This window comes from Mesorhizobium sp. YC-39 (assembly GCF_025753795.1).
Taxonomy (GTDB): Bacteria; Pseudomonadota; Alphaproteobacteria; order Rhizobiales; family Rhizobiaceae; genus Mesorhizobium.
In genome coordinates this window covers 115344-173014 of the sequence record NZ_JAOWPS010000007.1, presented here as the reverse complement: position 1 = coordinate 173014, position 57671 = coordinate 115344, and the positions used below count along the sequence as shown (strand labels likewise).

Here is a 57671-nt window from a genome sequence, read left to right as displayed (position 1 = left end):
GCTCGCGGGCGCGGCGAGAGAGTTCTGTGGCGATTTTGATTGTGGCTTGGCGATAGACCGCTTCGTCCGGCCACTTGCTGAACCCGTTCACCAGGTTCGCCAGGTCCTGGTGATTAAAATCAGAAAGCCCGAACTCGCCGGGGGCGGCGCGGCGACCGACTTGACCGGCAATCGCTCCGGTGGCGTGGCGAGCCCACTCCTCTTGCGGCCACTTGCTGAACCCGTTCACCAGGTTCGCCAGGTGCTGCGGATTAAAACCAGGGAGCCGGGCGGTCTGACGGTCGGCGCGACGGAGGACCTCAGCGGCCATCGCGCCTGCGGCTTCGCGAGACGCTTCCTCTTGCGGCCACTTGCTGAACCCGTTCACCAGGTTCGCCATTTCCTGCTGAGTGAATTCAGAGAGCCGGGCACGGCGGTTGCGGCGGAGCACCTCGCCCGCGATCGCAACTGTGGCTTGGCAAAAGACCTCTTCTTCCGGGCACTTGCAGAACCCGTTCACCAGGTTCGCCAATCCCTGCGAAGTAAATGCAGAGAACCGGGCATCGGGGACGCCAGCGCGGTGACTGACCTCACTGGCGATTGCAACTAAAGCGCCGCGGCAGTCCTCCGGCCACTTGGCGAAGCCGTTCACCATGTTGGACAGTTCCTGATGTCCAAAATCAGAAAGCCAGACGTTGCGACGGGAGCGACGAAGGACCTCACCGGCGATTGCTGTTAAGGCCTGGCGAGCGTTCGGCTCCGCCCATTTGCTGAAACCGTTCACCAAGGTAGACAGGTTCTGCGAAGCAAAATCAGAAAGCTGGCGAGCGCGGCGACAGATCTCGGCGGCGATTGCAAGTGTCGCCTGGCGGGGCGTGCTTTCCTGGGGCCACTTGCTGAAGCCGTTCACCAGCAGTCCGAGACTTTGACTGTTGAGTTCTTCAAGTATCCCGCTTTCGTCGCGACAAACTTTGGCGATCCTGATCATTCCATTGCGGCATTCCGCTGCCCGGGAATGCCGACCGAATGATGATGCGAAGAGCGAAAGCGCCTTGCCTTCGACTTCGTTCACTAGCGCATCACTAAGCTGCGACACCCGAGCTGCCATGGCTCTGCAAGCTTCGATACCTGCCTGACCCCCAGCCTCCCGGCTCACTGCGTTGCATGTCGTGGCGTACCCCCATGATTTCCAGGCGCGGACATCGTTCTCCCAGTTTGGGACGTGCGAACCGGGCGGCCGCCTTTTGCAGAAACATTGCGTGGTTCGCGTGGCCCGCTCTTTGCAGCACCCTGTCATGCTCCACCACCGCACGTGAGAATCGACCGATGTCGCGAGCGGCATAGATGTCATGCAAAGCCACATTAAGTCGTGTTTCAGAGATTGCGTGTTGGTCATGCTGGGCCGAGACGTCGTCGATACGCCGCTTTCCTGGCCCTGCATCCAGGTTGGACACGATTTGCCCACGAGGTGGGAGCGCGTCTGCTTGCCAGCTCCCGGCTTCTTGATCGGCGAGCCAGGATTCGCCTTCGTAATGCAAAGAGCTTTCTTCTCGGCCTGGCGCTTCATCCTCCGGCAGTGAGGCAAAACGACGACGCCGCCCCCCTATTGCACGCGGCAAAGCCCCGGGAGCCCGACGGGCGGCAGTGGAGGAGCTGGTAGGCCTGTCTCGAACAGCCTCACTGGTAAGGGGCGGATTGCGAACGGAGGACGTCCCCTCATCTTGAGGCTCGGGACGTATCCCCTGGACAATCGAGCTGAACGATCTATTGCCTGCTCCAGGGGCAATGGCTGGTTCTGGGCGCGAACTGCTCGGCCCCCATGTGCCGTCGGCTCCAGCATCCCCACTGTGCGATTTCCCAGATCGGCCAATGCCTGTCATAATTTATCTCCAATGCAGGCGAAAAGTGCGCGGGGCAAGGATTCCGCTGGCTGAATTTAGGCAAGTGGAGGGTCCGTATTCGCGGCATGACAACACTCCGAGCCAGGATGATTCACCGTTGCGGCAAATCAGACGCCCTCCGGCAACCCATGCCGCCGCTCATTCCAATCCATTTGATTATTGCTACCATCCACCGACTGCGACACATGGATCTCGCCAGAGCGCGGCTGGCCATCCTTTCGGCAATGGTCGCGCTTTGACCGTCGTACATAGCCATCGCCGCTGACATAAACCTGACTTGCACCCAGCCGACACGACTTTGGCAAACGCGACAACTACCGCAACAGCTGCTGCAGCACCGACTAAGGCATGGCAAGGTCAAGCGTCGGGTGAGCAAGCTGGGTGAAGAGGTAGCGTGGCTCTCAGACGGCGTCCAACAATTGGGGCTAACGCAAACTTGATGAAGTCCCGGGGCATGCGGCGCCGATCAGGCCGACCTGCAGGAGATCGAGCTTTCCGCGGCGATATCATCTGGCTTCACCAGCTTGAGCTTTGGGATCAGCCCCTCTGTCTGCCTCGTTTGGCCAGGGTTCAGTGTCGCTGCGCCGTCGCCCGTGATGCCGCGGGCGAACGACGCGATAAGGCTTGCACTAGCGTCCGCGATCCAGATCCGGTTGCGGCCCTTCGTCAACGGCACCGTCACCTGGCGACGGGAATGGAAGTAAAAATCGGAGCACCAGACGGGCGGCGCAATCCGAAGCAAGCGCTCGATAATTGGGCTGCCCGCCGTAGTAGTAGCCGCAATGTCCATGCAGAACGGCGGCGCATTCGTGCTGCGTGACCAGCGGCGCTTGCACGAGCCCCCCAATCTCCCGGCGTCTGGGCGCGAGGCGACAGAAGTTGCCGACCCGAAATTCGTGTCGAGATCACAGATCAAGCCCTTGAAACGCAACGCTTTATCCATCCACAGTATGGATGAGAAACATCGAAACAATCGATTTTACCAATTTTGCAGAAGGCTGCATAAGAAGGTTGCATACGAGGACTCTTAAGAGCAGGCACCCGCGATGGTTGTCGATGTTAGCGTTGCATCCGAGGAGAATTTTCTAATGTAGCCAGCATCAGCCAAAATTCATCTTTCATCGTGACCAAGGTTCCTCCTGTTCTGCGTAAGCTGCATTCGTTTGGCGCGAAAATTAGGCGTTTACCTCAAGATTAGGCAATCGCCATGGGCGAGAGAAGACTGGACCCTGCCATCCAAGATCGAACACCTAAAACAATCTGTGCAGAGTTCATTTTCTTGATAAAGAATAAGATACCTTTGATATCCGGGACAGGAATTTATGATATCCTGATAATGACTTCGAACAAAATTATTTCTGAATTAGAAATCCATTGTTTACTTTAAAACTAAGCTCTTCTTTGATCGGAGCGAACCGCTCGTCAACATGCCCAAGAACTCCAGAACCTCCCAAATTTCTCGCGATCGACCGCAAAATGAATCGTTGGGAGGTTCGTCAGCTTCTCGAAAGCTAACCGTCCTACTCATGGAATGTGATTCTCTGGACGGAGCCGCCGGATCTATCGAATGCAAGGGCTGAACTCAGGAGGATCGATGCGTAGAGAAATCGCAGACGTGGCACGCGGGATTTTTTGTTGGGCGGCCGGTGATGTTCGGTCCCGTCAACTGGTCGATCACTTCTTGCATGTTGTTGCTCGTGCCGTAGTCCTATGCGTCCCCTCGATTGCAAGTGGGAAACAGTGTCCGGCGCTTCCGAGATCGCGCGACCGGAGACTGCATGATGATGATACGCACTTCAGCGAAATTTCGAGTTCCCTGCCTCCGGGGCCGCTATACCCGGGCTATGGCGGCTGTCAGCGGAAGACGGTGCACCGGAAATCGGGCTTCTCGTCGGTTCGAACTGGATTCTCGCTTCAAGGAATCCGCAGAGGGATCGTCGCCATGACTTCGCCTCCTGGCTGAACGTGCTGCGGTCGAGCGGCTTGCCTGCGCCTTAGACGATTATCCATCGGAAAGAATGATGGCGAATACGCGACGAGTTGCGCGACTGATCATGTCGCCGCGGTCTCACAGCCGACGGTGACGTCCCAATGGTTTGTCGTGCCTTGATAGGAGATGAAAATGCGAACGCTGCTCGTTGATCATCATACCGATCTTACGCGCTCGGTGCGAGGAGCGCTCGCGGAGTGCGGTTTCACCGTTGATGTGGCTCGTACCCTGGAAGAAGCGTCGACTGCTATTTGTTTCGCGAGCTATGAAATCCTCCTGCTAGAGCTCGCCCTGCCGGATGGAGATAGCTTAGATTGGCTGAGGCAGTTAAGGCGTGACGGGCATTCAATTCCTGCCATCATCATGAGTAACCTCAACGATCTCGACAGGCGAATCGCGATTTTCAACGGTGGCGCAGACGATTTCCTGCCCAAGCCCGTCTCTAGTGATGAGCTCGTTGCCAGAATGCGAGCCGTTCTGCGTCGATCAACACAGGTGACCGACCCCATAATTGAATTTGGCAATCTCACCTTCGATCCGATTAGCCGACAAGTTTGCGTTGGTGGTCGGCCGCTAAAGATCGCGCGCCGCGAACTGTCCATTCTTGAGCATCTGCTCAACCGCGCAGGCCGAACCGTGCCTCGCGAGCAGCTGGAAGACAGCGTCTATGCGTTCAACCACGAGGTCTCGGCCAACGCGCTCGAAGTCGGAATCTATCGCTTACGCGGACATTTGACCAAGTCCGCTGCAACGCTACGCATCAAGACCGCGCGTGGCATCGGCTACATCCTTGAATTGACTGGGACGGCATCGGCCCGAGTTGATCGAACTGGAAAGCAATGACTGCCTTGAACATCGTTCGCAAGAATCACTCTGGTGGCGATCGGCGGTCGATCGTCATTAACACCCTGAAATCGGGTGTTTTTCCTTGCCTTCGCCACTTCCTGTGCGCGGTCATTCTGCTATCTCCACTTTCTGCCGTTGCCCAGGTCAAGCAGGATGACAGTGGGGAGACGTCGCACGCCTCTCCCAATAGCATTAGCGGCACGCTGAACCTTTCCTCCTCGCTCGGCAAGACAGTTCATCTGTCCGCGCCCGCCGCAAGCATTTTTGTTGCCGACCCAACGATCGCAGACTATCAGGCACCGTCGAACAAAACTATCTTCGTCTTTGGCAAGAAATCCGGGCGGACGACCTTGTTCGCCCTCGACGAGAACGGAGAGGCTCTCGCCCAGTTGCAGATTGTCGTGGCGCAGCCGATCGAGGACCTGCGCGCCATGTTGAGGGCCCAAACCGGCGACTACCCGATCCACGTCAGCTACACCCCGCGCGGCGCAGTCCTGAGCGGTACGGCACCCAATGCTGAAGTCGTCGACACCGCAATGAAGATTACTGAGCAATTTCTCGGCGCCGGTGCGCAGATCGTCAATAAAATCCAGGTCACCGGGTCGTTGCAGGTTAATCTAAGTGTGCGCGTAGCGGAGGTCTCGCGTAGCGCCATGAAGAAGCTCGGCGTCAACCTCTCTGCTTTCGGTCAAATCGGCAATTTCAAAGTCGGCTTGTTGAGCAGTGGCAACGAGGCTGGTTTCGACAGCGGCAATAAGGCAGGAATCGGATTCAGCGATGGCAATATCAACGTCAGCGCGGTTCTCGATGCGCTCGCCACGGAGCATCTTGCGTCCGTATTGGCTGAGCCGAATCTCACCGCAATGTCCGGCGAGTCCGCCAGCTTCCTGGCTGGCGGCGAATTTCCCATTCCGGTCGTGCAGAACAATGGGCAAGCCTCCGTCGAATTCCGGCACTTCGGCGTTAGCCTGGAATTCGTACCGACCGTTCTCAGCAACAATCAGATCAATATTCGCGTAAAGCCGGAGGCCAGTGAACTATCGTCACAAGGAGCCGTCCAAATGAATGGTATCTCGGTGCCTGCCATCTCCACGCGGCGTGCCGACACGGTTGTAGAGCTCGCCAGCGGCCAAAGTTTCGCAATCGGCGGGCTGATCAGGCGCAGCGTCAACACTGATATCAGTGCCTTTCCTTGGCTTGGTGACGTGCCGGTCCTCGGCGCGCTGTTCCGTTCGTCCTCATTCCAAAAAGAGGAAACGGAACTGGTTATTATCGTCACGCCTTACATTGTACGGCCCGGATCGAGCCCGAGCCAGATGAGCGCACCCACCGACCGCATCGGGTCGCCCTTGGGTGTGGGGGGCACTCCGACAAATTCGTTGGCAAGTCCGCCGCCAAGCCACGGTGCTCCTCGCCCCAGCGTATCAAGTCGCGCCGGCGGTGCCGGCTTTATTATCGAATAGCGATCACCCAATGATGTTGAGAGTCATAAGCCTGCTAGTCCTGACCGCCAATATAGCTGGCTGCACAACCAGCGCGCCGCTCTTTGTCGACCCATCGGCACAAGCGATCCTTGTGCGGCAGGAGAACAACGTCCTGCTGTTGCAGGGCCTTCACGCGGCCGAGCGCCAGCGTCTGCGTGGTTTCATTGCGAGTGCTAGTCGCGGTCGAGTCGACGCGCTCCAACTCCTTATCAGCGGCCCATCTCGGCCCAGCGCACAGATAGCCAGTCAGGCCAGGAAAATGGGGGTCGACGCTTACAACATCCACCTGCTGGACCCCAGTATTGATCAGAACGACGGCGTCTCGGTAAGAGTAGAGGCGATTGTCTACAGTGCCAGTCCTCCCGTGTGTCCGTCGCTTTCCAGCCCGTTAGGCAAAGACAATTCTTTCGACCAGACGCTTGGCTGCTCGACCCGCCACAATCTGGTGGTCATGGTCAACGATCCGCGCGACTTGCTCGACAACCCGGCTGTCAGGCCAAGCAATGGCGATCGTGCAGCTATCCCCGTTGCCAAATACAGGACCTTCGCCACGGACAAGGACGCACCAGAACCAGGAACTTAACAACCCGCGCTGATAAAGCACCCCTGATGACGGCGGTTGCGAAACGGGCGGCAAAGGTTGTTGGCTAGCGCGAAACGGTTTGTGATACGCAGCAACTGACTGGACCACCTTCAGGCGTAGGCGGGCGGCGGGCTAATCGCATTGCATGCCGGCGCGACCAAGGCACAGATTACAGCGTCGTCCCACCATTGGAGTTTGAGTAGCGGATGTCGGTAACTATGTGCAGGCTCAGTGGAGAGCCGGTGTTGAGCAACACCGCAAGGGCATCCTGACCGATGGCGAAGCGCTCATAGATGGTCTTTATTCGACCCTCTGGCAGGAAGGCCGAATAATGCCGGAGCTAGACGCCGAGCGCCTTGAAGTTGCCGACAGCCTGCGCCGGGCACTCGCAATCGAGAACGAGCTTTCACGACCACAAGCTCGCGCCTATCGCGACTGGCAAGAGCTTTCGATCAGCGCCCCTTCGGCGACGTCCCGTGAAGCGGGCGCTGATGACGCATTACACATTGTGCTCAGCCTCGCCGACGCTTTGGGCTTGCCCGGATCCCGATGTTCAGTATGCGATATCCAGAGCCCGGCTGCTCCGAGACAGTCCGTGGTCGATGACCGAGCAGTTGGACCTTCGTTCGGCGATCTGGCGCCAGCCTACGGCTCGCCTGGCCGCGGCAAGCCCGGAACGGTGGTAAGAGAAGGCGCACGGTTCGAGCACTCCTGCTTATCTTCGCCGAGCCGGCCGGCCCACCCAACTGCTATTCGACACCGGCATGGGCGAACGTGCCGACTTCGAGGTTGTGACGCCTCGCACACCGCTTCCGGATTTCGTGCCGTCGCGGCTCTGGCTGCCCTATGGCTACTGGACGCTGCAAGACGGCTCCGAGGTGATTTTTGCTCGCGATTATCTTCCTCTGTGGCGGCTCGCACAGGGAGTGGTCGAGCGATTGGACCCATGGCTCCGGATCAATGGCATTACCGCGGAATTCCACTTCATCCCCCATCGCGACGATGGTGTGGGCCAGCGGACGGGCACGCGAATTGGCGCTGCACCATCTGAGCAAACATCGCATTTTCGAGTTGCCCAAGCTCATCGATGTGATGCCACATCTGTTCGAGGCTGATGTCGGAACGATCTCGGATGGTGTCGAACGACTGCGTGAACAGAGTGGGGAAGCCAAAGCCCCGCCGGCGTATGCCGAACTCAATACTCGCCTTTCTTACGGCTGAGCTCACCAGCACTTGGGTAAACTGAGTCGCGCCACGCATCACGATGTGTGGCGCGACTGATACTCTGCTCCAGGGCTGCGAACCATTCGGGCGTATGCGGCGTGAGATGTGCTGGCGCTGGTCGCACGAGATGACCATTCGCCAGAAATGCAACTCTGGACTCCCCATTGAACTGGAGAGAACAGGGGTCTCAGATTTATACAGCACTTGAATTCCCGCGCCACTTGTCGTAAATAATACGACACATGACGGAGCAGCGACCATGACCAATCCCCTGATGGCAATTAGAGCGGCGTCGAGCGTCGGAACCGAGTTTGAAGAGCTGGTGAACCTATTTGGCGGGCCGAACGTCCTAAAGCACCCCGTATCCAATCAGATCGAAGCTCACGAACTAATCCTCCACGGCATTCCGAGTTTGGCTCTGGAGAGACTCGTGACCCATCTCCTCGTCATCGACCCCAGCGATGCCTTCGAGAAGGCTTTCGGTATGAGCGAACGCACATTCCAAAGACACAAATCCGACCACTCCAGGACGCTCAACACTGAGCAGAGCTCTAGAACATGGAACTTCGCGAGAATTTTGACAAAAGCTACCTCTGTCCTCGGTTCCCAAGATGAGGCCGAGAAGTGGATGATTCAGCCGGCGATGGGGTTGGATAATCGAAGGCCGATTGATCTTTTGGCTACTGCGGCCGGCACCGAACTCGTACAGGAGTTCCTGGAGCGTCTAGACTACGGCGTCTATGCATGACGCCTTTACCAGGCTTGCTCGGAAATGGAGAGATCATAGGCTGGAGGCTCGACCGCAACCGTTTCAGGTCCACCTGGGATAGTGGCGAAGGTTCGTTCAAACTGGGTGCAAGATGGAATAGCAGAGGCGTTAGGGCAATCTACGCTTCAATCGATCCGTCCACTGCGATTCTCGAAGTCGCCGTTCACAAAGGGTTTAGAACACTCGACACCGTTCCCCATATTCTGACGTCTTTTGAAATTAGAGAACCATCCACTATTCATGTCGTGGACATTGGGGACATTCCAAATGCCAATTGGCTCAGGCCAGGCATTCCCAGCGCAGGGCAGCAGCACTTTGGCGATGCTTTACTCGCAACGCATATGTTTGTTCTGATTCCAAGTACGGTATCGCACCACAGTTGGAATTTGGTGTTTGATCCAGCCAGGGCCAGCGGTCTCTACACGCTTCGATCCCAAGAGGATTTCGCGCTGGACACGAGATTGCATCCACCAACGCCATGAACCCACGACTTTGACCCCATCTCAGTCCATGCCTGAAAAGCCCTGCGCCATTTTTCGATGACATTCCGCGGCTCGTGAAGACGCCATCACGGTCGCTTTTTCTACGAGAATATTTACAACATCACCCGCTCCCACTGATGACGTACATTCGGCAATGATAGAAAACCCCGATCTCGAAGTGAGTACGCTCGCGGGCGGAAAATTCCTTTTTTCTTTCAATGCCTTATGGGGCAAAAAAGTACCGTCACTAACCTCATTGACTGTTGACGGTACTCAGAAAATTCCGGGCGGGCAATATGTATGCGACCCGTCAGGCGGTCCCTCACAGCCAATCTCTGCGTACCGATTGTCGTTGATTGTCTTTGGAGTGATTTATTTTTGTTTTCAGTACGTTACGTCGCAGATTAGCGTATTTTTTCGGCGGCGTTTGAGTGGGTCCGAATCATTCCGCTCGATTGTTCAATCGGTAGGTCCAATCGGTGATGGCAGCGATCTGCCGGAATACCCCATCGACGCCGTTGACCGTGGGGTCGGCGCGTTCAAGCCAATTTTCGCCCCACGCCATCCATTCAGCAACGCTCCGTCCCTCGATCTCAGTAGACGGGTCAACGTTCATCAACCGTAGTTCCGCGAGAAAGTCACGCACCGTTGCAAGCTTATGCCAATCCTGCGCTATCTCCTGGAATCGCCGCCAACGGTTCGCGTAGCGTTTGCGCCGTCGCTCTTCTTCATAGCGGCGTTGTTCGGCGAGCTGCCGCTCACGTTCAGCCGCCTCTCGATCCTTGCGTTGCTGCACAGGAGCGGACCAGCTGCGACGAAGGTGACAACAATATCAGGCAGCATGTCATCCATCGGCCGCTGGTCGGATTCAATCCATTGACGTGAGAGCCCGGCCGGCTACTGCCAAGTCTTGACCTCGATAACGAGCCGTCCCGTGGAAACCAGCTCTTGCTTCCAGTTTTTCTCCCCCGGCGAGCGCCACCGCTTCTCATCATCGGTCAACGCCCGGCGTTCCTGCTTCTGCTTTTCGCGAACTTGAAACTCAATCTTCTCGCCCGAGACTTCGGCGACGAGCATTCCCCGCTCTCCCTGCTTAACCTTTCCACCTTGCCGCTCGACGGCCTTAGACAGCGCATCCAGTATGCGATGCTTGCGACGGTCCGTTTCCGTGAACTCGCTAGGACGATATAGATCGCGCCTCCATGGGTCGCGTTCCTGTCGCGCTCGCCGCTTCTTCTCCTCATGCTCAGCTAGCCATGACGCGATCACCGCGTGTGGTCTCATCAAACGCTCCGGCACCGCGAGTCCAGTTGCACTGGCACGAGCTCTGTCAGCCTGCTGTTTGATCTCCGGCGGCAATTCAATTGGCGGAGGCGGCAACGGCGTCGGACGAATGATGATGGTTCGCGTCCCGACCGATTTCGACAACGGCGTCAGCTTCGGCGCTTTACCGACAGCGTGTTTCGCCGCCAATACCCCCGGGGCGGGTATGGAATGTCCGCCCGACCGCAGATCTTGGCGAGACCATTGCCGCTAATTCCATACCCCTCGGCCAATCTCGACATCGGTGTGGTCCACACCGCGCGGTGGAGATCCTCGCGCGTCATCGTTGTCGGTTTGCTCGGACGCGGCTTCGGTGGTTGAGGAGCCTTGTTCTCGCTGTTGGGGGGCTGGACGTCCGGCCTTACAACGGGAGCCACTTTGAGCTTCGTCTTGATTTGCTCGAGATGGCGGTTTCCCCCTCGGCTCTCGGTGTTCCAAATTAGCGGTTCGACACATCCACCTAGTGCTGGCGGCAAAGACGGCAGTTCGACTGGCTTCCCGAACTCCTTTCGCCTCCAATATCCGGCCGGAGGCGTTGGGATGTAGGCGCTGCGCAGCAACGTGGTGAGAACCGCCACCGTCGTCTCCAACTCGGCAACCAAGTGAGACATTGGCTTGGACCAAACGAGGTCAAATAGTTCCTGGCGGGTGAACCGGTGTTCCATAGCAATCAAACTATACGAGGAGTGCGGCCTATCTCATGACGGGGATACACCACCTACTGTCAGAGAGGGAGGCCTCACAGATTCGCCGTTCCAACTCCACACCGCGTCGCCGTGCCGACGTAGTCCGATGGTCGCGACTTTGCGGTGTCTCTGACGCATGCAATCAGGCTTGGCGCGATACAAGGGCTTAGTTCGAGCCGAGTTGAACCTGCGGATAGACGATCATTTCGCTGGTTAGAAATTTCGAGGCCGGGCTTCACGGGAACGCGACGGATAGTCTGACCGCCCCCATAGGCACTGCATAACCGGGAATTTGCCACGCTACATCATGGACAATAGGCGTCACCGGGAGCGCCCGGCGCCGAAACAGGTTGGCGCGCCACTCCCAGTCTTGCTTTTCGAAATTCCAATGCTTTTTGGGCACGATTTCGGCCAATGCCCACCAGATGCCCATGCCATAGTGAACTTTGGCGGTTGGGCTGGCTGTTGCGTAGGGTCCGGACGAAAGCCCGAGCACCTCATCCAATCGGGATTGGTCCACGAGAAGGCCCGCCTTGACCGCCTCGGCGGCCATCCATGCGAGTGGATATTTGGACATCCCGCTCTCCGCCTCGGGCCAGCCGCCGCCGACATCGCAGTGCGTGCCCGGAAACCAAACTTCCTGGATATCGCGTATATCGTCATCCTTGAACCAGTTGACGCGGAAGAACCCTCGCCGTTCGTCCAGTGCCTTCGCGTGCCTCACGATCGCCACATCGGGATTGTCCCGCCCGAATGGGATTGTCAGAGGACTCCCGATCCAGCCGACGGAATTAACTGTGTCCCACACGCCCAGAAAATGCGTCTTGCACTCGCGGCTGGAGATCGTCCGCTTGAAGTCCCGGGCTAGTTGTTCGCATGCCTTGTAAGGTGCGCCGTCCTTGGCGGTGGCCAGTGCCCAGAGCATTTCAACGGCATACGGAACAAGGGCGTCATTGCCCCGCATCGCAAGACCGTAGAGATGCAGCATCGCGCTCACGACGCGCGCCGTGTAGGCGCCACGGCTGAACCCGAAGACATAGACCCGGTCGCCCTCCTTGTAATTGTTCATGAGGAAGCGGTAGGCGTCGCTGGTGTCGTCCTGGAGGCGGTAGCCAAAGGCGAGTCCGGCTGTTCGGCCGAGCCAGCTGCCTGTCTTCGTTCCGACGCCGCTCGGCGCCCGAGTGCCGATGCCGGGATGATAGTAGACGAGCTGCGTTCCTTCACTTTTGACGAGCGTGTGGAAGAGCTTGATGACGCTTGTGCGATCCTTGGAGAACTGGTTGGACGTGCCATCGCAGCAGAGGACGATGTTACGGGTCATACTATTGCCTAGCGCAAATCGATGGATATGACCTGGCAGAGTTGGGTCGGTTGCAGATCCTGCGTATTGAATAGGGTGCTGTCTGCCTTCAGCTCGTTGACAAAGGGGATTCTGGGAACTTCGGTCGGTGCGCCGTTCTTGCCGCCGTGTTTGCCTGCCATGGTCGACATGACCGTCTTCAAACGGTCCGGCTTGCTGGCCTTGCCGCGCTTTTGGAATCGATTCCACATCGACTTAGGTGTTGCGTTGAGGCTGCCATGGTGGCCGACCTTGTACAGATCGACGTCGTCGAGCAGGTGCGCCAGCTCCGACTGAAGCGCGTAGTTCCAGTTCTCCAGTTGAGCGTCTCCCGGGAAGAGCAGCTTCTTGCTCCCGGCCTCAAACAACAGGATGACGCTGGTATTGTTCATGACATCGTCGAGCGCGGTGACGATGCCCAACATCTGGTCCTGCTCTGCAATATCGACCCTTTCCGCTACCCACCGCATTTCGGTGGGTAGCTTCGATTGGCGGAATGTGTCCGTGCTCTTGAGGTCCGGGAAAAGCATGCTCGTTTTGCTTGCTGCAACGGCGCCTGTCGCCGCAAGCCCTACTAATTGGCGCGCCTTCAGCCAATAGTCGGCCGAATTCTTCGCGTAGGCCTTGATTGAGTCCGACTGCTTTAAGGTCGGCGGCCCCAACACATGAACTTTCACATTGGGCAGGATCTCGGCGAGATCGAGGTCACAGCCATGATAGACATAGAGGTTGTTCTCTGGCGTCCCGGTCATATCCATGAGGTTTTTCACCGCCAGGACATTTTTGATATTTTCCTCGCCAACGAAGCGGAGCCTTTCCGCCAGCGGCCAGCGAGGATCGAAGCCGCCTTTGCGATCGAGCCTGTCGACCACCGCCTGGGCGACCGCGTGCATATTTTCGAGCGATGCCCGTTGGGTGGCGAAGGCGCGCTTAGTGCTGGTTCCATCCGGCCCCGACCACCCTTCAGGCGCATCGGGTGCCTCTGTCCATGGCTGGATCACGCGCTTGGGTTTAAGGCTGCGGATGACGTCGCCAGAGCCCTTGCCATTCGCTTTGGTGGCAAAACCGCTGATATGATCCTTGTGTCGGTGCGTCGCGACCACGATGTCCAGTACACCGCCACATTGCAGTGCGATGTCCGCCGCCACATCGTCGAGACCGACTTTCGTTTCATCGGGCAATCCGGTGCTGCCGAAGTCGATCAAAATATGTCGGGAACTCTCGTCTTCATAAGCGAAGCTCAACAGAAAGCAGTCGCCAAATCCCATCTGATAGGCGCGGATGGTCGCGGTTACGGGATTCGCCATGGTCTCAGCCCCCTATCCGCGCGAGATGCAGGTTAGCGAACCGGTTTCGCTCGTCCCCGCGCGGCGCGCGAAGCTGGCCGGTATCCCGCAGATATTCGAGCCGCCGCTTCTGTCGAGACTCGCCGATCAGCTCGTTTCCGATGTGATATTTGACCCGCCCATATTGATCGAACACGACGACCCCGCCACCGAACAGGTCCACGCTCGACTTTGTCGTGAAGCCGTCGGGGAGCGGATTGATCTTGCAGATTGCCATGAGCTCGGACCCGAAGAAATGACCGAGCTGGATATATTGGCAGATTGTTTCACGAAATGGGATGCCGTCGGGATCAATTCTGAGGGACGTGTCTAGCGACACGACCTGCGTATAGCCTCGCTCGGTGATTCCGAGCGCATCTCGGTTCTCCCAGAGAAACCGAAAGCATTCATTGACATCGCGCGTCAGCGCCTCGGCATTGCTGCGCGAATATTTAAGTTCCTCTCCCTTGGCAAAATAGAGCCAGCACCCTTCCGCATCCGTCCGATCCGCGGGCGGCACGATGCCAAAATCCGCGAAGGATTTCCTAACCAAAGTGCGATAGCCGAAGCGGCTATCGTCCGGTACCAGCTCTCGGTCCGCAGTTAACAAGCTTGTCAAAAACTGCCCAAAATCAAGATCGGTGGGCGGGCAATAATCGATTGCGCGAATCGACATCTGCAAGAGCTGAGCGGCTGCTTTCGCTCCCTCCTCGACCACGGCCGACAAGTTATAGCCACGTCTGCCGAAGGTTCCGAGGCGCGCGATGCGCATTGTCCAGAGTTCGACAAACGCCCTGGTCATCGCGGCGACCACGACTTCGCCGCGATTGTGCGCTTCTGCCATGGCTGGCTCGTCGAGAATATCGGCACGCGGTTCCAACTCGACCGACTGGCGCAGTGCACCGCGACCACCCCCACTCGCCATTCCGATTTCGGCGCCGATGCCTAGCAGGATCGATTTCCGAATGGCCTCGCTTGTGACCTTGTCGACCGATATGAATGCCATCGGATCGCCGGGGCCGGGCACTTTGACGTCTACGCCAAGGCCGGCAGCTACAACTTCCGGCAGCGAAAAGATCGACAGGATCGCGACGATATCCGCAAAACCCTCGTGAAATGCAGCCTGATCGGGCCCCGAGGGTTCGGTGTAGCGAGAGCGTAGTCCATCGAGGACAGCGTGGGTCGTCTCGTGCGCGACGACGTCGTGGCTGAGCGCGGTGAAGACGGGCTTGCCCTTGTCGTCAAAGAAATACCCGAACATCAAAGACCGGTCGGGTTCGGAGTAAAAAGCATTCGCCAAGGCGAACGCATGGGGCGCGATGTGGAGTTGGTGTCCGCCTGATGACCAACTCACCCTACGGCCGAGGGCGCGCTCGAAGAGGCCGAGTGTGCGCATGGCGATCGCGTAGCAATTTTGTGCATGAAAATTCGGATTGTCGATGACCCGTGACTGGTAGTCGGGATCGGAAAGGACTTCTCCCTCGGCAGGTGCAAAGGGGTCGAGCAGCGTATCGCCTATCTGATAACGTTGTCGCGCGGCATAGGCGCGCCGTTCGGTGGCATTGTAATCAACAACCTTGATCCGGTATCCGGTCGGTCCGGGACCAAGTATTTCGGCAGGCACATCGACTTGCGCGAAGACCATTGGTCCATTGGTTCCCATACGTAGCCCGGGATCCTTGGCGATGATTGTGAGCTTTCGTACAGGCTGAAGAGTGGCCATTTACTGAGTCCCCCAAATCGATTTCAGTTTACCACAGGCGGTCGTCTACACCTTACATTATTGCGATAGTTAGGAAGCACTTTTGTCGTGGAAACGCTAAATCCTGAAGTCATCAGTTCGGGCTGGTGGTGGCAGGGAGCCGGCTTCACCTTTATGAACAGATGGCAAGTAACAGGCGATGTTGCACTCGATGCTGGCGAAACACCGTTGAATAGGCAAAGTCGTAGAGAGCAGTGCCTCACGCACCTTCGTCGGATCTGCGCCGCCCCTTTCGGTAAGAAGCAGGGCCGAGCGACCGCGCAGATGTTGCTGGCTGCGATCAGTTGTTTGGCCAACTTGGCAATGCTGGCCGGGTCGACTTGAGCAAGGCGGCCCAGAGGAGCACGATTGGTGCCAGCGCGCCCCGACGGCCCGGGCCTCGCAGTCAGCCATGATGGCGAGCCAGCCTTCGCGGGTGCCCTGTTCTCCACATGAGACCGGCGTCGATGTAATGAATGCCCTTCCCTCAATGCCAATGCTCAGTTCTATGTTACCCGTTCTCTGCGCCGGATGGGTTCAAGTATTTCGACATCCAAGCCCTAACCAGCTCAGAATAGGGAGACCTTGGATCGGCCATACGCTTGAGCTGCGCTAGGGTGTCTCGTTTGAACCCCTCGATACGCCGTTTGATCCTCGCATTGAAAGCGATGTCGTCGAGAAGCTGTTTTTTCTGCGGTTCCTGGCTTTCTGCAAGCAGCGCGTCCTCGCGAGCCGTTTCGATTTCTATCTCATCAATTGTCTCGGTAAGACCGATGCTGAGCTCTAAGATGAACTCGAGGTCTCGCAGGACCTTGGTTCTCGCTTGGACGAGGCTTAAGCGATTGAGACCGTAGACCTGGATGGATACAAGGCCCATCGCACTTACCCCAGCCTGAGCGGCTAATCCAACGAGATCGGCAGGAGGATAACTGGCTGTCCCTTCGGCGACCTGCGCTGCCGGCGCGGCCGTCCTAGGAAATACCAGGCCAATGAGATTGTCGCGGTCAACATGAAACGTCAGGTGATCGCGGGGATTATCACGCGTCGGATCGACCAGGAGCCGTCGCTCCGCAAGCAGCTGGTCAGCGGGGCCGCGTGCTCGCCCGACCTCAGTTTCCAATGGGAACGTCGAGGATTTGCCAAGCGAGATTTTTTTGGTCCGGTCAAATTCGCCACTCGAAAGCAGCTTGACTACGCTGCCAATTTCGGCATTTGGTGCCTTTTGCTGGCGCCTGCGGTTGCAGTCGATACAGCTTGGCAAGAGATTGTTCCAATCCATTGCCAGCCAATAGTAGACTGGATGGCCTTGAACGCCTTCGACCTCGCCCTTTGGGCGATAGTGCTCGATATCCACGGGCTGCGTGCCTCCATAAAAGCTTTCGCAATATGCACACTTGCCATGGAACAGTCGCTCCAGCTCTAGCTTGACGGCGTTTTCCTTATAGCGCGAGAACTCGAACGGCTTGGCAGCGTTCGGGCCGTTCATTTGTTCGATTACCCGATCAAGCGTATCCCTCCGGTCTGGGCCGCGGCGGGTGCGGTCTGTGTTAAGCTGCAGCGATGGAGATCGACACCGACAAGATTGATGATGCGGTCCTGGCGCTGCTATGGCTGACCCTGCACAATGAACGGTGCGCTTGGAAAGGCTTTGACTGGGATGTGACGGATCGACTTCACCGGAAGGGACTGATCGCCGACCCGGTCAACAAGGCAAAATCCTTGGTTCTGACGGATGAGGGTCTTCAGCGTTCGGAGGAACTGTTCCGCGCGCTGTTTACGCGGCCGACGCCATGAGCGCCCGAGCGGGCCGCCAGTTCCACGGCAGCAGCTCACTGAGCCGGTTCTGCGGCGTGTCGGCGATGCGGGAGAGAACATCGGCCAGCCAGGCCTGCGGATCGACGTCGTTGAGCTTTGCGGTGGTGATCAGCGTCACCATGAAGGCGGCCCGATCGGCACCACGATCAGAGCCTGCAAACAACCAAGCTTTCCTGCCGAGAGCAAAACCACGCAGCGCACGTTCGGCGGCGTTGTTGGTGAGGCAGATCCGACCGTCGCTGAGGAAGGACGTGAAGCCGTCCCAGCGCTTCAGCATGTAGTCGATAGGCTCGGCAACCGGAGAACTGCGCGACAGTCTGGCCCGCTCGGTTCGCAGCCAGGCCCCAAGTTCGGTGACGAGAAGACGGCTTTCCTGCTGGCGTCGTTCCAGGCGCTCGTCGGCGGCGAGCCCGTTGATGTCGCGCTCGATATCAAACAGCGCGTCGATACGTTTGACCGCCTCGAACGCAATCGGTGAGATCGGCGCGGCGTTCTTGCCGCGCTTGGCGTTCGTGGCGATGTCTGCGAGCACGAAGAACTTGCGGCGTGCATGCGCCCAGCACAGCGCCTGGGTCAGCGGACCGGGGTCACGCTCCACCTTGAAGAGCGGGTTATAGCCGTCATAGGCGTCGGCCTGCAGAATGCCGGTGAAGGATTTGAGATGGCGCTCGGGATGTTCCTGCCGCCGATCGCGCGAGGCATAATAGAGTGCCGCCGGTGGCGACTGCCCGCCGAACGGCCGGTCATCCCTGACATAGGTCCAGATGCGGCCCGTATCGGTCTTGCCGCGGGCCAGGATCGGCACGGTGGTGTCGTCGCCATGAAGCCGCTCGGCGGCGAGCACATGCGCCTCGATCAGCGCATGCACCGGCTTCAGCGCTGCGGCGCAGGCTCCGACCTGGTCGGCCAGTGTCGAGAGGCTGAGGTCGATGCCCTCGCGGGCATAGCGTTCGCTCTGCCGGTTCAGCGGCTGATGCTGGGCGAACTTCTCGAACAGGATCATCGCCAAAAGGTTCGGTCCGGCAAAACCGCGCGGCGTCACATGGAAGGGCGCCGGCGGCTGCGCGATCTTCTCGCATTCGCGGCAAGAGAACTTCTCGCGCACGGTCTGGATCACCTTCCACTGGCGCGGGATAACCTCCAGCGTCTCGGTGATATCCTCGCCAAGCTTTGCCAGCTTGGCCGAACCACAGCACAGGCAGTTTGACGGTGCGGCGATGACCACGCGCTCACGCGGCAGATGGTCGGGAAAGGGCTTGCGCGACGGGCGCTTGCGCTCGAACGCCCTGACCGTCGAGGAGCGCGCCGCCATCTCCGCAGCCAGTTCGTCCTGGCTGGCATCGGCCTCGAGCTCCTCAAGCTGCAACTCCATCTGTTCGAGAAGCCGCGCCTTGCGCTCCGAGCGGCTGCCATGGATCTCGCGCTTCAGCTTCTCGATCTCCAGCCGCAGTCGCGCGATCAGCGCATCCGAATGCGAGTTCACGGCCTGGGCACGAGCCGCCATGGCTTCTGCTTCACGGCGGGCCGCACGCTCGGCGAGGATCATCGCGTGCGCACTGGCAAGGTCACCGGGAAGCTGATCGGCCGCATCGGTCATGGCGCGAGGGAATCATATTCGCTCCCGCCATGCCAGCGGTTTTGCTCATCCCGCCGAGCTCGGACGCCAGGTTTTTTGCGGCATCCGCCAGTCGATGCCTTCGAGCAGGTAGCCGAGCTGTGCGGGCGTGATCACCACCGTGCCGTCGGCTGCCGATGGCCAGATGAACCGGCCACGCTCGAGCTTCTTCGTGAACAGGCAGGCACCCTGGCCGTCGTGCCAGATCACCTTGACCAGGCCACCCTGCCGCCCGCGGAAACAGAACAAATGACCACTGTGCGGATCGCGCTTCAACGTCTCCTGCACCATCAATGCGAGGCCGGGGAAGCCCTTGCGCATATCCGTAAAGCCAGTGGCGAGCCACACCTTCACACCGCTCGGGACCGGGATCATCGCCGCTCCAGCACATCCAGGATCCGGCCCAAGGCCTCCGTGTCGATGTCGCTCTCCACACGAATGCGCCGGCCGCGGCCAAGCTCAATCGTCACCGTGCTCGTCTTCTTGCGAGGTAGCGGCGGCGATTTGGTTTCCGCGGCCCCAGACCCCGGCAGTGCCGCGACAACCTTCACCGGCATGAACTGCGGCACCGATGGCGCGGAGATCTGGCAGAGCTCTTTGCGCCAACGGAACAACTGACCGGCATGGATGCCCGCCGAGCGGGCGATCTCCGATACGCTGGCGTTCGGCTCTAGACACGCCGCAACCAGCCGTTCCTTCTCTTTACGAGACCACCGTCGGCGGCGCTCGACGGACGTGATCACCTCCACATGCTGCTTCGTCATAGGACTGTTCCTAGTGCTACCACTAGGACTTGCAGCCTTCAGCCTACCTCAGCAAGGCGGCCGTCACCGTGGGGATACGATCAAGCTCTGTTCTGCCGTCCTTGTCCGGTTTGTGCAGGATCGACGGTTCGGCACTTTGCGAACGATCGACGCGTCTCATTCGAGCACTTCCCTGAGGTAGTTCTTAACTGCATCCTTCGCACGCTCCCGCGCCTCATTGTTATCTTTCTTATCTTTATCTCTGCGCTCGGCGATGTATTCGGCCACGGCCTCTTGCACCGCCCTGGCGACTTCTGTCTTGCCGTACGGCATTCCGTCACTGATCTCCTGGCGAAAGGCCCTGAGAATGGTTTGCTCGCGCTCAGTAACTGTTTGCCGATCCTTTTCCTTCTTTAAAATTGCCGGCACCTCGGCGAATGTCGCCTCTATCCGACGGTCGTCAGTCGTGAACAGCTGAAATATATCAGAGGTCAGCAACTGGTCGATCGTCAGGCTTTCTATGTTTGAAAAGTCACTTATCTGCTCCACGACTTCGTTCATTCGGCTATCGCTCTCGCCCTGCCGATTGCGGAAGCGGTTCAGCATCATAACCTCACCATCAAACATTCCCCTGAGACAAAGAGGGTCGTGACTAGTGAAAATAAATGTGGAACGCGGCAGTGCGCGGCGGAGACCTGAGACGATCTGCATCTTCCACCGCGGGTGCAAATGAGCCTCGATCTCGTCGATCAGGATGATCGCACGAGCGTGACGGGCGGCGCGTGGATCATACTTGGCCAGCTCCAAAAGCCGGGAAAAGATGTCGCAGACCACTGCAACGACAGCACGATATCCTGAAGAAACAACGCTAAGACGCTGTTTCAGCATCCCCACTGGATTTGTTCGTTGTATGTAGATTGCGCAATACTCGTTGCCGTTATCGTCTCGCTCTATCTCAATATTTCGGAATTGGCCGTCGATCTGGATTATGTGACGCAGAGCGCTGACGACCTCGTTGAGCGACTCGGGTGACTTGTTGGAGAGCTGGATAAGCCACGGCTCAGGATTTGAGATCTGCCGGTCTCGCTTGAACAACGTGTCGATATGCCTGACAGCGCTGTCGCGCTGCTCCCTATCGAAAAGACGATGGGCGCCATAGGCAAAGATGAGGGGATGATCGGCATGGGACTCATCCGTCAAGGTTCCGTTCAACCGATTAAGGACAAGCTTAAGAGACGGAGCGCCGTAGAATTCAACCTCGACGAACCCGTGATTGATTGGCTCGTGTTCGGCACTTCCCATATACTCGGGATCTAGCAGGAGATCCGAAGCTTTTTCCCCCAATTGATCGCGCAAGATCGTCGGAATGCAGGTGAGTGCAATCGCCTCAAGGACGCTGCTTTTGCCGGTAGCGTTCTCGCCCAATATCAACAGGCATGGAGCGTCCGGCACATCGCTGAATTCGTTAGGCACAGACATCGCAACGGACAGCTCTGGCATTCGTTCCTTCATGCTGAATTCAATCGATTCGAGAGATTTGAAGTTCTGTATACGTACGTGCTTAATGCGGGGCTGGTTTAGATCCACCTGAGGTTTCGGTAGTGTTTCCTCAATCGATGCAACGGGGTCAGGCAGGCTGCGGTTCTCGTCCTGCTGTCGTACCTCCTCGATGGCGCGCAGGATTATGGAGTGGGCTTCAGTGTCACGCCACAGCCGCGCAAGTGAGGGGCCGATTCCGAGCGGCGAAAGGTTTATTTTTTGCTTCGTTTGGCGCTTTACCTCTCTACCAACTCTAAGAGCCAGAAGGTATGCTGCGCTCGGGTAGGGAGCATTTGGGTAAAGCGACGAATAGTTCTGGTCACCCGACGGGCCATCAAGCAATTCGTCTATCATCTGCTCAAGGAAGGCCGCCCGTTCGTCGATGAGCGCAGGCCTGTTTAAGCTGAAATGGGCAATCGTCGGTTCCGCTTTACTGTTGCCGGTCAGGTGCCCGTCAAGCCGGATCTGAAAGGCTTGGGCGATACGACTTTGCCCTGGATAGTATAGGACGTGGTCCTCTTTTAAGTCCAGACCCGGTCCTTGGAAGACATCATAATTGAAATCTGGCACTGCAACTCGCTTCCCGATCACGGGAAAGTAGTTTTTTCGCGCTGGAGTGCACTCATCACAAATCGGAAAGAAGTTGTCCCAATTGAAAGCCAGCCACAAATAGCACGGCTTCGCTACCGCGCCTCCGTCGGAAAGTGCGTAGGCGGGAGGTCGAAAACGATAACTGTCGAGCCTGATGCTCATTCGCTCGCAGAAGGCACAGCGTTCGCCGCTAAGTTTGGCCAGCCCGCCAATGACGTCGGGTTCAAGCGGGTACTTCCAGACATTCGGCACGTCGGTTTGCGCGGTTTCGACTATGTCACGCGTTAGGTATCCCTGTATGTCGAGCTTGAGCTCCTGGATTCGCGAATCGCTCAGGGAATGCGGATAAAAGTCGTTACGCTTAGCGTGATTGAAAAACAGCACAGGGCACCTCATCTCAACCGTACGGCAAATGGCCGAATATTCTTAGGACTTCTTAGGCAATCAGCTGTCTGTAGCGCGCAAGGTGGAAATATGACTAAATTGCTGGCATATCTCAATGGGTGACGGCCGGTGCTACAATCCCACGAGCGGCTGGTGAAATTAGATTCGAAGTCATTCAGGCCCGCACCACCCGCCGATGGCGAGCGTCGAGCAGTTCGCAACCCAGGCAGGGCACGGCAAGCCAAGGCAGTCGCATAGAGGATGCCTATCGTGGTTGTTCCTTTCGATGATGCCCGGTGACCACCGGACTCGCCGACATCAACGTACCAGCAAGTATTTAATGCGTCCGTCGAGGGTTTGTACCTGCGACGACCCATTGACAAAAAGTCCTCCTTCCGACTGTATTCCAAGCTTAGCCTTGAGGAGGGCTCGTCGGGGGACGCATCAATGGATTTGTCGTGTCTGCGCAAGCGCGCAGCTAGTGCTTTGGGAGCAGGTTGTCTTCTATCATCCTGCGTAGGCGTGCCTTCGACAGATCAAGTGGTCGGGATTGATCCAACGACCATTTCCGAGGCAATAAGATGCGAGATGCGCGATGGGATCATCAGCCTTCTCGACGATGCAGTCGGCGCCATCGACGCGAACAAACAAATCGCAGCGGAACTCAACAGAGATCAGCTGGCAAAGTTTACTCCGACGGACCCAAGCGGAACACTGAGCGAAGATGATCGAAGGGAGCGTCGTGCTCGACACGAGGCGGATGCGTTCGATAAATTTCTAGTATCTGGCTACAAGAATCTGCGCCAGCCCGATCCAGAACTAGAATATATTGTCGAAACATATTCGAAGATGTTTATTGGATATAGGTTTGATTTTGACATGACGCAGACCGACAGCTTAGACGGAAGTGTCGATCTCCTAAGCGTGCTCACTAGAGGCACTCTAACAACCCCCATTAGTGCATCTGTCGAAGGAAAGCGAAAAAGTCAAGACACCTGGGTCGCCGCCGATCGAGTTGATCTCTTGCTTGGGAATCTGCCATTGATACGAAGATGCAATGATCTTCGTGAGGATAAACTTCAACCAAGCCGATCTCATATCGTTTATCCGATAACCGGGACGCTTGGGCTTAGGGACATTGTGCGCGGGTTTGTCAATAAGAACCAATCGGGCAATTTGATCGGCGAGAAAACCGAAGCTGAGCTGCTCACGGCCGCCGAAACGCCGCCGGTACCGACTGAAACCGTGGACATGATATTTACGACCACGCTCAAGAGCGGATTGAACCCTCAGCTGCAACTCACCCCGCTGTCAGGCACAAACGTGAAGCAGGCAATGCTCAAAGCCAACAGACAGCGTGACGACGTTCATTCGCTTACGATTGTAATGCAACTGCCCAGAGTGGGCTCGCTTACGGTCGCAGAAGCAAGGAGTGCGGCTGAAAAGAGGGAGCAAAGGGAATTTGTTACCCAAGCTAATGACGTTCAGAAGGCTTTAATTATCCAAAAGAGAGATGAAGAGGACCAACGATCAAGCAGAACACTAAACAGATTTCTCGACGGTGTTCTCGGACCATAAATAGGGGATACAAATGGCAAAGAAGCCTGCTGCACCATCTGCATACGCTGGTGAGCGACGCCCTCACGTCAGGGAAATTCCGATCGAAGGGATGATGCTGCATCTCCGTACCATCATCGAACAAGGACGCACCAAGGAATTCTTGAAAGCTTGCCAAGATAGTGGCTTCACAACAGTAAAGGGACAGAAAGGCCTTGTAACATTCGTGAGGGATTTCGTGAATGTCGGTGAAGGCATGCAGAGAACGACTACCATCACCGGCGCGGACGCCCAGAAATTTGTTCTAGCGACCCAGCGCAAGACGCGAAAGCGAGACCATTGTAACTAGCTAGTGCGCGTCCATAAACGGCAAGCTGCTGATATTATTGAATGAATCCTGATTTTGGGCAGACAAGGCCCGGCGGTTTCAGATACACTTCGAGATCAAGCCACTGATTCCAAAGTGTTTCTGCCACCGTCGGAGCCGACAATGCGCCAAGAACGCACCGTCCAATCCAGTGTATCGTACCTATATGGTGTCGATCGCCGCCGACATTGTCGCCGCCTATGTGTCGAACAATCCACTATCGGTAGGAGAGTTGTGGCGAACCTGGACATGACGGAGCCCCATCTTGCGGTGGGGCTCCGTGTTGGCCGAACTATTCGGCTGTGCGGCGGGACCAAATGAGCGAGAACTCGCCCTCGGTCTCGGTCTCGGTCTCGACCAGGCTCGCATAGATCGGTGCAGGGAAGCTTGGATCGTCGAGCTTGACGGAGTGGTAGTCGCGGCCTTCACCCGAGGTCTTCTTGCCTGCCGCCCCGAACTCGGTGGCACCGGCGAAGATGCGGAAGTCGGGATCCTTGTCGTTGTCGCCGTCAGCCGGGGCGAACGTCACCGTCTTGATGTTAAGGTTGACGGTCTTCACCGAGCCGGAAAAGCCGTTTGCGGTGCGCGAGAATGTGCCGATCGTAGCCATTGTGGTGGTTCCTTCTGTTTTCTCGGGCCGCGCCCATCGCGGCCTCGATGGTGGTCGTGAGACCGGAGACGATCGATCTGCACCCACCGGGTTCCCGTTGCGCTTGTGCAATGGGGTGGTCCTTAGGGGCTGAAACGAAGTGGAAGGCGGCGACGCGAGGCTTTCTTGGATCGCGAGGAATGGACGCGCAAAACCGGGTCCCCACGACGCGCGTGTGGTGGGGTGGTTCGACCAGGGGAAGAAAACGCAGTGCCGGCGTTGCGGGACGGCGATCGAGACTGAGCGCAGCGAAGACGGTCTTCGGTCAGACCCAATCCATTCGAGGACGCCGTGGGCGTGGCTTGGGAAGAATACGCGAAAGGAACGCCTCAGTGGCCAAGATCGGTCGCGGCCATTGTCGCCCGCGCCGCGACGCTCCTCCATTTCGGTCAAAGACGTTCCCTCAAGCGCCCGGGCGGAGTTGGTCCTACTCCAACAGGTGACGTGCCTGGTGCTGCCGTTAGCGAGTTGCTCGGTGCACAAGACCGCCGCGGCTTCGGCCATTGGCTGCTTTTCAAGTCCGGTAGAGCCAGGAGCAAGGCTAGACTTGATGGTTTCGAGGCATCGCAACTACTATTGTGCAAGATCGGCGTTGCATTCGCATGCCATTTCCGGAGAAGGTGCTGCGAAAATAGGTGAGGGGCGAATCGTGAGCGAAGCTGCAACAGAGCCGGATGAGGCCAGTACCCGCATTATCGAAGAAATAATCGCGGTGCAGAGGGAATTCTACTTCGAAAATAAGAACAAGGATTCGGAGCGGCGCCGCAAACTCCGCGACATTATCGATCGTGCCACCCCCCTGAAAGGTCGATGACCAATGTGGGTCGAGAGCATTGAGCTGAACGATTTTCGCTGTTTCTGCGGCACCCGGGAGATCGAATTTTCAACCGACCGGGAAAAGAACGTCACCCTCATCCACGCCGAGAACGGGGTCGGCAAGACGACCATCTTGAATGCCATGCTGTGGTGCTTCTACGGCATGACGACCCCGAAATTCGAGCAGAAGGATGATCTGCTCAACCACGACGCCGCACGCGCCGGCCGCAACACGGCCTATGTTGAGGTAGCCTTTGAGCATAACGGTTACCGCTATCGAGCGCGACGCTATGCGCCGCCAAACGCGCGCTTTGCGGTTATGCGACTTGATCGTGGCCACAGCGAGCAGCTGTCGAACCCAGACACATTCATCAACACCGTAATCCCCAAAAGCATGGCGAGCCATTTTTTGTTCGACGGGGAACATGCAGAGGTCTTCCTCGGCGAGGAGAAGCGTCACGAGATCAGGAGCGCCGTGCAGGACATCCTTGGATGCAGCCTCGTAAAGACAGCCATCAAGGACTTGGAAGAGGTCGGCGGCCAATACCGTAAGCAGATGCCTAAGCGCGGCGGATCCAATGCCGATGCGCTCAACGACCAAATTGAACGGCTTCGAGACAAGATTGCCCGCAGTCACGAGACGGCCGAGGTGCTCAAGGACGAGGTCGTCAGCATCCAACAGCAGATCGCCGACATCGACGAGCAACTCCGCAACTCGGCCGCGGCCAAGGAACTGCAAGCCAGGCGCGAGGATACGGAAAAAGCTCTCAAGCGAGCGCGCGATCGCGAAATGTCAGCCAAAGACGACACGGTAAAATGGCTCGGGGACAATGCCCGCTTCTTGGTATCAACGAAGCTCACGGGACAGACATTTGATCACCTGGAAAACCAGGAGACGAAGGGCCGGATACCCTCGCCGTACAATGAGGAGTTCGTCAAAGACCTCCTCGAGATGGAAAAGTGTATCTGCGGTGCTCCGCTCCACCCCGGATCGGAGGCTCACCTGTTGGTAGCTGGCCTTCTTAAGAAGGCGGCGAACCACACGCTGCGCAGCCGGTTGAATGCGATCCGCGCGATCATCAGTCAACTCAAGGAAAAGCGCGAGCGGGCGCCCGGCGAGCTTGACGCCGCGTATCGCCGCGAGGCAGATGCCCGAGCGGACGTTGCCAGACTTGAGCCGTTGTTGACCGAGATTTCGGACAAGCTTGCCGGCATCAATTTCGGCGAGATCGGTGAGCGTGAACGTCGTCGAAATCAATTGCGCAATGAGGAACGCGAAAAGCAGCAAAAAATCTGGAACGCTGAACGGGATGCCCGCGACGCCGAGGCGGAGAAGGCTTCCAAGCAGCGCGAGCTTGAGAAGCAGGTCCAAGGCGACGCCGAGGCGCAAATCTTCATCAAGCGAAATAACCTTTGTGAAAGCCTCAAGGGACAGCTCGAAAAGGAGCTTATCGAGGATGAGGCGAGCGCCCGCCGCGTCTTGGGTGCTAGCATCAATAGGATACTTGCCCAAACGGGACGAAAAGACTTTCGGCTCAGGATGAGTGCCGACTATGGCGTCAGTCTCGTTAACGACGCTGGCACACAGCTTCCAAAGTCTGGTGGCGAGAACCAGCTTCTCGGTCTCGCATTCACCGCAGCGCTTGTGGAGTTTGCAAAGCAACGCGAGAACGCGGACGGTTTCCGCCTCCTCAAGGGCACCGTGGCACCCCTGATTCTCGACTCCCCCTTCGGCCAGTTAGACGAATCATACCGGGCGACAGTCGCTCAGCATGTCCCCCAAATGGCGGCGCAGGTGGTTTTGATGGTGTCTGGCTCACAGGGGTCCGGCGGTGTCGTTCAAGCCTTGAGAACCCGCATCGGAAAGGAATTCGTCCTTGTCCGTCATAACCGCGCTCCGCGAGGCGAGCGTCCGGTTGAGATAAGACAATTCCGCGGCCGAGACTTCGAGACCGCTCAGTTCGATGCCGAGTTCGATGGCACGATGATTGAGGAGATTGCATGAACATGGCCGCTCGCGCTCCCAACATCAACCGTAGCCGCGTCTACGAGGACATTGTTCAGCGTCTCGCCGCCCAGGCTCTTCCTGGGACCGACCGTCGGCTGTTTCCCACAATCCGCGAGCTGCTCTGCTTCGCAGCAGTATTAGGCTACTCGGAGAACCGAAAGGTACCTCTCGATAAGACCCAAGGCGTCGAGGACATCTCTTATCAGCAGTTCGAGCGCGGCGACGCCGAGAACTTGATCTACCTCATCGCCCTTGCCGACAGCCAGAATGTCGACGTGATCCGGGAAGACAATGAGGACGAATGCGCCCGCATCTTCGAAGAGTATGCCAATGGCGGCCTCGGTCTGATCAAGGACTACCTGCTGCGAGACGGGGGAGAGTATCCAGATCGCGCCCTCACACGTCTGCTCCACGAGCGGGGCTACCTAAAAGCGGTGCAGGGCGAGCCTGACACCGGCGCAATCTCATTTTAATGTTGCAGCGCCTCGCCCTGAAGGGGGTCTACAAGTCGGACGAAGACAACATCCTCGAAGACTTCTACATCCCCGCTCTCAGCATTGCCCGCTCGTACGACCGGGCGGTCGGGTTTTTCTCCGCCGCCACGATCAGCTACGCAGCCCAGGCGATTTCCAACTTTGTCCGCCACGAAGGACGCATGCGGCTGATCTTGGGCGCATTCGCCGATGCGGAAGACATCGAGGCTATTTCGAAAGGGCTTGAAGCTCGCGATTTGTCCGAGCGGATCGGGGAAGAGTTTCTGAGAGAGGTCGATAGGGTCGATGACGCCCTGTTCCGCAACCGTTTTGAAGCGCTGGCATGGCTCGTCGCCAAGGGCCGTCTTGATGTCAAGGTCGCTTTGAGGCCAAAGGGAATGTATCACGACAAGATCGGCATCATTGGTGATGCGAACGGCGATTCCGTTGTCTTTTCGGGGTCGGCCAATGAGAGCCTTCACGCTCTCCTTCCGACTCACAATTATGAGTCGATCGACGTCTTTCCAAGTTGGCGGCCCGAACTGGAGGGCTATCACCGTCCGCATCGAGAAAGTTTCGAGCGCCTATGGCTGAACAGGAGCCGCAACACCGCCGTACTCGACGTCCCGACCGCCATCAGAGAGCGGCTCTTGGCAGTTGGTGAGAGACTCGAAGCGCCCCCGGACCCGGAGCGTGAGCTGGCGATCACGCGCCGCATCGGCGCACAGGAACCTTTGGAGCCTCTGGGGGACGATCCTAACATACCAGCCACCATTGGTGGTGTCCCTTTCACAATTAGAGATCATCAGCGCGAAGCGCTGAAAGCCTGGCAGTTGGTAGGCGACTACCACGGCATCCTCGACCTCGCGACCGGTGCAGGCAAGACCATCACCGCTGCCTATGCCGTAACCCAAATGGCCAAGGCGATCCCCGCATTGACCGTCATTGTCGCAGTGCCCTATCAAAACCTTGCCGACCAGTGGTGCGACAATCTCGCCTTGTTCAATATCCGCCCAGTCCGCTGCTACATTTCCAAGGCAGCATGGTTCGGAGAACTGCAAAGTCTCATTCTGGACATTGAACTTGGCGTTGCGCGATTCAACGCCCTCGTTGTCGTCAATCGGACGCTGAAGACGCCCGATTTTCAGCAACTCGTGGCTCGGATACCTGGACGGCAGCTCCTCTGGATCGGTGACGAATGTCATCATCACGGCTCGGACACTTACAAGGACGCCCTACCCTCCCAGGCTAAATACAGGCTCGGCCTTTCCGCTACTCCGGAGCACTATCTCGACAGCGCGCGCAACGCTAATCTCGAGGCATACTATGGCAAGGTTGTGTTCACCTACACGCTCGCCCAAGCCATCCAAGACGGTGTACTCACGCCCTATGAGTATTTCCCCCATCTTGTGGAGCTCACCTCGACGGAAGCCGACGAATTCGTTGCTCTGTCCGTAGAGATCGGGCGCATGGTGGCACGAGAGGGAGGGGCCGAGTCGAGCTTGGGGCTGAAAGCCCTTATGATGAAGCGAGCCCGCGTCATCGGGTCGGCGCGCAACAAAATTCCTGCGCTAGGAAGCGTCCTTCATGGCCATCCAGCTGAATCGCACACTCTCTTCTATTGCGGCGACGGTCAGGTCGATGCTGACGATGACAACGACGTCCCCGACGAAGGCGATCCCGGTTTTTCGGGGCGCCAGGTCGAAGTGGTGAGCCAGCATTTGGACGAGCTCGGATGGACGCTGTCTCGATTTACATCGCGCGAACCACGCAAGGAACGCGAACAGATCCTCACCAATTTTCGTATCGGGCTCATCGACGCCATGGTCGCCATCAAGTGCTTGGACGAGGGCATTGATGTACCGGCCTGCCGAACCGCCTACATCCTCGCCAGTTCGCGTGATCCGCGCCAGTTCATTCAGCGGAGAGGCCGCATCCTGCGTCGATCACCTGGGAAGGACGTCGCAACAATCCACGATTTCGTGGTCGTATTGCCAGATGGCGCCGGCGATTCCGAAGGTTATGCACGTAAACTGATCGCATCCGAGTTGCGCCGGGTCGCAGAGTTTGCGGGTCTGTCGCGCAACCGCACCTACGCCTATCAGACCCTGCGACCGGTTCTATTGGCCTATGGTCTTGAGCATCTCCTCTAGACACAGTCGGCGCCAGCTACTTATGGCAGACGACGCAGCCTGCCGACGCTTCGTCTATGCCATAGACGTCGTCGTTCGTCACAGTGCGGTCGCCGGCAAGGGGATTGACCCGGCGTCGCGCCAACAGCCGCGCTCGGCGCTCTTCAAACTCCCGTTCGATTTGAGCCACCCGCTCCGCCCCTTCCATATCCTCAAGGCTCTCGCCTTGACTCCAAGTAAAGGGAGAACCGTGTTCCAAGGCGGTCTTCTCGTAACTCTTGGCGTCCTCGTAGGCATCAGGATGTTCTCGCTTGAGGCGCACCCACTCAATCTTCTGCTGGAAGAAGCAAAAGGTGCAGCCTGACCGTGTCCGCCACCGATAGTATTCCGGCTCGCCGACGCCTGCGCTGTCCAACAGGTCGATCACACCCGCGCGGTCGATGCCCGCTTCACGCAGCGGAAAGTGCACGGACATATTTGCGTGGGTCGACTGATAGCCGTCCCTACGCGGCTCGTCGGACCGGATCGCCACATAGGAGTTAACCTTGACCCCGGCCGCGAGATCCGGTTCCAGCCAATGCTCAAGCGGTCGGAGTTTAAGTTGGCGGGTGCACCAGCGTGTCCGTGGCGAGGGGAGGAAGTGTTTGTACTCGCTCAACCAGAAATCGAAATCCCGGTCTGGATTGATGCGCGCGATGGGCCGGCCAAGGAACCCCTCCAGCCGGTCCAGGAACGAATAGACTTCCGCCAGTTCCTTCCCCGTGTCGGTAAAGAAGTATTCCAGCGGCAGATCCGGCTGGGTCTGGCGCATATACACTGCAAGGGCCGCGCTATCACGGCCTCCGGAAATACCCAGAATATGACGCTCTTGAGTCGTGGTCATCCAGCGTCCTCCGACAGTCTTTCCATTACCCGCGCCAAGACGGCAAGCTCCACGCTCGACGCAACCTTCTCATTTTTTATGGTGCGCACCAAGGCATCGGCGATTCGGTGCGCTTTGGCCAATTCTACGGCGGTCACTTCAAAGGTTCGGTGAAGCGGCCGCTCTTGGGACGGTAGGCCAACCATCATAGAAATAGCCTGCGCCGTTGGTGTGCGCCCCTTCACACCGGCGAAGACTTCAGCCTCCTTGAACCGGCGCGCGAGCTTGGCAAGTTCGAAGAGTGCCTGTTGGAAGTCGCGATCCGACCAATTCCTAGCTGGCTTGTGGACAAGCAGGCTAGCCAGCCCCTCAATATCTCCATCACCGGACTCGAAGGCAGCCGCTCGCATCGCGAACGCGTCGAGCCGAAGATCCGCGCTGACGCCGGCTGCCGTGTGCGCGCGATCGATGATGCCTTCGAATGTCCCAGGATCAACCGATAGGACGCGCCCCACCGCCTCGCGTAAGCGCTTCAGCATATCTGGATACAATGTCTCTGCACTTAGCAGTGCCTCGTAGACGGAGGCAGCACGATCGGGTTCGTGGGGCAATACCGCTTCGATCTCGGAGAACAACAGCGCCTCCGGGTCATTGGCTTTCAGCACCACGTCACGCACATCGCGTGCCTTTTTGTCGAGAGACGTCGTTCGCTGCGACCAGATTGGCAACGCCTTGAACCGCTGAAACAGCGCCGACGCCACAGGCAGCGCGTCCGGCTCTACCGTGACCTGCTCGCTGGAAAGCAGCGACGCAAGCCTTCGCAGGAATTCTCCATGCGCCTTTGTTCGGGAGACGCGGCGTAACTCTACAACAGACGGGTCCTGGAGCAACCGGTCTACAAACAGGTCGTCAACAAGAGCTTGATAGTTCCCATTAAGGTAAACGGCCAAATTTGCCCGATGTGCGAGGATATAGGCCAGCATCAGAACCGGCATAACTCCCCGCTTCAAACCGAATGGCCGGTGCGCCCATTGGTCGTAGGCTTCCGAAACCTTCAGAGACTTTTGGCTTCTGAGAACCTCCCATGCCGGCTTGAGGGTAGCGCCGCGCCCGGTATCGTCAGGATCCGAGAAGGCCCAAACACCGCCTTGTGCTATCCGATGTAAGCCGAAGGGCTGCAACACCGTTATGTAGAGCCCGCGCTCCGCGGGATATCCCTCAATGCCGAGGTCCGGATCACTGCCACGCTTGGTCATGGCGTGCATGAGGATGCGCAGCGCCGCCATCGCGCTCGTTGAGGGCTTGTCGCGGTAGAGAAGCTCTGATTGCAAAACCGGCGCACTTTCAAAGGCAAGATCGGCGAGGTGCGACGCGACAACGTTTGCGGACTTGCCGTGAAGGGCCTTTGCTGGTTCACCCAGACACCACCAATCCGCGTTGCCTAGGGCATCCAACAGCTTCCGGCGGACAAGTTCAGTCACTTGCGCGCGACGAGCTGCCAGTTCGCGCCGGGCTATACGATCGCCTTCAAGCTGGGGGTGAGTCGCTTCGACACGGTCAATGGCGAACAGTTCACCGGCATGCTCTCTCAAAAGAAAAGCGGACTTTGTTACCGCAACCGCGGCCGTGACGCCGCGCGCCTCCAAGGCCTGTCCTAGTGCCTTTGCCGCGACTGCCGGCCTTGCTTCAAAGGAGTGCGCGTCCGGTATCAGCAGCACTAGGGTCCCAGATGAGCGCCGCGCATCGCGATGCAGACCATCAGCCATTGCATCAGCCCATGGCCTCGGATTCTGCGGCACCTCTTCGCCAAGCTGCAGCACGATATCGAAGGTTCGCAATGCGCCCGTGGTAAAGTAGTGGCGCTTCGCCGGGACCGGACGAAGGCCTAAGCGTGCCGGCAGGTCACGCAACTGATCCGGGCTCAGTCGCTCGCTCGCTCGCTGCAACGACTCGTCGAGATCAAAGTCACTTCCCGAAAAGAGCGCGAATGTGCCGAGCCGCGGTTGCCGGAGCAGGATGGCCTTTGAAACGAGGTCATCTAGCGTTTCCGCCAGGACCGCCTTCTCGTCGCTCGCCACGCACAGTCCCAGCATCTCTGGCGAGGCGACGACACCGGAGCCATTACGGAAGAATTCGATCAAGGCGATTGTTTTGGTCAGGCGTGCTGCGAGATCACTGCGCAACCCCGCGCGTTCGATGGCTTCCATGGCCAGGGCCATCTGTGCGCCATCATTCCCGGCAGCGATGGCCGATCCCATGTTGGCGATGAGATAGTCCCATAGCAGGTCGGGCCGGAACCATGGGTTAGGACTATTCGTCGGAGTTCCGTGTAAGTGAGCTTGGAATCCGAACGGCTCCGACGACGAAATAAAGCCGAAGACGCTACGCTCGTTCTGCGCGAAGCGTTGCCGTGAGACCGGCCCTAAGAGCAGTGTGGTGACGGGATGAAGCGGCCAAGCGCCAGTGAGGACTTTCGTTAGGGCCGGCACGTCGGTTTGGCGGCGCTGTCCGACGATTTCGGCAACTTTCTGCGCGATCTCAGAAGCCGCCAACGGGACCGTCGCTGTCTTGATTGCATTTGACAGCAGGCCAGCCACCTCATCGGGCAGCGACACAAAGGGGATGTTCTGGAAACGGCCCTGAACCTTCGCCCATTCATCACGCGCTGAACGGTTCAGTTTAGACGCGTATTGCTCGAAGGATTGGTGAAGAATACCAACAACAATCAGTTGGCCGCCTGCGCGGGCGGCACGCTCGGCGAGATCTTGCAGGAAGTGCACGTCCCCGCCGTCGCCGATAGCATGTTCGAGGAACTTGCCGAGTTCATCGAGTAGCAGGACGATTCCTCCCTGCTGCGCATCTTGCACGATGCGGTCGATTAGGGCACGCGGATCGCTAGCGACCAACTCGCGCACGCTCTTGTTCCAGCGGAGGATGCCCGCACACTCTTGAGCGAGGTCCAACCGCAAATCGGCGCGGCGCCCTGTCAGCGCTACAACCCGCCAGCCCTTCCCGCGCTCGGGGAATGCGGCACGGACTCTTGCTGACATCTCTGGGCCAGTGATCTTTGATGCAAGTTTGCGCTGCTCGTCAGAGCCGCCGACTAGGCTTGCCAAGAGCAAGGCAGCGCTCGACTTGCCGCCGCCATAAGGTCCGGTCCAAGTGAAAGCGCTTTGCCCGCCTTCAGCGATGGCCGCCACCATGGAGAGCAGGGATTTTTGGACGCTGCCCTGCAGCACGTAACCCGTAAGCGGAGGTGTTCCACTCAAATCCGCATCCAGCCGGGCCGACCGGGCAAAACGCCGCTCAACGGTGACGATGTCTGCAAGCATTGTCATGCCGCCAATCTCGAACCGTAAGCACGCTCCAAGAGCATTAGCTCGTCGATCCCATCGAGCGGTTCGCGGCGCGCGACCTGCCGCAGCCCGGCGGTATCTGTCCAAACCAGTACTCTGCCGGTCACATCGGCGATCGTTGCAAGCCGGAAGGCGACGCTCTCTTCGTCCAGGCGGAAGATACGCCCGGGAGCACCCACGCCATATGTGACGGTCTCAACCGAGAGTGTCGGCGCGTCTTCATGCCAACGCCGCCAATAACGGATGAGGGCGTAGGCAAATACAGCCGGAGAAAGGCTTTGCTTCGGCCCGCGGACAAACTCGAACTGTCCGGTACGCAACTCACGGATGAGTCCCAACTCAGCGAGAAGCGGTTCCGCGGCGTCTTCTCCCGTCTCCGCCGTGCGCGGCGCATAGCTTCTCAGCACAACTTCGACGTCGCGCTTGATCGTCTCGGCCGTTGCCCGCGCTCCGCGCGCTGTGGCAATCGCCGATAAATCCTTCACCACGTCGTGACGCTCAAACATCGGTTGCCCAAAGACATTGAAGACATAGAAGAACGACGTTGCCACGTCAGGGGTCGCGCAAATAGCATTGTGCACGAGCCATATGGTCGAGGGATCCTCCAGGTAGGGGTCCAAACCGGTGCGATTGTCGAACAACAGACGGCCGAGCTTGGTCACCTCCAATTTCCCGTCCATCTCTCGCACGATCCCGCAGGCGACCGCCCAATGCCGCATCGCCATCGCCATGTTTTTTCCGACACCAAACCTTGCAATCGCATCTTGTTCCTGGAATGTTCCCTTATCGGTCACGCCCGATGCCACAGCGTCGTACGCCTTCTTCAGCCACAACAGGCGAAGCGGAAAGGTCTCGTGACCGGAGAAGCGGATGGCCACGGACGAATCAAGCAAAAGGTCCTTCATGGACCCACCATAGCACGCTACTGGAGACTGTCTCCAGTGCGCAGACGAAGCTTCGCGACCGCAGAAGCGATTGCATCAGCTGCGAGCATCGCATCGTCCTCAGAATTATAGCGGCCGAAGTATAAGCGCACCGTACTTCTTAGGAGATGATCGTTGACTGCAATAGCACGAAGAACATGTGAGGGCGTTATCTGACCGCTTTGGCAAGCTGAGCCCTCGGAGATAGATATCTGACTAGACACCGCAGCTATCAATTCGGTCGCATCAATGCCCTCGAACGCAATGCTCACACTCCCTGGAAGCCGAGCACTTGGCGTCCCATGCCGGATAAACCGCACCTGCCGATTGCGCAGTTCCGCCTCGAACCGTTCCGCGAGCGCTCCGGCATGCCGGGCGTCCGAGGCAAGCTGCGTGGCGGCGAGTTCGGCGGCCCTCCCAAACCCTACTACCAGAGGCGTGGCAATTGTTCCGGGCCTGAGACCACCTTCTTGGTCGCCCCCATATAGGATCGGTTGCGGCCGGTACGCCGTGGCACCGGACACAAAAAGAGCGCCGACACCCATCGGCCCGTACATCTTATGTGATGATAGACTCACACAATCGAAGGTAGTCGCATCGAACGGCAGCTTGCCCACAAGTTGCGCCGCATCGACATGGAGGAGAGCGCCTTTGGTGCGGACAATGTCGGTGATCCCGGCGAGGGGCTGTACTGCCCCAATCTCATTGTTAGCCGCCATTACCGAAACCAACAGTGTATTTTCCGAAACGATCGTTGAAAGGCGCGTCAGGTCGATCACTCCGTCGGCGTTCACCGGAGCCGTTTCCACGGTAAATCCTTGGCGCTCGAGGGCATATGCGGCGTTCAGCACGCTCTTATGCTCGATTTCGGAGACAACCAATCCGGTGCGAACGCTGCCTCGTGCCCGAGCTCCTAGGGCGGATCCGATGAGCGCGAGGTTGTTTGCCTCGGTCGCGCCCGATGTAAAGTGAATCTCCCCCGGCGTGGCACCAATCAATTTTGCCACCTGACCCCGCGCGTTCTCGACCGCGGCGTCTGCGAATTGACCATGCCTGTGGGGTGAATTGGGATTTCCGGCCCGTCGGTGCCACCAAGGTTCCATTGCGGTCAACGCTTCCGGTGCAAGAGGCGTTGTCGAATGGCCGTCGAGATAGATGGGGTAACCTGACTCAACGCACCCACGATCTGCTCTATGTGCCGGACCAAGCTCATGACCTGGCAGGTCGACCTCAGTAGTGCTCATCAAGAAGCCTTTTCGAAGGGATGCCAAGCCTGCTGGGATGCGCCGACGGCCGGGTCAGATTAACATTTCTATGTGGTCGCGCGAACCACTCACGTTTCTCTATCACATCTCTCGTCGACCCTCACGCGCTGTGGCTTCGACGCCTCCTGGACTTAGTTGCTGTTCGGTGAATGTCACGCGGGTGTATGCATGTATCCCCGAGATGCGGATGAGGCTGAAAATGCTGTTGAACTGAACGCCAAGTTGCGTACGATTCTAGAAAGGATCAATCTTTAACAATCCATACCAAAGAGCGCTATCATGGGGGACAGCGCTGTGTTCGCTGGTCACAAGAAACTCATATTTCTTGACCAAGCGCGGTTGAGCCGCGCTGGCAAACTTCACATACAAGGACAACAGGTGAAGGCCTTGCGGCCAACGGTCAGTTGCAAAGCCAGGCTTGATTTGCGGAAGGAAGGCTATCCGTTTCTCCCAAGAGCTGTTCGGCGATACGGCAAAAGGAGCAAACTTCGGGCCTTGCGTCATCGACAGAGTTTTTTGATCTCCTTGCAGAAATTCTACCGGGACATATCGCATCTCGCGCCCGTCGCATGAGACTGTCAAATAGAACCATTCAACCACCGCGACGGTGAGGCCGCCATTGACGACCGTAAGTGGCAGCACCAAGGCGTAAGCAGTTTCGACAGCAAGACGTTGTCGATGCAACTCAAGCTGACTCCAAAGGACCTCGCAATTTGCAGAGAGCCTTGCTCGAATTGCCTCAGGATAAGCCGCGGTAATCCAGCGCTGCAGCTGCCCATCGAATTCGTCGCGGGTGAAACGACGCCCGGAGATTGCGCCGTCGATCAGATTGCCGGCTACCAATGTCACAAGCGATTCCCGCACAGACAAAGGGACCCCTTCGATGCCCTGCGACTGCAAATAGCGATCAAGTTTTGTGATGGCTTGCTCAATCAGAGCCACGGTGTCGATCGCAAGCGGAGTCGGCACTGAAACGCCATCAAATGGCGCCTCATCGATCACGGCCTGCGCTATTGGCCCTGCGAGAATGAGCTGGTATTCGTTCGCGCTCTTTGAAGCTTTCAAATCACTACACCAGGATTCAACCGCCGCCTTGCCGATCTGGTTTTGCGATGATTTCACCTGCTGTGCGCGCTTGAGATCAGGGAATTCCCAAAGAATGTCGACCTTGTCATTGTCGGTGTCAGGCTCGATCGTGACCGCCGACCATCCATCGTTTTTTGGATTCAAGGCGTCGAGCACCACGGCCAAGGTCTGAATGGAGAATCCTCGGATCGCCTCTCTTCCACCCATAGCACCAGTCCCTGCTTCTTTTGAATGAGCAAACGCTACAGTTCTTCGCCGCTGAAGAAGCCACGGACAATTCGACCCCAATCGCTGCGCATGTCTTGGATTCGCTTGAGGGTTGGCCCGGATGCCTCATCTTCCATTCGCGCCCAAGCCGAGAGCAGATGAAGGACATCTGTCAAATAGGGGATCTCATTGTTAAGATCGTCAGCGCGCATCGGTTCAAAAAGCCTTGCATGGACCGGGTTTCGTGTGTTCAACGTGATGACTATCACGCCGCCCGTCGCATTCACGTCGAAGAAAGCGTCCGTCGGTAGATCAAGATGCTTAAAGCGAAATTTGATATGCTTCTTGACGTATTCGACAGCTATTTCTTTTGCCTTCACCCCTTCAATTCCATCGCTCTCCAGGTTGGCAGATAATGCCTCCATTCGAGCGGATTCGGGGGATTCTTCCTGCTTATCGCTTTGGCCAGTATCACCGTAGTAAGCTCGCCTACGATTCACCGATTCAGTTGCGACCGCCTCGGCTTGCGATTCTGTTGGTGCACTTTTCTTCTCAACACGGGTGCGTTCACGCATCGTTGCGATCTTCTGGCGCATCTTCACGAGCAATTTGTCGATCTCAGCGCTAATAAGATACATGGGCATGCGCGGGTCTTGGTCGCTTTCCAGCATATTTTGATAGGCGGAATCCGACATTCCTTCGTCCGCTGCGTCTTCACTAAGATTTCGGCGCAGAAAGTTGGTCGCGGCCTGTTTGTTGTTTGTCACCCCGAATACGTCATCAAGGTTTGGGTCGAACTCGACCTCGAGCCCCCAATATCGCTCGCGCGGGTCGTAGGAATTTTCAAACGTTCTGCTCAGTTCAAGCTCACGGCCAGAGCGGACGACGGATATTCCTTGGTTCTTGGCAGCGTGCTGACCAATTTTCGACCCACCGCCCTCAATCCGGACCTTTTCCGTGCAAATTGAAGTGCGGACTTGGACCACATGGTCTTCGCCGCGAAAACCAACGCTAATGTTCATCGGCTCGGCGAAATTTACGAAGGCAGGCGTCTTGTTATAGGGCTCAGGAGCGTTCGCGCCGGTCATCAGGTACAAGGGATCATTCGGTCTCACAAGACTTTCAAAGCTCGAGATAAAACGATCGCCACTTGCGGCGTATGCTGCGAGACGGATCTGGACAGCCTTCTGATCAATGAAGTGCCGATAGACCCGCCCGGTGATGAATTCGGTATGTTTGAGTAGCGTGCTGCTCTGTTTCCAGCTTACACGGTCGAGTTGGCTCCAGACGACGAGCGTTCCGTGCGGTTGAATTTCTGCACTGATCATTTTGAGCCACTCCGAGGGGATCGTGCTGGCCGTCGGCTCGGGCACCTCCTTCATGATGCTTTTTTCGATTTTGTCGACGTCGAGAAAGGTATGGAAGACCTTGCCGTTCTGCCAGCTCCAGACATCAACGCGTTTACATTGGGAGATCGAGGAATTGGGAAGACCCATCCCAAACTTGCCAATTCCCTTTTGATTCTTCTTCTCAAGGTGAGTGCCGTTCCCGAATTGCATCGCCTTCCGCAACAGGTCGGGGGACATGCCCGCGGCGTCGTCGAAAACGGCGATGCTGTCGATGCGCTTGCGGCCATTTTCCGCTTGGGCACGATCGAGACAGATTAACTCGACATGCGTTGTGCCGGCTGTCGCGTCGCCAGCTTGAGCAGAGTTGTCGATAAGTTCAGCGATGGCATGTGCCGAGTCTCGATACCCCGAGCTACGCATCGCAGTTATTGAGAGGCTCTGTGGGATGACATCAAAGCTCATTTCGTCGTCTCCATACGTTCCCACTTACCTGATTGCGCGATCAGTTCAGAAAAACTGGCAATGCCATCATCGACAATCGTCACATCGAGGACGGTCCCCGCATCCCGGCCGTTCGCAAATCGGCCAATAATTGCACCGTAAAGAGCCGTCGAACTTGTCGGGTTGGCGATAAGAAGGGTTTTGGCCTTCGGAACTTCATTTCCTGAAACGACGGCGCCATGCACACAAAGAATGTGGGTATCGGTTCCGTTCTGAAAGCGCGCGACCTCATGTCGCTGCTGATCGAAGCTCAAGTCTCCTGTAACCGAAACCGCCTTGATACCGCTGCAGTTCAGAACACCGACAAAAGCTCGGGCTTGATCTGCAGTGTTAGCGTAGAAGATGATGCATTCCCCTTGATGCTTTCGCTCGTAGAGAAAATCGATGAGTTTTCGGCTTCGTTCCACATCGTTTGCCAAATCGATTGCAAGATCTTTATCAGCATCAAGGTCTAATTCGAGGGGGTGATCGAGCTGCTTCCCTGATCCAAGGCGTGACACTTTGATTTTCGCGATCGCGTTCTCGTCGATCAAAAACTCAATTGGATCGTCGTTTGTAAGTTCGATCGGACTGGTGCCATAGTAATCTAGAAAGGTTGGCAGCAGGCCGACGCTCTTGAGGTAGCCCCCCGATGCAGCAAATAGGCCGATGACATTGAACGGATCGACGTCGCGCAAGCTGGCGAAAATTCTTTTAAAGGACGGATCCGCAATATGCTGAGCGTCGCTCAGAACAACGCAGCGCAAATCCTTGGCAAACGCTTTCATGTCATTCAGGTCGAATTCAACCTCGTCTTTTAGTCTAGCGAGATCGAGAACGGCTATACCGCCCGCAACCTTTCGTAGGTCCTGGATCGGTGCAGTCCCAAACAGCCGAAAAATCGTAGCATCGCGAGACCCGATATCCTCCCACACTTTGAATAACTCTTGGAACGCGTCTTCGCACAGACGAGCGTCGCCAGCGCACCAAATCACAGTCTGGGTGTCAGGGGTTGAGCGAAGCAGGTCAACAATGGCCGTTGCGACAGTCCGCAATTTGCCGGAACCCGCCGGCATATGGAGGAGGATAGTGGCCGAGGCGTCAGACAAACGCTGACGCAGCTCGCGATAGGCGTTTGTCTGATACTTCTGGAGACGCGCCGTGGGCGCAGCCCGACGCGAAGGTTCAATCTCAGTCGTCAAATCGGGTTGATACGGAATATTGAACCAGGCAAACAACGTCTCGGCCGCAGTTCCGTTGAGAGACGCGAACGTCTTCTTCAGCGTCGCAGCGGGGTTGAATATCGGCACATTGATACGCTCGCAAATCTCGACTGCTTCGTCTGCTTTGAGCTGGTCCAATACCAGATCACGAAGAGACGATACTCGCAGGACATTATCCGCGCCGTACTGGCTGACGATGAGTTCGGCCAAACCCATGTTGCTGTTCGCACCGGGGGAAACAAGCTCGGCAAGCTCGATGGTCGATTGGGCAATGTAGGGCCTGAGCTCTTCCACGGAACAGCGACTTAGAAATTGGACAAGCCGCTGGCTCAATTTCCCCCCCCCCGGCGACACTTAGACCTTGTGTCGCGCTTGGCCACTTCGAATCAGTACGCAAGTAGATACGGTGCCGATATACATGATTTCAATTGCTCTTGAACCAGTAGGCCGTAGTCGCGCGTAGGACGGAGGAAATTCGCCCCCCGCCGCGGGCGGTGAACCGGACAGCCGTAGGAGCGTCAGCATAGCGCCGGCCGGCAGGACGGGACGCGGGACCGACTGTCCCCGTCCGCGACGCGTGCTGGCGGCCATCGGTGCGGCGTTGAGCCACTTCTCCCCGAACTCGCCAAAACTCTTCGCTTCTTTGAGGCGGCGCTTCTTGCGCTGCTTCTCGATGGCCGGCGATCGCCCCTCGCCAATAGCGCGCTTTGCGTCGAGACACTTCTCTCGGGCCAGGGCAAGTGAGATTCCGTCCCGTCCGTACCTGCCTAGAGCGGGATGCATTCGGATGGAATGGGACACCCCGCGCTATCTCTTTGTTTTAGCCGCATTTCTGCGACGCCAAGCGATTCCGCTTGGCTGCAAAACGCTCTAGATAGACCGTCTCGCGGCGTCCGTTGAGCCTGTAATCGAGCCGAAACGAGATCGCGCCACTGGGCATAACTCGAACATACATGCCGTCACGATCTGCAATTTTGTAGATTTTCTCTTTTGGTTTCAGCGCTTTAAGGGCGGCGTCCGTCAACATTCCTTTTGCCTCCTGAAAAGTACCGTCAGCACAATTTCGAGGCTACTCGACAGAAAATTACCTTATTTTTCAGTATCTTAAGGCACAAAAAAGTACCGTCACAGCCTCATTGGCCTTGACGGTACTTAGAAAAATTCGGGTGGGCAATATGCGGAAGGTCCGTCAAAGCCAATCTCTGCGTGCCGATTGTCGCTGATTGTCCCTGAAAGGACTTATATTTGTTTTCAGTACGCTACGTCGCAGATTAACGTATTTTTTCGGCGGCGTTTGATCATTCCCGCTCCAACGCACATCGCCAGCCCCTCGTTCATGATCGCCCGAATACGCCGCAACGGATAGTCCCGCTGGCCCCGCGCCTTGAGGTCACCCGTTCATCTGCGAATGTCTCTGGAGCCAATCAATCACGCTCCTCAAGTTACCAAGAGCAACTTATTCAACATCATTCTAATCTAAACCAGGCCGGCGGCATACAATACCTTCGCGACCGGCTCGAAATACTTCTGTGGGACGGGATCCCCCAGCTTTGTCGTGGGGATGAGCTGGCGCGCCAGGACATCATCATCGACAATGGTGAGACGTAGCGCCCGCGCCTCATCAAATAGCTGAGAAGCAGCCTCCCCCTCGCCTCGGCAAACCAGTACCGGCACCCCGGTCTCGCCACGGACGTAACGCAGACCAACCAGTATCGCGCGCCCTCTCAAGATCAATGTGGCGCGATGCACGCCAAGCGGAAGCTCGCTAGCCATTTCGTTACGGAGGCGACGTCGTTCACGTTTCAATTCTGGCTCGCCTTGCTGATCCTTCAACTCGCGCTTCATCTCGGTGTCGGTCATGCGCATGTCGCGCAAAAACAACCCGCGCTGAACCAGGAGATCAATCAATCCGCCGATCAGAAAGAAGCCGGCAGCAATCCCAATCAGCAGTTTCACCTCTGCAAACACAAAGCCGACACAGCCCATGCCGCAGATCGGCAGATAGACCATCGTCTTCCACATGCCGAGAACGACGAGGAGAAAGACTGCGCTGAGGACGAAAACCTTCACCAGCGTCTTCACAAGCTCGGTCAGAGAGCGCATCGACGCGATGCGCTTCAGCCCTTTGAAGGGGTCAATTTTCTCATATTTCGGCATCATCGGCTCGAAAGAGAAGACCAATCCACGATTAGCGAGAAGTCCCGATAAAACGGCTGCGGCGACAATAATCCCGAGGAATGGGCCAACGATTGACACTGCGAGTTCGGTAAAAAGGACCAGCGCCTGCTGAACCGCGCTGTTGAAGGGCATATCTTGCAGCTTGTCTGTTAGTAAAAGCGCTTCCTGGCATTTATCCTCGATGGTGCTCGCTTTTAACCATAGATATCCCAGCCCGGCGCACGTGCTGGCAGCGCGGACGAAATCGGCGCTGCTTGGAATCTGCCCCTTCTTGCGCGCTTGGTTCAGCTTCCTGGGTGTGGGTGGGTGTTTCTTTTCTTCGCTCGTGTCGCTCATCAGGCAGCCTCGCGATTGCGCTGAATCCGTTCAAGGGCGGACTGGGCGTTGGTCCCGCGCCGCCGCGAGGACCGCCTTTGCTTGCCCCACGAGGGCCCAAATGAGGCTTGAGGCGTTGCAGTGGCCGGGAGCTCCAGACGGGCTACAGGAAGATGCGCCACGGACACCTCCGCCAAGATGTGCCCACAGCGTCGATTGATCAGCACGTCGTGAGGGCAGCTTCCGGCACCGGGCACCCGACCCCAGTTTGTAAAGGTGCAACCATGACCATTTTGGTTGGTGTCGATTGGGGCGGATCGAACCATGCCGTTTGAATCGTCGACCCTGCCGGCGGGGGCCTGGACCACTTTGCCGTCGCGAGCGGGACGGGCTTGCTGATCTCGCTGCCTGCCTGCGCCGGTATGGTACGCCCGGCGAGACGCCGATCCCCATCGAGCGGCCCAGTGGACTCGTCGACGTGCTGGTCGAGGCCGGGTTCGTCGACACCCCTGCCCTACCCCAATGTCGTCAAGGCGTGCCGGCGCCGCTATCGCGCCGACGCCGCCAGCAGCGACCCCGGCGACGCCTATCAAGACGCCAGAAGACGCGGATGCCGGCATCTGCTCACGCATGGATGTGCATTTTCTGGAGAGCATGGCAAGACGACATGCCCTACGATCCAAAAACACCCCCCTGCCTGGCCTCTGCTTGTCGCTGGTTGGCAAAGGACCTCTCTCATTTCAGCAGCTTCTCAAACCACTCCAGCGCGCCGTTCGACCAGACGATTTCCGATTTCATGCCTTCGACGAGATAGACAGTGTAAGTGACCATGATGATCGGAAAGCCGATATTCTTGATCGTCGGGGAGAGATCGCTCGGCTTGAATTGCGGCGCATAGCGCCCGACTATCATCACAGATATATCGACCAGGAGTAGGAAGGCCACCACAGGTCCAGCGACCAATAGAGTCGTGCGCATGATGTGGTCCAGGAGCCCCATCAATTCCATTGCTCCTTGCGCGGTCAGGGTGGGCTGGAACCGATACACGGGCCAGATCAGATAGCTGCCATAAAGGCTGTTGATCATAACCTCCAGACCTCCCGACGCGACAAAGATCGTTGCCGCAGTGATGCCGAGAAAAACTCCCGTCGCCGAAGCCTGGCTGCGCGTAGCGGGATCGTCCGAAGCGACCTGGCTGGTGATGCCGCGCTGGGTGTCAATAATCTCACCGGCCGCCTGCAGGCTCCATAGCGGGATGCCGAGCAGCGTGCCAAGCAGCAGGCCGACAAAAACCTCCTTCAAACCGAGCAGCGTTACCTGAATAAGACGTGTTTCAGGATCAATCGCCTGCAGGCCGACGCTGATCTGCGCCAAGCATGGTAGGGCGAACGCAACAGCCAAGCAGCCGCGGATCAGCCCGCTAATCTGAGACCGTGTAAATATCGGAAGGACCAGCATAATACCGACGGCGCGGGACGCGCCAAGTCCAGCTGCAACGATGAATTCGATGGCCGCCTGGATCAGACTTTGAGAATCAGAAAGTGACAAGCCATACATGGGAATGGCTAGTAGCTGGATGTGATTGCGGGAAACTCAGCAAAGATCTGGTTGGTGTATTCTATGAGCGGGGCGCTCAGCACAGGGGAAAACAGACCAATGACGGCAACAACGACCAGAAGTTTCACGGCGAGTGGCAAGGAATCATTCTGGATCTGCGTCGCCGCCTGGAAGATGCCAATGCCCAGGCCAACAACCACCGCCGCAATGAGTGGTGGCAGAACCCAGATCATGAAAATCACGAACGATTGGCTCATGTGAGTTACAATGCTGGCCTCGTCCATACTCAACCTCCCGGTGTTGTGTAACTCAACACAAGCCCGTGCGTTAGTTGCGACCAACCATCGATAGTGACGAATAGAAACAGTTTGAAAGGCACAGATATCACCGCCGGGGACACCATTGACATGCCCATGGCCATCAAAATTGTCGTTACGATAAGATCGATGGTGATAAAGGGAAGATAGAGAAGAAAGCCAATTTCGAAGGCACGCTTGAGTTCTGAGATTAGAAAAGATGGTATCAGAATGACGAGGTCATCAGGTGCAGCGCTGGCGCGCATATCCTGTGGCCAGACTTGTTGGGTCGAGGATAGGAAAAACCGGCGTTGTTCTTCATTGGTGAACCTCTTGAGATAATCACGCAAGGGCTCCCGCCCCTCTTTAGCGGCGGTCACCCAGTCATCGAACGTTTGATAATGCAGTTTCGGATCCGTGACGCGAGCATAGGTTTGCTCAATAACAGGCGCGCTAACGAAAACGGTGAGAATCAATGCAGCGGCGTATAGCACGATGTTTGGTGGTATTGTCTGGGTCCCGAGCGCGTTGCGGACGAGGAAGAGGACGACCGATATCTTTACAAACGCCGTGGTCGTGACGACCGCCAACACCAGCAGACCGAGTCCGGCTGTAACCGCAAGTAGTGCCAGGATTCCTGGTTGAACGTCAGTCATTGCATGCCAGTCTGCCACGGAGTCTGATGCCCAGCCCGTCGCCGATGCGCACGATGTCGCCGCAGCCGATACGCTGGCCGTTGGCAAGAATATCGACCGGACCGTCGATCGGCCTACCAAGTTCGAACACATGCCCTTCGCCGGCACCTCTCAATTCTCTTAAAGGCATCGACCAGCGGCCGCATTCAAAGACCAATGTGATCTCGACATCGTCAAGATCGGCTTCCGCCGGCGCTTGCTGTGATTCGGGTTGTGTCGTCATATGTGCATTCTCCAAGCGGGATGGTCGCGGACGAAAAGGGCGCCGCAGAATTAGGCTGTCCCCGGCAATATCTGCCGCGGCCCATAACCGGCCCGCAGATAGGATGATCTGGCCGCGCCCATACGGTAGTACATCCGGCAACAGCGCATCACCGGCACGTGCGTCGCGAAGAATCGCGGCCGAAGCGGTGAGCGAGCCGATCTCTGCTGCAACTGTGATGGGGAGCTCTGAAAACAGGTCGCACGGCTGTCGCTGCAACTGGCCAAGCAATTCGCCTAACGCGCGGAACGCAGATGGTACACGACCGTCGAGAGGCGAGAACAGGAACAGACGAACTTTGCCGCTGACTGGACCGCAGACGATGTCGAATTCCAGATAAGGAGCTGGCGTCATGGGGTCGCCTGTACGAAGGAATTGCACGTTCCGCTGTGTCTGACTCTCCAGTCGAGCGATAAGCGGCTCGAGTGCAAGTTCGAGAACAAGCGAACCAGTTGGTTCGCAAGGTAATGCAAGACCATTCTGCACTGTTGAGATGAGCGCCTCTGCAAGTCGACGGCACAACGACAAGACGATCGTTTCGTCTCCGACGCGCCAAATGCAGTCAAACATTGGAGCCGTAGAAGGTTCCTGCTGCCAGACGATCCGTTCCATCCGTACAGATAGCGGCATATCGCCAAGCCGGCTTTGAAAGGCCATGCGGGGGGTCGCGATTTCGTTGATCCACGAGACGACGGCGCGGGACAGAGTTAGCGATGGTTTGAGCGTAGCGTGTCTGCCCACAGGAGTTACCGGGGGCGGCTCTACAAAACGGCACGACCGCGCCGCAGTAAGAGGATGAGCCGTCATCATATCGGGTCGCCCGACATTTGGGGACGCGAAACCCTCCCATACCGAGGCATGCTTTCGTCATCGGCCTCTATCTCGGCTGCGGACTCCGAATGGGTGTCGACCGCGCGCCGAACGTCGCCCTCGATCTGTTCCCATTTGTGCCTGGCCGCCGAACATTTGACCCAGTGGGCCCTTGTCTCAGACGCCGCCGTCTCGGCCTCTTCTTGAGCGACGTGCGCGTCATCAAGCCTCTGACGTCTCAAGGTGACCTCGGTCTCAAGCCGCTCAATCAGGAGCTTGCCACGATCGAGTGCTGCGACGGACAAGGTATCGAGCGATATTAGCTGTTGATAAAGCTGCACTTCGGCCGCTGCACGGCGGTCCTCTGCGATCGCAAGCTCCTTGGAAGCTTGCTGTGTAGCCAAGGCCGCGATCTGGCGCTTGGCTTCCATATTGGACAGGTCGCTAAGGGCACTGCGCTCTCGCATATCCTTCAGAAGCCTTAGCCTCGAAGCGTGAACACGATTCACGCGGTCAGACGTGACATCCATTCGACGGTTTCCTCAAAACTGGACGTCTCGACTTCGCCCTGGCGCAAAAACTCCTGCAGATCATCGATCGAGGCGATAGCCCGGTCAGTCAGCGGATCGCTGCCATGCTTGTATTCACCGACCTTGACCAAAAACTCGGACTCGGCACTGCGCGAGAGGAGGTCACGGAAGAAGGACGCCGACCTACGATGTGCAACAGATACGACTGCATCCATTACACGGCTGCGGCTCTGCAGCACATCGATAGCGGGGAAATGCTCTCGCGCCGCGATCGTGCGTGAAAGGACTACATGGCCATCGAGAATGCCGCGCGACTCCTCGGCGATTGGATCTCCCACACCGTCACCCTCGACAAGCACGGTATAGAAGGCTGTGATTGAGCCACGCTCCCCCATGCCGGCACGCTCCAACAGGCCTGGCAGCGTGGCAAAGACGGAAGGAGGAAAGCCCCGCCGGGTCGGCGGCTCACCCGCAGCAAGGCCGATTTCGCGCATGGCGCGGCAAAGGCGCGTCAATGAATCCATCATCAGAACGACGCGTCGCCCTTGTTCGCGAAAATACTCGGCGAGTGTGGTTGCCATATGCGCACATTGCGCCCGCTCTATTGCCGAGCGGTCGGAGGTTTCGACGACAACGATCGTACGACGAAGTGCTGCCTCCCCAAGATGCCGCTCAATGAATTCACGAACCTCGCGCCCACGCTCGCCTATGAGCGCGACGATGGTAACGTCGGCTGCCGCGCCTTTTACGATCTGTGACAGTAAGGTTGACTTGCCGCAGCCCGCCTCTCCATAGATTCCGATCCGCTGGCCTTCGCCACATGTCAGTAGACCGTCCAGGGCACGGACGCCGAGTGGGAAGGGCCGCTCGATTATGCGCCTTGTCATTGGGTTGGGGGCTCTGCCGCGCAGCGGACGGGTTTCAGCGGTTTTGACAGCGCCTTTGCCATCGAGCGGACGTCCGAAGCTGTCGATCACGCGGCCGAGCAAATTGGCCCCGACTGGCACTTCATGCATTCGTCCCGTAGCCACCACTTCTGCACGGCTGGACAGGCCGACCAAGTCACCGACCGGCGTGAGCAAAACGCCATTCTGAAACAGACCGACCACCTCGGCTTCCAACGACCACCCGGTCCGCGGATCCTGCAACAGACAGAGTTCGCCGATACGGGCGTCTGGCAAGACGGCATAGAGGAGCGTTCCGATGGCCCGCGTGATCCGTCCGCGTACGACACGCGTGTCGATATGCTTGGCTTTAGACCTCAGACCAGACAGCTCTGTATCCAGAGTTCTCTCTGCAGCGGGATTGCTGTGCTCGGGCATCCGCATGGTCACAGTTCGTTTTCTTCAGAACGCAACCCAAACCCGAGGCGCAGCGCGCGTAGCTGCGCAGTCAGCCCGAGATCGACATTGCCATATTCGCTCCACAGCACGCATTGCTGCGGCGACAGCGCCGGATCGGGGTCAATCCGGACCTTCGGCCGGCCTTCCCTTCCATCGCATTCAGCGAACTCGCGCGCGAGCGCATCGACTTGCGTGGGAGACACATGAAGACAAACTTCGGCGCCACCATATTCCCGCTCGATCGCACGACGAACGGTCTTCACCAGCAGATCGCCTGGATCAAAGGCACCCAGAAGATCGCCTACGATCTCCATCACGAGCTGTGGCAATTCTTGCTCCAGAACGGTCTTTCGCCGTGCCACTTCAGAGACTGTCCGCCCAATCAGTTGGGCCATCTCCTCGGCGCCGTCGTTGAATCCCTCGGTATGACCGCGCGCCCGTTCGCGCCGATAAGCCGCGCGCGCCCAGCCGCGAACCCGCTGCAGATGCCGTTCGGCCGCAGAACGCGCCTCCGCGGCATTGTCCCAGATTTCGAGCTCACTTGCCGGCATCAGTGGCCCGACTGGGCGCATCTGTGGAGCAACCGGCGCTGCTGGATCATCGAACGTCATTTCGTCGGGGTCTCCGCAACCAAATAGGCTACCACTAAAGAAAACAACTGGCCTGCAGCATTGCGGTGCTCAATCGCGGGCTCATCGGCGGCGGTCCCAACAGGCAGGCGCAGCAGCACGCGGTCCCGGTCAAGGGCTGAATTTTCATCGAGCCAGGCGCCAAGACAGGCATGTCCATCGTGTTCAATCTGTTGGGCGAGTTGCTCCGGATCGTCAATCGATCCGGTTGCAATGGCATGCGCCAGATGTCGGATGCCAAACGCGTGCGCTTCAGCGCCGATAGATTGGATCAGAACGGTGAGGTCAGGCTTTGAAATCAGCTTCAGCAGCGAGCGGGCATGCCAGAGGCTCCCGGCAAGCAGGGCCGCTCGACGCGGATCATGTCCACGCAGAAGGTCCTGACCCCAGCGGCCTTCATTCAAATTCATTTCATCGTCGAGCAACAGTCCTGCCAATCTCACTTGAAGCCTCCGACTCTTCTGCAACCGCACCAAGGTCGCGGCCGACAACGCCGGGTCAAGACGTGCGGCAAGTCGAGTCGGATGAATCGCAGCAGCAAGCTGGCTCAAGCCCACGGAAGCCGATTCGGGCGATCGATCACGCATCGCCGACCATCTTTTTAGCAACAGACTCGATCGCAGGCACACCCGCGCGCCCTTCAAGCTTGGTGGGTTCGCGCGATTGCCTGCGCTGGCGCATACGAGCGCGGCCCAAGACATAGCTTAGAACGCCGATCACGGCCGCGGCGAAACCCACAGCAATCGCCAGCAAAGGCGCCGGAATCGATTTAGATGCCTGGGTCAAAACAGCCGCTGGCTCAGCCCGTTGCTCAAATGCGGGCCGTTCCACTGGCACGAAAACCACCTCCACCTTATCGTAGGATAGGCCCTCGATGCTGTTGGCAATGAGCATCTTGATTTGCGGCAGCAGAATTGAGAGGTTTGCCTTAGCGTCATGTCGGATAAACGCCGACGCCGAGGATGGCGTGGCGCCCTCTCGTAAAAGGTCGTTATGTGGCAGAACGACATGGACGCGCACCGAGATGACGCCGTCGATGTCGCTGATCGTACGCGACAACTCTTCGTTCAGCGCATAGACATAACGCGCGCGCTCTTCGGTCGGCGACGCGATCAGACCCGATCCTTTAAATATTTCGCCGAGGTTCTTGAAAGACTGGTGCGGCAGCCCCTTGGCATTCAGCAGGTTGATCGAGAAGGCAAGCTGCTTTTCTTCGACCTGAATCGTGCTGGTCCCATCCTTTACGGCGACACGGACCGCATCGACGCCACTGTTAAGCAGGAGCGCGAGCATGTCGTTCGCCTCGCGCTCCTGCAATTTCGTGTAGAGATCGGCCTTGCAGCCACTTAGAGCAAACAGAAGCGGCAGCACAGCACAACAAGGCCATAGCCGACCAGGCGGCCGGCTATGGGTGATCTCGCCATGCGTTGCGCCAACCATGGGCGACATTCAACCCGCTGATACCAGTTTATTCACAGATGAGCTGGCGGAGCCGATACCCTTGCAGACAAGGGAAACCTGAGTGACGTCATTGTAGACATCGCGCAGGCCAGCAACCATCGCTTCGAAATCCTTCCCCCCTTGCGGAGCACTTGGCGTCTGTACTCCTGCTGCTCGGGCCTGCAGAGGGAGCTGCGCCGCCGGCCCAGGCGGGGCGCCGGTCACAAGGGGCAACTCGCGGCCGAGCGCGGGAGGCGCGACTGCATTATGCTGATGCATCGAAGAAAGCGTTTGAAGCACGCGATCGCCCAGCGGGTTCGCCTGCGTTACAGCCCGCTGAACCTCCAAGGCCGGAGGAACTGGCGCCACCCCAGCCGTCGCGGAGGAGGCATCGTTTTTGACCGAGCTCGCCGCCTGCACAAGACTGCGCTGAAACTGCGCCTGGTCGCCGAGCGCTGCCGCCGACCCGACCTTGGACAGACCGTCGGTTAGATTGGTGGAGATCGATGTGACGCCCAACATCATGCAAGGACTCATTTGTTCTCTTTGAGATGTGATGAGTCTAACCCGCCCATCACCCGTTATCGGATCAACAGCATAGAGAGTCGAACTGACGACAAGCTGACGAATTGACCATGGGCAGCGTCTTTTAATCGCCACGTTCGGCGCCTAAGTTAGAACGCGAATTTCAACCTTATGTTCTTCGGGACGAGATGCCGGGAATGCTTGTGAATCCATGATCCTGCACATTTTTAAGAAAGTCCTCTGTGTCGTTTTTGTTGTCTCCACCGGAAACCATTTGGCGCACAGTGCTCCTCTGTCACTGCCCTCGACACCTTACAGGTATGCGGTTCTGGATCAGGAACTCGCTGCCGCGTTGCAGGAATTCGGCAACAACCTCAAAATCAAGATCAGCATCAGCGGCGAGGTGAAGGGGCGGATTCGCGGACGCATGCCGGATTTGCCACCGCGCGCGTTCCTCGACCGCTTGACCGATCTCTACAATCTCCAATGGTACTTCGATGGGGTCGAACTTTACGTATCATCTGCAAATGAAGCGCAAACTCGCCTGCTTGTGCTGACCCCGATCCGCTTCGATGCGCTCAAGGCAGCTCTAGATGCGCTCAACATCTCCGATGAACGCTATGTCGTGAGACCGGCGCCGGGAAATGCTCTCGTCATGGTTTCCGGTCCACCACGCTTCGTCGCGCTTGTGGAGCAGACGTTCAACGGTCTTGTGGCGCAGGCGCAGGCGCAGCCACAGGCCGCCGCCGTCGAGAAGCCGCCGCAGGAATCGGTACTGCTGTTGTTTCGCGGCTCCTCCGCCACGGTCATTCGCGATGGACGGCAGGAAGGCCCCTATTCTTCCCTGCCGCGTCAGGACGACATCGTGCGCGAGCCTGAGCCAGCCCAGAAATAACATTGAGAATACGGGCGCTGCGCCCCGCCTCTGCCCAGGAACACAAGTGGGTGTGCGGCGCCCGCGCCCTCAGCATGGATTGACGTTCTTTCTATCTTGTTTGCGCAAGAGATCGGCTTGTGCACAAAACGACATTCGCTCGCTGATTGGTTTGGCGACCTTCCGCTCCGGGTTTTGCAGCAGTGTCCGGTCGGCATCAATCAAGCGGACCCAAGGTCCCCATTCCGGGCCGATCGACACTCCTGAGAGAGAGGAGGTCTCCAGCATCGCCTGGTTGTTCGACCGCCTCTCGCTGACGCGCTGTCGATAGCGGATGGGCGAGGCGATGGCATCACAGAATACACCGCGGCCTCCAGGGGGCAATATCGCTGGCGATGCCGATTGTGACTCCTTTTGAAAGTCGTCAGCTTGTCGAAAGCTAACCCGCCTAACATGAGTCTCCAGACGGCACTGCCGCCTTTGGCTGTAGTGGGAACAACCGTCGTGCAAGTGACGAGCGGAGCAGTCAAGACCGTGGCTGGTGGCATTTAGGTGGCCGACCGGCGCTGGGACTTGTCACCGTTCGCCGTGAACAGTGGCCCCACATGATGCACATGTGGCGGTTTTCAATCCTGCATCTGGGGATACGCAATGTCGCTCAGCAATCTTTCGCTATACGCTAACTCGAATCTGCCTCAGTCCGCGCAGGGCTTGTCGTTCCGGGGACCTTCTGCGCCAACGCCCGACCAGACCCAACAAGGCGCAACTTCGACCTTTGAGGCGATGTTGTCGACTTGCTTGCAGGAAGACAAAAATGCCCCCCTCGCGCAGCGAGATCTGGTGCCGCCGGATCTGAACTCGGTGATGGAACAATTGCAGAAGCACCCTTTGGATCTGCTGTCACCGCAGATGAGGGAGTCAATCAAAGCACTGGATGAGGCCTCGCAACCCTCCGCAATCGCAGCGCCAGCGCCAGCGCCCGTGCCGACCTCGCCAGTGCCAAGCTCGAGGATCACGTGGAACGGCGGCACGCTGACCGAGACCGAGTTGCAGATCGTAGCAGTGCTGAACCGTCACAAGGACCAATGCCCGCTCAGTTGGCAGTCGCTGGCAGATAAAGCCAACGATCCCACTACGCCGCCTGATTTGAAGGCAGCGATCGAAGGACTGCAGCAGGACCCAGAGCTCTTTTATGCGATCGGCTCCCAGGGCGATGGTCGCTGCGGCGGTAAGATCGCGGCGAAGGATTTGTCGGGCTTCTCGGAGCATCACTCACAAGTTGGCGAATTCCAGGGCCGGCAGGCACAAAGCTATGAGCAAAACTACATCCCATCCGACGGCACTGGAAATGGGCAGCCGCAGGTCATGACCGCGAGCGACGCCATGCGCGAGCTTTACCGATATTCCGACTATCTGCCCAAGAACCTGAGCCTGGCGGATTTCAAGCAGATCGTCGAGGGCGACGCCAAAACCGGCAAATGTCCGCCCCAGGTCATCGCGGCGGCGCAGTACTTCGTCAATCACCCGGATGCGTGGAGGCAGTTGTACGGCGGCGCGATAGATAAGGTTCACAAAGAGGACTTCCTACAAGTCGCTTCAGCTGCGATGAGCCTCACGAAACCCGAGTTGGCTGCGCTTGACACAATTAACAAGAATCAGAGTGCCTTCTTTGGCGGCGGCGACTTGACTCGCGAAAAGCTTGCCAGCATGGCCGACGACAAGAGCCTCAACGCGAGTGTACGGAAAGCAGCTTCGCAGCTGCTTTCAGATCCGCTATTGTTCGGTTTGCTAAACAATTCGATCACGGGCTACAAGACCCACCATGGGTTCTTCGACTTCGGCGGCGGACATACGGTCGATTCCGGGAATATAAGCAACAACGACTTCAGGCATTTCTACAACAACATGTCGGCAGCCAACAGCACCGTTCAGAACGCGAAGACCCATGTTCCCAAAACCGCTGCGGAGCAGGATGCCGTCGCGGACATGATGATGGGCGTGGCGGACCAGCCCAATATCAAGTCTGCCAAGAAGAACGGCGGGGCCTTCATGCACGCAGCCGATAGTGTGCTCAAGGTGGGCTCGGAAGTGCTTGACTGGGGTGCGACAGCGGTGGGGCTGCTGAGCTTCGTTCCAGTCTTGGGTGAGTTGGCAGATGTCGTGTCAATGGGGCTTGAGACGGAGTCGCAAGCCGCAAATCTTCTGCATACGGCCATTAGTGGAGGCAATATGAAGCTGGCGCTGGCAGAAGCCGGCATCAGTCTCGGGGGGCAGGCGCTAAGCTTTGTCGCCGGCCCCGAGGTGAAACTCGCTATTCGCAATGGGCTCGTGAAGAAGGCCCTGGAAGAGGCGTTCACGGCTGGCGTCAATATGCCGATTTCGGTGGCGCAATCCTATGCAGAGGGCTATTTGAGCAACATAAAGGCACGCCTTGAGGCCGGTCCCGTGCAAGGCGCAGGCGCTCCAATCCAGTACGACACAACGGCGCGGTCTCAAAACGTGGCTTGACAGGAGACTTGCCCCGACCCGGCGGCCGTGTAAGCCTTGCAGTCACGGCCCCCGTTGACCTGATAGAGCGCGTTGCGGCGCAACACCAGAAACGCCGCACGCACGCTGGGAATGCGTGCTGAGAGCGGCAATAGCCGCTGGCGAACTCCACGGCAAGCCGACTATGGCTGTCGGTCTTATACTGACGGCCTCAATGCGCCGTCATACGATCTTGCCGGGAACAAGTTGCCGAAAGACTGATGAGGTTTGACTAGCGACCCAAGCCTTTCTCCATAGAACGGAAAACAACATGCATTGGGGTCTTAAGCGGTCGGACTGGGAATGCGCGGCAGTGTCTCGGCTAGGCCCCGCCAGTCGCCGCGCTCGCATTCGCCTTCCTTACGCGTCCCGAAGAACTGGATGATCATTTTGCCATCGGCGCCATAGGCTTCGAGCGACGTGACGTGACCGTCCCTGGTCGGCTTGCGCACGGCCCAGACCTCACGGATGTGGTGGGTGCCGAGATGCAGGCGGAAGGTCTCGTCGAGCACATTGATCCACGGCCCGATCGGTTTGACCGACTTGATCGGGCCGGAATGGATCTGGATGCAACCACGATTGCCCACAAAGCACATGATCGGAAGCTCGTCTTCGACCGCGTGTTGAAACATGGTGCCGACGGCATCCTTATCGAGCAGCCAAGCGTAATCCTCGCCGACCATACGCATTGCCTGGCAGCGGCGGAGCTTCAGTGTCTTCAACATGTCGTAGAACTGATGCACGTCGGTCAGCTGGCTCCAGTGGTCGCGTAAATCCTCGATCGTGGCGGATTGGTCGCGAACCTCTGCGTCATCGTCGGCACCGGTCGCCTTGACTGAGACGATCGGCGCCTGGCTCGAGGATTCCAGCTTGGCCACCAGCTTCTGATAAGCATAGAGGTTTGAGGCGGGCCTGAGATGCACCTTGTGCACCGCCTGGCCTGTGGCATCAAAGAATTGCAGGCTGCGGCAGATGTCGTCGCCATCGCGCTTCTCGACGGCAAAGCCATAGGCCCACACTTTCGGAAAGATGCGCAGGTCGATGTCGTCGCCGAGTACCATGGCATGCTGGTTGCCGGTGACCACCTTGTCGTAGACGCCTACCTTTTCGTGCACGACACTTTCGTTGCGGGTCAGCGCCATCACCTCGCCGACCGTTTCAAGGCCGGTCAGCAGATCATTGACGCGCGGCTCGATGCGCACCGCGCTGGAACCGCAATGCGCCGCGACCAATTCGGCTTCCGAAATGCCCAATTTGGCGGCGAGATCGTGCTCGCGTATTTTGGGATTGTCTTCCCGCGCCCGCCGGATTTCGTCCGGTGACGGTTTCTCGCGCTGGTCCATGTATTACCTCTGCTTCCACCTACGTGTTGAGGATCAGCTGCCCTGCCAGGCGATCAGCCGAGCGCGCGCCGTGATGCTCGATGCGCTCTCGTGCTCGCCCATGACAGTGTGTTCCTGGACAGCGTGCGCATCGCCGTCAGGACCGACTCGAAACCGGGTGTTCCGTCTGAGTGGTGAGCCGCGGATCCCGCGAGCGGAGAGCGGATCTGACCCAGACCTGACACGTTGGTTTCCTCCTTCGTTCCATCGATCGCGGGCACGCGCGACTGATGATCGGTCTCCAGTTCTTGTCGTCTCCGCCAATTGGACGCCTCAAAAGTCGTGCCAATGTCGCCGAAGCAAGTTCAGAAGAATCTTCTGCACACCAGTCAATGGTTTACGCGGAGTTCAGCAGGAACTCAGACCGAACACCCTGTGTGGCGGGCTCGACAAACCCGACAGTACGTGTCGGTTGCCGGACATCTTCCCAGCAATGGCGCACAAGAGGGATAGCAGTCTTAGAGAGATTACGCTGAGTTGAAACGGTTTTTGCCTTTGGCACGGTCCATGCAACGTGAGCCGCAAACACGTCACGGACCGAGGAGAAATCGAGCCATGATAACGCTCACCGACAACGCTGTTGCCGCCGTCAAGACCGCTCTTTCCAGCGCCAGCGAGCCGGCGGAAGGCTTTCGCATCATGGTCCAGACCGGCGGCTGCGCCGGCTTCAAGTACCTGATGGGCCTGGAGAGCGTCCCGCGCGAGGGCGACGCGATCACCGAGACAGATGGGGTCAAGGTGTTCGTGGACGCAGGCTCCCAACCCCATGTCGCCGGCATGACCGTCGACTTCATCACCGGTCTCGAAACTTCCGGCTTTGTCTTCGACAACCCCAACGCGCGGGAGAAGTGCGGCTGCGGCAAGTCCTTCGGTTGATCGCCAATGAGAAGGAGTAGGGCCACGTTGACGTTGGACTATCGCAATAGGGTCCAGGAACACTTCTTCAGCCCGAAGAATGCCGGCCTGGAAACAGTCAATGCCGACAGTGAGGTCGGCGCCATCGCCTGCGGCGCCGCGATCGCCTCCTCGTCGGCGCTTACCCAGCCCATCATCGGCAAAGGCAAAACTATCGACGTACGGATGATAAGGCGGGCCGTCCGTATCAATGGCCTCGCCACAATCGAGCAGGTCACTCATCACACCAACGCTGCCCGTGGCAGCCTCTCATGCTGCGAAGCCATCGAGCACGTGGGGGTC

At 57.9% G+C, this 57671-nt stretch carries 48 protein-coding genes and 2 pseudogenes (2 of these 50 cut by a window edge); 17 read left to right on the top strand and 33 right to left on the bottom strand.

What is annotated here, in order from left to right:
• Positions 1-1051 (bottom strand): annotated as a pseudogene (locus tag OHD62_RS31140) (hypothetical protein); its annotated part reaches 922 nt to the left of the window's first position; the annotation flags it as partial.
• Positions 1052-2346: 1295 nt separating this feature from the next.
• Entirely contained in the window at positions 2347-2823 is a 477-nt protein-coding gene (locus OHD62_RS35795; RefSeq protein WP_412177439.1) for a hypothetical protein, read from the bottom strand.
• 1179 nt (positions 2824-4002) lie between these two features.
• Between OHD62_RS35795 and OHD62_RS31130 the strand changes: the two genes are divergently transcribed.
• From OHD62_RS31130 to OHD62_RS31105, 6 genes are all read left to right on the top strand, one after another.
• Positions 4003-4713, top strand: coding sequence for a response regulator transcription factor (locus OHD62_RS31130; RefSeq protein ID WP_006205126.1), 711 nt, complete (start codon positions 4003-4005; stop codon positions 4711-4713).
• A complete protein-coding gene (locus tag OHD62_RS31125; protein WP_263790935.1) occupies positions 4710-6179 on the top strand; it encodes a type II and III secretion system protein family protein in 1470 nt (489 codons plus the stop codon). Before OHD62_RS31130 ends, OHD62_RS31125 begins: the two co-directional genes overlap by 4 nt.
• A gap of 10 nt (positions 6180-6189) precedes the next feature.
• Positions 6190-6783, top strand: a complete 594-nt coding sequence (locus OHD62_RS31120) for a CpaD family pilus assembly lipoprotein (protein ID WP_263790934.1) — start codon at positions 6190-6192, stop codon at positions 6781-6783.
• A gap of 885 nt (positions 6784-7668) precedes the next feature.
• The gene (locus OHD62_RS31115) at positions 7669-8004 is read left to right on the top strand and encodes a hypothetical protein (protein ID WP_263790933.1); all 336 of its coding nucleotides are present in this window, start codon (positions 7669-7671) and stop codon (positions 8002-8004) included.
• A 262-nt stretch (positions 8005-8266) separates the two neighbouring features.
• Positions 8267-8755, top strand: coding sequence for an antitoxin Xre/MbcA/ParS toxin-binding domain-containing protein (locus tag OHD62_RS31110; protein WP_263790931.1), 489 nt, complete (start codon positions 8267-8269; stop codon positions 8753-8755).
• Positions 8752-9258: an RES family NAD+ phosphorylase gene (locus OHD62_RS31105; protein ID WP_263790929.1), complete on the top strand. Its 507-nt coding sequence runs from the start codon at positions 8752-8754 to the stop codon at positions 9256-9258. Before OHD62_RS31110 ends, OHD62_RS31105 begins: the two co-directional genes overlap by 4 nt.
• A gap of 442 nt (positions 9259-9700) precedes the next feature.
• Here the strand turns inward: OHD62_RS31105 and OHD62_RS31100 are convergent, their stop codons facing one another.
• From OHD62_RS31100 to OHD62_RS31075, 6 genes are all read right to left on the bottom strand, one after another.
• Positions 9701-10054 (bottom strand): hypothetical protein, encoded by a 354-nt coding sequence (locus tag OHD62_RS31100; protein WP_263790928.1) that lies wholly within the window; start codon positions 10052-10054, stop codon positions 9701-9703.
• A 101-nt stretch (positions 10055-10155) separates the two neighbouring features.
• Complete coding sequence (locus tag OHD62_RS31095; RefSeq protein WP_263790927.1) at positions 10156-10686, bottom strand: hypothetical protein; 531 nt, start codon at positions 10684-10686, stop codon at positions 10156-10158.
• Between the two features lie 816 nt (positions 10687-11502).
• Positions 11503-12588 (bottom strand): T6SS phospholipase effector Tle1-like catalytic domain-containing protein, encoded by a 1086-nt coding sequence (locus OHD62_RS31090; RefSeq protein ID WP_263790925.1) that lies wholly within the window; start codon positions 12586-12588, stop codon positions 11503-11505.
• An 8-nt stretch (positions 12589-12596) separates the two neighbouring features.
• Positions 12597-13913, bottom strand: a complete 1317-nt coding sequence (locus OHD62_RS31085; protein ID WP_263790924.1) for a hypothetical protein — start codon at positions 13911-13913, stop codon at positions 12597-12599.
• Between the two features lie 4 nt (positions 13914-13917).
• Entirely contained in the window at positions 13918-15654 is a 1737-nt protein-coding gene (locus OHD62_RS31080; RefSeq protein WP_263790922.1) for a hypothetical protein, read from the bottom strand.
• Between the two features lie 529 nt (positions 15655-16183).
• Positions 16184-17158, bottom strand: coding sequence for a hypothetical protein (locus OHD62_RS31075; protein WP_263790921.1), 975 nt, complete (start codon positions 17156-17158; stop codon positions 16184-16186).
• A gap of 74 nt (positions 17159-17232) precedes the next feature.
• Between OHD62_RS31075 and OHD62_RS31070 the strand changes: the two genes are divergently transcribed.
• Positions 17233-17466: a DUF6429 family protein gene (locus OHD62_RS31070; protein ID WP_263790920.1), complete on the top strand. Its 234-nt coding sequence runs from the start codon at positions 17233-17235 to the stop codon at positions 17464-17466.
• Here the strand turns inward: OHD62_RS31070 and tnpC are convergent.
• From tnpC to OHD62_RS31050, 4 genes are all read right to left on the bottom strand, one after another.
• Complete coding sequence (tnpC, locus tag OHD62_RS31065) at positions 17447-19084, bottom strand: IS66 family transposase (RefSeq protein ID WP_412177438.1); 1638 nt, start codon at positions 19082-19084, stop codon at positions 17447-17449. The genes OHD62_RS31070 and tnpC overlap by 20 nt on opposite strands.
• A gap of 45 nt (positions 19085-19129) precedes the next feature.
• Complete coding sequence (tnpB, locus tag OHD62_RS31060) at positions 19130-19477, bottom strand: IS66 family insertion sequence element accessory protein TnpB (protein WP_263790918.1); 348 nt, start codon at positions 19475-19477, stop codon at positions 19130-19132.
• On the bottom strand, positions 19474-19866 hold the full coding sequence (gene tnpA, locus OHD62_RS31055) for an IS66-like element accessory protein TnpA (protein WP_263790915.1): 393 nt from the start codon (positions 19864-19866) through the stop codon (positions 19474-19476). Before tnpA ends, tnpB begins: the two co-directional genes overlap by 4 nt.
• Positions 19867-20022: 156 nt before the next feature.
• Positions 20023-22359 (bottom strand): AAA family ATPase, encoded by a 2337-nt coding sequence (locus OHD62_RS31050; protein ID WP_263790913.1) that lies wholly within the window; start codon positions 22357-22359, stop codon positions 20023-20025.
• A 588-nt stretch (positions 22360-22947) separates the two neighbouring features.
• On the opposite strand from OHD62_RS31050, the gene OHD62_RS31045 reads away from it, so the two are divergent.
• Positions 22948-23937, top strand: coding sequence for a hypothetical protein (locus OHD62_RS31045; protein WP_263790912.1), 990 nt, complete (start codon positions 22948-22950; stop codon positions 23935-23937).
• A gap of 13 nt (positions 23938-23950) precedes the next feature.
• On the top strand, positions 23951-24265 hold the full coding sequence (locus tag OHD62_RS31040; RefSeq protein ID WP_263790911.1) for a hypothetical protein: 315 nt from the start codon (positions 23951-23953) through the stop codon (positions 24263-24265).
• 310 nt (positions 24266-24575) lie between these two features.
• Here the strand turns inward: OHD62_RS31040 and OHD62_RS31035 are convergent, their stop codons facing one another.
• Positions 24576-24893: a DUF736 domain-containing protein gene (locus OHD62_RS31035; RefSeq protein WP_263790908.1), complete on the bottom strand. Its 318-nt coding sequence runs from the start codon at positions 24891-24893 to the stop codon at positions 24576-24578.
• 688 nt (positions 24894-25581) lie between these two features.
• Here OHD62_RS31035 and OHD62_RS31030 point away from each other — a divergent pair.
• From OHD62_RS31030 to OHD62_RS31015, 4 genes are read left to right on the top strand one after another with little or no spacing between them, the layout of a single operon-like run.
• Positions 25582-25746: a hypothetical protein gene (locus OHD62_RS31030; protein ID WP_263790906.1), complete on the top strand. Its 165-nt coding sequence runs from the start codon at positions 25582-25584 to the stop codon at positions 25744-25746.
• A gap of 3 nt (positions 25747-25749) precedes the next feature.
• Positions 25750-27753 carry an AAA family ATPase gene (locus tag OHD62_RS31025; protein WP_263790904.1) on the top strand — a complete coding sequence of 668 codons (2004 nt, stop codon included), beginning with the start codon at positions 25750-25752 and terminating at the stop codon, positions 27751-27753.
• Positions 27750-28229, top strand: coding sequence for a DNA phosphorothioation-associated protein 4 (locus tag OHD62_RS31020; protein WP_263790903.1), 480 nt, complete (start codon positions 27750-27752; stop codon positions 28227-28229). Before OHD62_RS31025 ends, OHD62_RS31020 begins: the two co-directional genes overlap by 4 nt.
• Positions 28229-30382 (top strand): DEAD/DEAH box helicase family protein, encoded by a 2154-nt coding sequence (locus OHD62_RS31015; protein ID WP_263790902.1) that lies wholly within the window; start codon positions 28229-28231, stop codon positions 30380-30382. Before OHD62_RS31020 ends, OHD62_RS31015 begins: the two co-directional genes overlap by 1 nt.
• A 16-nt stretch (positions 30383-30398) precedes the next feature.
• Here OHD62_RS31015 and OHD62_RS31010 read toward each other — a convergent pair whose 3' ends face one another.
• From OHD62_RS31010 to OHD62_RS30915, 19 genes and pseudogenes are all read right to left on the bottom strand, one after another.
• Entirely contained in the window at positions 30399-31244 is an 846-nt protein-coding gene (locus OHD62_RS31010) for a phosphoadenosine phosphosulfate reductase family protein (protein ID WP_263790901.1), read from the bottom strand.
• Positions 31241-34555, bottom strand: coding sequence for a hypothetical protein (locus OHD62_RS31005; protein WP_263790899.1), 3315 nt, complete (start codon positions 34553-34555; stop codon positions 31241-31243). The genes OHD62_RS31010 and OHD62_RS31005 overlap by 4 nt, the downstream gene beginning before the upstream one ends.
• A 2-nt stretch (positions 34556-34557) precedes the next feature.
• A complete protein-coding gene (locus OHD62_RS31000; protein WP_263790898.1) occupies positions 34558-35484 on the bottom strand; it encodes a DUF4007 family protein in 927 nt (308 codons plus the stop codon).
• 17 nt (positions 35485-35501) lie between these two features.
• Positions 35502-36746, bottom strand: coding sequence for a cysteine desulfurase family protein (locus OHD62_RS30995; RefSeq protein WP_263790896.1), 1245 nt, complete (start codon positions 36744-36746; stop codon positions 35502-35504).
• Between the two features lie 255 nt (positions 36747-37001).
• Positions 37002-38060 (bottom strand): hypothetical protein, encoded by a 1059-nt coding sequence (locus tag OHD62_RS30990; RefSeq protein ID WP_263790895.1) that lies wholly within the window; start codon positions 38058-38060, stop codon positions 37002-37004.
• Between the two features lie 35 nt (positions 38061-38095).
• Positions 38096-39871 (bottom strand): ATP-binding protein, encoded by a 1776-nt coding sequence (locus tag OHD62_RS30985; protein ID WP_263790893.1) that lies wholly within the window; start codon positions 39869-39871, stop codon positions 38096-38098.
• Positions 39868-41445, bottom strand: coding sequence for a DEAD/DEAH box helicase (locus OHD62_RS30980; protein ID WP_263790891.1), 1578 nt, complete (start codon positions 41443-41445; stop codon positions 39868-39870). Before OHD62_RS30980 ends, OHD62_RS30985 begins: the two co-directional genes overlap by 4 nt.
• 201 nt (positions 41446-41646) lie before the next feature.
• A pseudogene (locus tag OHD62_RS35790) lies at positions 41647-42139 on the bottom strand (Arm DNA-binding domain-containing protein); the annotation flags it as partial.
• 449 nt (positions 42140-42588) lie between these two features.
• Positions 42589-43626, bottom strand: a complete 1038-nt coding sequence (locus OHD62_RS30965) for an EscU/YscU/HrcU family type III secretion system export apparatus switch protein (protein WP_263790888.1) — start codon at positions 43624-43626, stop codon at positions 42589-42591.
• Between the two features lie 714 nt (positions 43627-44340).
• Entirely contained in the window at positions 44341-45162 is an 822-nt protein-coding gene (gene sctT, locus OHD62_RS30960) for a type III secretion system export apparatus subunit SctT (RefSeq protein ID WP_263790886.1), read from the bottom strand.
• Between the two features lie 8 nt (positions 45163-45170).
• On the bottom strand, positions 45171-45446 hold the full coding sequence (locus OHD62_RS30955) for an EscS/YscS/HrcS family type III secretion system export apparatus protein (protein ID WP_263790884.1): 276 nt from the start codon (positions 45444-45446) through the stop codon (positions 45171-45173).
• Between the two features lie 2 nt (positions 45447-45448).
• On the bottom strand, positions 45449-46114 hold the full coding sequence (gene sctR, locus OHD62_RS30950) for a type III secretion system export apparatus subunit SctR (protein WP_006205111.1): 666 nt from the start codon (positions 46112-46114) through the stop codon (positions 45449-45451).
• Positions 46107-47222 carry a type III secretion system cytoplasmic ring protein SctQ gene (gene sctQ / locus OHD62_RS30945; protein WP_412177441.1) on the bottom strand — a complete coding sequence of 372 codons (1116 nt, stop codon included), beginning with the start codon at positions 47220-47222 and terminating at the stop codon, positions 46107-46109. The genes sctR and sctQ overlap by 8 nt, the downstream gene beginning before the upstream one ends.
• Positions 47222-47755: a hypothetical protein gene (locus OHD62_RS30940; protein WP_263790880.1), complete on the bottom strand. Its 534-nt coding sequence runs from the start codon at positions 47753-47755 to the stop codon at positions 47222-47224. The genes sctQ and OHD62_RS30940 overlap by 1 nt, the downstream gene beginning before the upstream one ends.
• Complete coding sequence (sctN, locus tag OHD62_RS30935; RefSeq protein WP_412177440.1) at positions 47731-49083, bottom strand: type III secretion system ATPase SctN; 1353 nt, start codon at positions 49081-49083, stop codon at positions 47731-47733. Before sctN ends, OHD62_RS30940 begins: the two co-directional genes overlap by 25 nt.
• A 2-nt stretch (positions 49084-49085) precedes the next feature.
• Positions 49086-49709: a type III secretion system stator protein SctL gene (sctL, locus tag OHD62_RS30930; protein ID WP_263790874.1), complete on the bottom strand. Its 624-nt coding sequence runs from the start codon at positions 49707-49709 to the stop codon at positions 49086-49088.
• Positions 49706-50314, bottom strand: coding sequence for a nodulation protein NolU (locus tag OHD62_RS30925; protein ID WP_263790872.1), 609 nt, complete (start codon positions 50312-50314; stop codon positions 49706-49708). The genes sctL and OHD62_RS30925 overlap by 4 nt, the downstream gene beginning before the upstream one ends.
• Positions 50307-51167, bottom strand: a complete 861-nt coding sequence (sctJ, locus tag OHD62_RS30920; protein WP_263790871.1) for a type III secretion system inner membrane ring lipoprotein SctJ — start codon at positions 51165-51167, stop codon at positions 50307-50309. The genes OHD62_RS30925 and sctJ overlap by 8 nt, the downstream gene beginning before the upstream one ends.
• Positions 51168-51176: 9 nt before the next feature.
• Positions 51177-51692 (bottom strand): nodulation protein NolB, encoded by a 516-nt coding sequence (locus OHD62_RS30915; RefSeq protein ID WP_263790868.1) that lies wholly within the window; start codon positions 51690-51692, stop codon positions 51177-51179.
• Between the two features lie 211 nt (positions 51693-51903).
• Here OHD62_RS30915 and OHD62_RS30910 point away from each other — a divergent pair, with 211 nt between their 5' ends.
• The gene (locus tag OHD62_RS30910; protein ID WP_263790866.1) at positions 51904-52587 is read left to right on the top strand and encodes a secretin N-terminal domain-containing protein; all 684 of its coding nucleotides are present in this window, start codon (positions 51904-51906) and stop codon (positions 52585-52587) included.
• Between the two features lie 630 nt (positions 52588-53217).
• Positions 53218-55074 carry an HrpF/NolX family T3SS translocon protein gene (locus tag OHD62_RS30905; protein WP_318528657.1) on the top strand — a complete coding sequence of 619 codons (1857 nt, stop codon included), beginning with the start codon at positions 53218-53220 and terminating at the stop codon, positions 55072-55074.
• A gap of 302 nt (positions 55075-55376) precedes the next feature.
• On the opposite strand, the gene OHD62_RS30900 is transcribed toward OHD62_RS30905, so the two are convergent.
• Positions 55377-56435 carry a hemin-degrading factor gene (locus OHD62_RS30900; protein WP_263790864.1) on the bottom strand — a complete coding sequence of 353 codons (1059 nt, stop codon included), beginning with the start codon at positions 56433-56435 and terminating at the stop codon, positions 55377-55379.
• A gap of 594 nt (positions 56436-57029) precedes the next feature.
• Here OHD62_RS30900 and OHD62_RS30895 point away from each other — a divergent pair.
• Both OHD62_RS30895 and OHD62_RS30890 read left to right on the top strand, forming a co-directional pair.
• Complete coding sequence (locus tag OHD62_RS30895; RefSeq protein WP_006205100.1) at positions 57030-57350, top strand: iron-sulfur cluster assembly accessory protein; 321 nt, start codon at positions 57030-57032, stop codon at positions 57348-57350.
• A gap of 27 nt (positions 57351-57377) precedes the next feature.
• Positions 57378-57671, top strand: the start of a protein-coding gene (locus OHD62_RS30890) for a hypothetical protein (RefSeq protein WP_263790863.1). It continues 390 nt past the right edge of the window; only the first 294 of its 684 coding nucleotides appear in the window; it begins with the start codon at positions 57378-57380; its stop codon lies off the right edge, out of view.

Excerpts from the sequence above, each read along its gene's own strand:
- sctT (WP_263790886.1), bottom strand. The coding sequence starts at position 45,162 with ATGTATGGCTTGTCACTTTCTGATTCTCAAAGTCTGATCCAGGCGGCC.
- OHD62_RS31110 (WP_263790931.1), top strand. The coding sequence starts at position 8,267 with ATGACCAATCCCCTGATGGCAATTAGAGCGGCGTCGAGCGTCGGAACC.
- OHD62_RS31075 (WP_263790921.1), bottom strand. The coding sequence starts at position 17,158 with ATGAACGGCCCGAACGCTGCCAAGCCGTTCGAGTTCTCGCGCTATAAG.
- OHD62_RS30925 (WP_263790872.1), bottom strand. The coding sequence starts at position 50,314 with ATGCGTGATCGATCGCCCGAATCGGCTTCCGTGGGCTTGAGCCAGCTT.
- OHD62_RS31020 (WP_263790903.1), top strand. The coding sequence starts at position 27,750 with ATGAACATGGCCGCTCGCGCTCCCAACATCAACCGTAGCCGCGTCTAC.
- sctQ (WP_412177441.1), bottom strand. The coding sequence starts at position 47,222 with ATGACGGCTCATCCTCTTACTGCGGCGCGGTCGTGCCGTTTTGTAGAG.
- OHD62_RS30910 (WP_263790866.1), top strand. The coding sequence starts at position 51,904 with ATGATCCTGCACATTTTTAAGAAAGTCCTCTGTGTCGTTTTTGTTGTC.
- OHD62_RS31105 (WP_263790929.1), top strand. The coding sequence starts at position 8,752 with ATGACGCCTTTACCAGGCTTGCTCGGAAATGGAGAGATCATAGGCTGG.
- OHD62_RS35795 (WP_412177439.1), bottom strand. The coding sequence starts at position 2,823 with ATGGATAAAGCGTTGCGTTTCAAGGGCTTGATCTGTGATCTCGACACG.
- OHD62_RS30965 (WP_263790888.1), bottom strand. The coding sequence starts at position 43,626 with ATGAGCGACACGAGCGAAGAAAAGAAACACCCACCCACACCCAGGAAG.
- OHD62_RS31120 (WP_263790934.1), top strand. The coding sequence starts at position 6,190 with ATGATGTTGAGAGTCATAAGCCTGCTAGTCCTGACCGCCAATATAGCT.
- tnpC (WP_412177438.1), bottom strand. The coding sequence starts at position 19,084 with ATGACCGATGCGGCCGATCAGCTTCCCGGTGACCTTGCCAGTGCGCAC.
- OHD62_RS30905 (WP_318528657.1), top strand. The coding sequence starts at position 53,218 with ATGTCGCTCAGCAATCTTTCGCTATACGCTAACTCGAATCTGCCTCAG.
- OHD62_RS31015 (WP_263790902.1), top strand. The coding sequence starts at position 28,229 with ATGTTGCAGCGCCTCGCCCTGAAGGGGGTCTACAAGTCGGACGAAGAC.
- OHD62_RS30940 (WP_263790880.1), bottom strand. The coding sequence starts at position 47,755 with ATGGATGTCACGTCTGACCGCGTGAATCGTGTTCACGCTTCGAGGCTA.
- OHD62_RS31010 (WP_263790901.1), bottom strand. The coding sequence starts at position 31,244 with ATGACCACGACTCAAGAGCGTCATATTCTGGGTATTTCCGGAGGCCGT.
- OHD62_RS30900 (WP_263790864.1), bottom strand. The coding sequence starts at position 56,435 with ATGGACCAGCGCGAGAAACCGTCACCGGACGAAATCCGGCGGGCGCGG.
- OHD62_RS31025 (WP_263790904.1), top strand. The coding sequence starts at position 25,750 with ATGTGGGTCGAGAGCATTGAGCTGAACGATTTTCGCTGTTTCTGCGGC.
- tnpB (WP_263790918.1), bottom strand. The coding sequence starts at position 19,477 with ATGATCCCGGTCCCGAGCGGTGTGAAGGTGTGGCTCGCCACTGGCTTT.
- OHD62_RS31045 (WP_263790912.1), top strand. The coding sequence starts at position 22,948 with ATGCGCGATGGGATCATCAGCCTTCTCGACGATGCAGTCGGCGCCATC.
- sctN (WP_412177440.1), bottom strand. The coding sequence starts at position 49,083 with ATGCGGATGCCCGAGCACAGCAATCCCGCTGCAGAGAGAACTCTGGAT.
- OHD62_RS30990 (WP_263790895.1), bottom strand. The coding sequence starts at position 38,060 with ATGGGTGGAAGAGAGGCGATCCGAGGATTCTCCATTCAGACCTTGGCC.
- sctR (WP_006205111.1), bottom strand. The coding sequence starts at position 46,114 with ATGACTGACGTTCAACCAGGAATCCTGGCACTACTTGCGGTTACAGCC.
- OHD62_RS30985 (WP_263790893.1), bottom strand. The coding sequence starts at position 39,871 with ATGAGCTTTGATGTCATCCCACAGAGCCTCTCAATAACTGCGATGCGT.
- OHD62_RS31085 (WP_263790924.1), bottom strand. The coding sequence starts at position 13,913 with ATGGCGAATCCCGTAACCGCGACCATCCGCGCCTATCAGATGGGATTT.
- sctJ (WP_263790871.1), bottom strand. The coding sequence starts at position 51,167 with ATGGTTGGCGCAACGCATGGCGAGATCACCCATAGCCGGCCGCCTGGT.
- OHD62_RS31005 (WP_263790899.1), bottom strand. The coding sequence starts at position 34,555 with ATGCTTGCAGACATCGTCACCGTTGAGCGGCGTTTTGCCCGGTCGGCC.
- tnpA (WP_263790915.1), bottom strand. The coding sequence starts at position 19,866 with ATGACGAAGCAGCATGTGGAGGTGATCACGTCCGTCGAGCGCCGCCGA.
- OHD62_RS31130 (WP_006205126.1), top strand. The coding sequence starts at position 4,003 with ATGCGAACGCTGCTCGTTGATCATCATACCGATCTTACGCGCTCGGTG.
- OHD62_RS31070 (WP_263790920.1), top strand. The coding sequence starts at position 17,233 with ATGGAGATCGACACCGACAAGATTGATGATGCGGTCCTGGCGCTGCTA.
- OHD62_RS31040 (WP_263790911.1), top strand. The coding sequence starts at position 23,951 with ATGGCAAAGAAGCCTGCTGCACCATCTGCATACGCTGGTGAGCGACGC.
- OHD62_RS30915 (WP_263790868.1), bottom strand. The coding sequence starts at position 51,692 with ATGATGTTGGGCGTCACATCGATCTCCACCAATCTAACCGACGGTCTG.
- OHD62_RS31000 (WP_263790898.1), bottom strand. The coding sequence starts at position 35,484 with ATGAAGGACCTTTTGCTTGATTCGTCCGTGGCCATCCGCTTCTCCGGT.
- OHD62_RS31035 (WP_263790908.1), bottom strand. The coding sequence starts at position 24,893 with ATGGCTACGATCGGCACATTCTCGCGCACCGCAAACGGCTTTTCCGGC.
- sctL (WP_263790874.1), bottom strand. The coding sequence starts at position 49,709 with ATGACGTTCGATGATCCAGCAGCGCCGGTTGCTCCACAGATGCGCCCA.
- OHD62_RS30955 (WP_263790884.1), bottom strand. The coding sequence starts at position 45,446 with ATGGACGAGGCCAGCATTGTAACTCACATGAGCCAATCGTTCGTGATT.
- OHD62_RS30895 (WP_006205100.1), top strand. The coding sequence starts at position 57,030 with ATGATAACGCTCACCGACAACGCTGTTGCCGCCGTCAAGACCGCTCTT.
- OHD62_RS31090 (WP_263790925.1), bottom strand. The coding sequence starts at position 12,588 with ATGACCCGTAACATCGTCCTCTGCTGCGATGGCACGTCCAACCAGTTC.
- OHD62_RS30995 (WP_263790896.1), bottom strand. The coding sequence starts at position 36,746 with ATGAGCACTACTGAGGTCGACCTGCCAGGTCATGAGCTTGGTCCGGCA.
- OHD62_RS31080 (WP_263790922.1), bottom strand. The coding sequence starts at position 15,654 with ATGGCCACTCTTCAGCCTGTACGAAAGCTCACAATCATCGCCAAGGAT.
- OHD62_RS31125 (WP_263790935.1), top strand. The coding sequence starts at position 4,710 with ATGACTGCCTTGAACATCGTTCGCAAGAATCACTCTGGTGGCGATCGG.